The sequence below is a fragment of the Streptomyces sp. NPDC001530 genome (assembly GCF_042894545.1).
GTDB lineage: Bacteria > Actinomycetota > Actinomycetes > Streptomycetales > Streptomycetaceae > Streptomyces.
This window is the reverse complement of the sequence record NZ_JBIAVS010000008.1, coordinates 57256-114576: the sequence shown is the minus strand read 5'-3', so window position 1 is coordinate 114576 and position 57321 is coordinate 57256. Positions and strand designations below refer to the sequence as shown.

The 57321-nt window shown below is 71.1% G+C and carries 47 protein-coding genes, 5 pseudogenes and 2 riboswitches (2 of these 54 cut by a window edge); of the genes and pseudogenes, 26 read left to right on the top strand and 26 right to left on the bottom strand.

The annotated features are described in order from the left end of the window. From ACFY0T_RS17800 to ACFY0T_RS17780, 5 genes and pseudogenes are all read left to right on the top strand, one after another. Positions 1–75, top strand: the end of a protein-coding gene (locus ACFY0T_RS17800; protein WP_388870783.1) for an MFS transporter. 1278 nt of this gene lie to the left of the window's left edge; 75 of the gene's 1353 nt are visible here — the last part of the coding sequence; the start codon falls outside the window, past its left edge; the stop codon is at positions 73–75. A 1335-nt stretch (positions 76–1410) separates the two neighbouring features. Then, on the top strand, positions 1411–3777 hold the full coding sequence (locus ACFY0T_RS17795; protein ID WP_388870780.1) for a hypothetical protein: 2367 nt from the start codon (positions 1411–1413) through the stop codon (positions 3775–3777). Positions 3778–3869: 92 nt separating this feature from the next. Continuing rightward, a complete protein-coding gene (locus tag ACFY0T_RS17790) occupies positions 3870–4616 on the top strand; it encodes a hypothetical protein (protein ID WP_388870777.1) in 747 nt (248 codons plus the stop codon). A 415-nt stretch (positions 4617–5031) separates the two neighbouring features. Then, positions 5032–5694 (top strand): class I SAM-dependent methyltransferase, encoded by a 663-nt coding sequence (locus ACFY0T_RS17785; RefSeq protein ID WP_388870774.1) that lies wholly within the window; start codon positions 5032–5034, stop codon positions 5692–5694. 598 nt (positions 5695–6292) lie between these two features. Further along, a pseudogene (locus ACFY0T_RS17780) lies at positions 6293–6445 on the top strand (MFS transporter); the annotation flags it as partial. Positions 6446–6465: 20 nt separating this feature from the next. Here the strand turns inward: ACFY0T_RS17780 and ACFY0T_RS17775 are convergent. Next, positions 6466–6906 (bottom strand): PPOX class F420-dependent oxidoreductase, encoded by a 441-nt coding sequence (locus ACFY0T_RS17775; protein ID WP_388870772.1) that lies wholly within the window; start codon positions 6904–6906, stop codon positions 6466–6468. A gap of 98 nt (positions 6907–7004) precedes the next feature. Between ACFY0T_RS17775 and ACFY0T_RS17770 the strand changes: the two genes are divergently transcribed. The 3 genes from ACFY0T_RS17770 to ACFY0T_RS17760 all read left to right on the top strand — a co-directional run bounded on the left by ACFY0T_RS17770 (position 7005) and on the right by ACFY0T_RS17760 (position 10290). After that, positions 7005–7583: a TetR/AcrR family transcriptional regulator gene (locus tag ACFY0T_RS17770; protein WP_388870769.1), complete on the top strand. Its 579-nt coding sequence runs from the start codon at positions 7005–7007 to the stop codon at positions 7581–7583. Next, positions 7580–8980 (top strand): MFS transporter, encoded by a 1401-nt coding sequence (locus ACFY0T_RS17765; protein ID WP_388870766.1) that lies wholly within the window; start codon positions 7580–7582, stop codon positions 8978–8980. The genes ACFY0T_RS17770 and ACFY0T_RS17765 overlap by 4 nt, the downstream gene beginning before the upstream one ends. Positions 8981–9063: 83 nt before the next feature. Beyond that, complete coding sequence (locus ACFY0T_RS17760) at positions 9064–10290, top strand: serine hydrolase domain-containing protein (protein ID WP_388870763.1); 1227 nt, start codon at positions 9064–9066, stop codon at positions 10288–10290. 27 nt (positions 10291–10317) lie between these two features. On the opposite strand, the gene ACFY0T_RS17755 is transcribed toward ACFY0T_RS17760, so the two are convergent. From ACFY0T_RS17755 to ACFY0T_RS17745, 3 genes and pseudogenes are all read right to left on the bottom strand, one after another. Beyond that, positions 10318–11547 carry an MFS transporter gene (locus ACFY0T_RS17755; protein ID WP_388870760.1) on the bottom strand — a complete coding sequence of 410 codons (1230 nt, stop codon included), beginning with the start codon at positions 11545–11547 and terminating at the stop codon, positions 10318–10320. Between the two features lie 95 nt (positions 11548–11642). After that, positions 11643–11765: pseudogene (locus ACFY0T_RS17750) on the bottom strand (sarcosine oxidase subunit beta); the annotation flags it as partial. A gap of 48 nt (positions 11766–11813) precedes the next feature. Further along, positions 11814–12818 (bottom strand): ornithine cyclodeaminase family protein, encoded by a 1005-nt coding sequence (locus ACFY0T_RS17745; protein WP_388870757.1) that lies wholly within the window; start codon positions 12816–12818, stop codon positions 11814–11816. Positions 12819–12912: 94 nt separating this feature from the next. Here ACFY0T_RS17745 and ACFY0T_RS17740 point away from each other — a divergent pair, with 94 nt between their 5' ends. Then, positions 12913–14271, top strand: a complete 1359-nt coding sequence (locus ACFY0T_RS17740; protein ID WP_388870755.1) for a hypothetical protein — start codon at positions 12913–12915, stop codon at positions 14269–14271. Positions 14272–14312: 41 nt separating this feature from the next. Here ACFY0T_RS17740 and ACFY0T_RS17735 read toward each other — a convergent pair whose 3' ends face one another. Beyond that, positions 14313–15350, bottom strand: a complete 1038-nt coding sequence (locus ACFY0T_RS17735; protein ID WP_388870751.1) for a CBS domain-containing protein — start codon at positions 15348–15350, stop codon at positions 14313–14315. Positions 15351–15459: 109 nt separating this feature from the next. Between ACFY0T_RS17735 and ACFY0T_RS17730 the strand changes: the two genes are divergently transcribed. The 6 genes from ACFY0T_RS17730 to ACFY0T_RS17705 all read left to right on the top strand — a co-directional run bounded on the left by ACFY0T_RS17730 (position 15460) and on the right by ACFY0T_RS17705 (position 25123). After that, positions 15460–15858, top strand: coding sequence for a hypothetical protein (locus ACFY0T_RS17730; RefSeq protein WP_388870748.1), 399 nt, complete (start codon positions 15460–15462; stop codon positions 15856–15858). Beyond that, the gene (locus tag ACFY0T_RS17725) at positions 15855–16235 is read left to right on the top strand and encodes a hypothetical protein (protein ID WP_388870745.1); all 381 of its coding nucleotides are present in this window, start codon (positions 15855–15857) and stop codon (positions 16233–16235) included. The genes ACFY0T_RS17730 and ACFY0T_RS17725 overlap by 4 nt, the downstream gene beginning before the upstream one ends. A 695-nt stretch (positions 16236–16930) precedes the next feature. Continuing rightward, positions 16931–18487: a TIGR02677 family protein gene (locus tag ACFY0T_RS17720; protein ID WP_388870743.1), complete on the top strand. Its 1557-nt coding sequence runs from the start codon at positions 16931–16933 to the stop codon at positions 18485–18487. Next, on the top strand, positions 18484–19740 hold the full coding sequence (locus tag ACFY0T_RS17715) for a TIGR02678 family protein (protein ID WP_388870740.1): 1257 nt from the start codon (positions 18484–18486) through the stop codon (positions 19738–19740). The genes ACFY0T_RS17720 and ACFY0T_RS17715 overlap by 4 nt, the downstream gene beginning before the upstream one ends. Next, complete coding sequence (locus tag ACFY0T_RS17710) at positions 19737–23864, top strand: TIGR02680 family protein (protein ID WP_388870738.1); 4128 nt, start codon at positions 19737–19739, stop codon at positions 23862–23864. Before ACFY0T_RS17715 ends, ACFY0T_RS17710 begins: the two co-directional genes overlap by 4 nt. Continuing rightward, positions 23855–25123 (top strand): TIGR02679 family protein, encoded by a 1269-nt coding sequence (locus ACFY0T_RS17705; RefSeq protein ID WP_388870735.1) that lies wholly within the window; start codon positions 23855–23857, stop codon positions 25121–25123. The genes ACFY0T_RS17710 and ACFY0T_RS17705 overlap by 10 nt, the downstream gene beginning before the upstream one ends. Before the next feature lie 22 nt (positions 25124–25145). Here ACFY0T_RS17705 and ribA read toward each other — a convergent pair whose 3' ends face one another. Continuing rightward, positions 25146–25811 (bottom strand): GTP cyclohydrolase II, encoded by a 666-nt coding sequence (ribA, locus tag ACFY0T_RS17700; protein ID WP_388870732.1) that lies wholly within the window; start codon positions 25809–25811, stop codon positions 25146–25148. A gap of 38 nt (positions 25812–25849) precedes the next feature. Between ribA and ACFY0T_RS17695 the strand changes: the two genes are divergently transcribed. After that, the gene (locus tag ACFY0T_RS17695) at positions 25850–26656 is read left to right on the top strand and encodes a creatininase family protein (RefSeq protein WP_388870730.1); all 807 of its coding nucleotides are present in this window, start codon (positions 25850–25852) and stop codon (positions 26654–26656) included. A 167-nt stretch (positions 26657–26823) separates the two neighbouring features. Here ACFY0T_RS17695 and ACFY0T_RS17690 read toward each other — a convergent pair. From ACFY0T_RS17690 to ACFY0T_RS17670, 5 genes and pseudogenes are all read right to left on the bottom strand, one after another. After that, positions 26824–27759: pseudogene (locus ACFY0T_RS17690) on the bottom strand (lysylphosphatidylglycerol synthase transmembrane domain-containing protein); the annotation flags it as partial. Positions 27760–28160: 401 nt separating this feature from the next. Continuing rightward, the gene (locus ACFY0T_RS17685; protein WP_388871524.1) at positions 28161–29183 is read right to left on the bottom strand and encodes a class I SAM-dependent methyltransferase; all 1023 of its coding nucleotides are present in this window, start codon (positions 29181–29183) and stop codon (positions 28161–28163) included. Then, positions 29111–30397, bottom strand: a complete 1287-nt coding sequence (locus ACFY0T_RS17680) for a glycosyltransferase family 4 protein (protein ID WP_388870727.1) — start codon at positions 30395–30397, stop codon at positions 29111–29113. Before ACFY0T_RS17680 ends, ACFY0T_RS17685 begins: the two co-directional genes overlap by 73 nt. After that, entirely contained in the window at positions 30394–30792 is a 399-nt protein-coding gene (locus tag ACFY0T_RS17675; protein WP_388870725.1) for a 6-pyruvoyl tetrahydropterin synthase family protein, read from the bottom strand. Before ACFY0T_RS17675 ends, ACFY0T_RS17680 begins: the two co-directional genes overlap by 4 nt. Positions 30793–30929: 137 nt before the next feature. After that, a complete protein-coding gene (locus tag ACFY0T_RS17670) occupies positions 30930–31910 on the bottom strand; it encodes a zinc-binding alcohol dehydrogenase (protein ID WP_388870722.1) in 981 nt (326 codons plus the stop codon). Positions 31911–32016: 106 nt separating this feature from the next. Between ACFY0T_RS17670 and ACFY0T_RS17665 the strand changes: the two genes are divergently transcribed. Then, on the top strand, positions 32017–32823 hold the full coding sequence (locus ACFY0T_RS17665) for a CDP-alcohol phosphatidyltransferase family protein (RefSeq protein ID WP_388870719.1): 807 nt from the start codon (positions 32017–32019) through the stop codon (positions 32821–32823). A gap of 31 nt (positions 32824–32854) precedes the next feature. Here ACFY0T_RS17665 and ACFY0T_RS17660 read toward each other — a convergent pair. The 8 genes and pseudogenes from ACFY0T_RS17660 to ACFY0T_RS17625 all read right to left on the bottom strand — a co-directional run. Then, positions 32855–33079: pseudogene (locus ACFY0T_RS17660) on the bottom strand (hypothetical protein); the annotation flags it as partial. A gap of 33 nt (positions 33080–33112) precedes the next feature. After that, on the bottom strand, positions 33113–34489 hold the full coding sequence (locus ACFY0T_RS17655; protein WP_388870716.1) for an NtaA/DmoA family FMN-dependent monooxygenase: 1377 nt from the start codon (positions 34487–34489) through the stop codon (positions 33113–33115). 20 nt (positions 34490–34509) lie between these two features. Then, positions 34510–35709, bottom strand: a complete 1200-nt coding sequence (locus ACFY0T_RS17650) for an LLM class flavin-dependent oxidoreductase (protein WP_388871521.1) — start codon at positions 35707–35709, stop codon at positions 34510–34512. Between the two features lie 139 nt (positions 35710–35848). After that, the gene (locus ACFY0T_RS17645) at positions 35849–36034 is read right to left on the bottom strand and encodes a putative leader peptide (protein WP_388870714.1); all 186 of its coding nucleotides are present in this window, start codon (positions 36032–36034) and stop codon (positions 35849–35851) included. A gap of 10 nt (positions 36035–36044) precedes the next feature. Then, positions 36045–36785, bottom strand: a complete 741-nt coding sequence (locus tag ACFY0T_RS17640) for a GNAT family N-acetyltransferase (protein ID WP_388870711.1) — start codon at positions 36783–36785, stop codon at positions 36045–36047. 99 nt (positions 36786–36884) lie between these two features. Continuing rightward, positions 36885–37904, bottom strand: a complete 1020-nt coding sequence (locus tag ACFY0T_RS17635) for an ABC transporter substrate-binding protein (RefSeq protein ID WP_388870708.1) — start codon at positions 37902–37904, stop codon at positions 36885–36887. Positions 37905–37985: 81 nt separating this feature from the next. After that, positions 37986–38774, bottom strand: coding sequence for an amino acid ABC transporter ATP-binding protein (locus ACFY0T_RS17630; protein ID WP_388870705.1), 789 nt, complete (start codon positions 38772–38774; stop codon positions 37986–37988). Next, on the bottom strand, positions 38771–39751 hold the full coding sequence (locus ACFY0T_RS17625) for an amino acid ABC transporter permease (protein ID WP_388870702.1): 981 nt from the start codon (positions 39749–39751) through the stop codon (positions 38771–38773). The genes ACFY0T_RS17630 and ACFY0T_RS17625 overlap by 4 nt, the downstream gene beginning before the upstream one ends. Positions 39752–40080: 329 nt before the next feature. Further along, positions 40081–40190: riboswitch (SAM riboswitch) on the bottom strand. 128 nt (positions 40191–40318) lie between these two features. Beyond that, positions 40319–40466: riboswitch (SAM riboswitch) on the top strand. Between the two features lie 370 nt (positions 40467–40836). Between ACFY0T_RS17625 and ACFY0T_RS17620 the strand changes: the two genes are divergently transcribed. Both ACFY0T_RS17620 and ACFY0T_RS17615 read left to right on the top strand, forming a co-directional pair. Then, positions 40837–41547, top strand: a complete 711-nt coding sequence (locus ACFY0T_RS17620) for a cell envelope biogenesis protein OmpA (protein WP_388870699.1) — start codon at positions 40837–40839, stop codon at positions 41545–41547. A gap of 112 nt (positions 41548–41659) precedes the next feature. Then, positions 41660–42538 (top strand): DNA-3-methyladenine glycosylase family protein, encoded by an 879-nt coding sequence (locus ACFY0T_RS17615; protein ID WP_388870696.1) that lies wholly within the window; start codon positions 41660–41662, stop codon positions 42536–42538. A gap of 27 nt (positions 42539–42565) precedes the next feature. On the opposite strand, the gene ACFY0T_RS17610 is transcribed toward ACFY0T_RS17615, so the two are convergent. Next, positions 42566–43513, bottom strand: a complete 948-nt coding sequence (locus tag ACFY0T_RS17610; RefSeq protein WP_388870693.1) for an NADP-dependent oxidoreductase — start codon at positions 43511–43513, stop codon at positions 42566–42568. 510 nt (positions 43514–44023) lie between these two features. On the opposite strand from ACFY0T_RS17610, the gene ACFY0T_RS17605 reads away from it, so the two are divergent. Genes ACFY0T_RS17605 through ACFY0T_RS17595 form a run of 3 tightly spaced genes read left to right on the top strand, consistent with a single transcriptional unit; the run spans position 44024 to position 46559 of the window. Further along, entirely contained in the window at positions 44024–45184 is a 1161-nt protein-coding gene (locus ACFY0T_RS17605) for an ABC transporter ATP-binding protein (RefSeq protein ID WP_388870690.1), read from the top strand. Next, a complete protein-coding gene (locus ACFY0T_RS17600) occupies positions 45181–45888 on the top strand; it encodes an ABC transporter permease (protein WP_388870687.1) in 708 nt (235 codons plus the stop codon). Before ACFY0T_RS17605 ends, ACFY0T_RS17600 begins: the two co-directional genes overlap by 4 nt. After that, on the top strand, positions 45885–46559 hold the full coding sequence (locus ACFY0T_RS17595) for an ABC transporter permease (RefSeq protein ID WP_388870685.1): 675 nt from the start codon (positions 45885–45887) through the stop codon (positions 46557–46559). The genes ACFY0T_RS17600 and ACFY0T_RS17595 overlap by 4 nt, the downstream gene beginning before the upstream one ends. Positions 46560–46601: 42 nt before the next feature. Here the strand turns inward: ACFY0T_RS17595 and ACFY0T_RS17590 are convergent. The 4 genes and pseudogenes from ACFY0T_RS17590 to ACFY0T_RS17575 all read right to left on the bottom strand — a co-directional run bounded on the left by ACFY0T_RS17590 (position 46602) and on the right by ACFY0T_RS17575 (position 50843). After that, a pseudogene (locus ACFY0T_RS17590) lies at positions 46602–47212 on the bottom strand (ATP/GTP-binding protein). Next, positions 47163–47594: a DUF742 domain-containing protein gene (locus tag ACFY0T_RS17585; RefSeq protein WP_388871518.1), complete on the bottom strand. Its 432-nt coding sequence runs from the start codon at positions 47592–47594 to the stop codon at positions 47163–47165. The pseudogene ACFY0T_RS17590 and the gene ACFY0T_RS17585 overlap by 50 nt, the downstream one beginning before the upstream one ends. 58 nt (positions 47595–47652) lie before the next feature. Continuing rightward, on the bottom strand, positions 47653–48126 hold the full coding sequence (locus ACFY0T_RS17580) for a roadblock/LC7 domain-containing protein (protein WP_388871515.1): 474 nt from the start codon (positions 48124–48126) through the stop codon (positions 47653–47655). 2 nt (positions 48127–48128) lie between these two features. Further along, a complete protein-coding gene (locus ACFY0T_RS17575) occupies positions 48129–50843 on the bottom strand; it encodes an ATP-binding protein (RefSeq protein ID WP_388870683.1) in 2715 nt (904 codons plus the stop codon). Positions 50844–51216: 373 nt separating this feature from the next. On the opposite strand from ACFY0T_RS17575, the gene ACFY0T_RS17570 reads away from it, so the two are divergent. After that, the gene (locus ACFY0T_RS17570; RefSeq protein WP_388870680.1) at positions 51217–52176 is read left to right on the top strand and encodes a glycine betaine ABC transporter substrate-binding protein; all 960 of its coding nucleotides are present in this window, start codon (positions 51217–51219) and stop codon (positions 52174–52176) included. Positions 52177–52311: 135 nt separating this feature from the next. Continuing rightward, on the top strand, positions 52312–54183 hold the full coding sequence (locus ACFY0T_RS17565) for an aromatic amino acid lyase (RefSeq protein WP_388870677.1): 1872 nt from the start codon (positions 52312–52314) through the stop codon (positions 54181–54183). Here the strand turns inward: ACFY0T_RS17565 and ACFY0T_RS17560 are convergent. Next, entirely contained in the window at positions 54167–55612 is a 1446-nt protein-coding gene (locus tag ACFY0T_RS17560; RefSeq protein WP_388870674.1) for an MFS transporter, read from the bottom strand. The genes ACFY0T_RS17565 and ACFY0T_RS17560 overlap by 17 nt on opposite strands. A 390-nt stretch (positions 55613–56002) precedes the next feature. Between ACFY0T_RS17560 and ACFY0T_RS17555 the strand changes: the two genes are divergently transcribed. Together ACFY0T_RS17555 and ACFY0T_RS17550 are read left to right on the top strand one after the other, a co-directional pair. After that, positions 56003–56581 carry a TetR/AcrR family transcriptional regulator gene (locus ACFY0T_RS17555; RefSeq protein ID WP_388870671.1) on the top strand — a complete coding sequence of 193 codons (579 nt, stop codon included), beginning with the start codon at positions 56003–56005 and terminating at the stop codon, positions 56579–56581. Between the two features lie 89 nt (positions 56582–56670). After that, positions 56671–57111 (top strand): PAS domain S-box protein, encoded by a 441-nt coding sequence (locus ACFY0T_RS17550; protein ID WP_388870669.1) that lies wholly within the window; start codon positions 56671–56673, stop codon positions 57109–57111. Positions 57112–57159: 48 nt separating this feature from the next. Here ACFY0T_RS17550 and ACFY0T_RS17545 read toward each other — a convergent pair whose 3' ends face one another. Further along, a protein-coding gene (locus ACFY0T_RS17545; RefSeq protein WP_388870666.1) for a hypothetical protein crosses the window boundary here: on the bottom strand, positions 57160–57321 show its 3' portion. The gene runs 135 nt beyond the window's last position; 162 of the gene's 297 nt are visible here — the last part of the coding sequence; the start codon falls outside the window, past its right edge — the gene reads right to left on this strand; the stop codon is at positions 57160–57162.

The window sequence follows — 57321 nt, the reverse complement described above, 5'->3', positions numbered from 1 at the left end:
CACAAGGTGCCGACGGAGCAGCTCGGTGAGCGGGCACCGCGGGGGGCGGCACAGCCGGAGACGGTGACGGCCTGATCCCGCTCTGCCGAGTCCCCGGACGCCGCAAGGGCTCCGGGGACTCGGGCATGGCCCGGACACCAGCAGCTCCGTCAGTCCCGGGCCACCCGCTCCAGCGAGAAGGCCTCCCGCGCCTGGCTGCGAGCCCAGCTCCCCCGCTGACTGCCAGCCCCGGTCCCAGAACCGCGATCGCCTCCGGGCTCTCGTGGATCCACCGGCGGTCATAGATCTCGTCCGCACCCGGCCACGGCAGCAGCGCCGGTACGGCCCCGGACGCCATCCAGGGCTTGTTCCGCATTCCGACGGCCCGAAGCCGGTGATCGCCGGGGCACCGGCCATCCGTCCTGCGTCTTGGGCCCAGGACTCACCTCCAGCCCTCACGCCCCGTTGACAGATGATGTTTTGAGCAAGAGCATCGGCCAGAGCAAGCAGCAAGGTAAAACGCTGCTGCACGGCAAGCCCATGGTTCTCCCGCTTCTTTCAGAAGGACATGAGTGGTGCGCGGCGCGCCGGCACTCCCCCGGAGAGCCGCTCCGCGCACACCGGCCGGGTTCAGGGGCGGCCGGTGTGCGCGGAGCGCTCGTTGACTATCGTTGCCCGATCACATGAGTGGGACCCGGCCGTGAGCTGGGCCGCCGGCACACGATGGGTCTACCGGTCGCCGGTATATACACCCGCAGCGTGACGGGGCCTGCCACGCAGGTCAGTGCGCGTAGGCGCTCACGCCTCTTTCCCACGGCAGGACGGGAGCTTACGTCTCCGCCGGCATTCCGGAACCCGGCCAGCAGTTGGCCCGTCTGGCACACAGGCGCAATACCTTGTGCGCAGGGGTTCTCGGGGGGAAGGTCTGTGACCATGCAGTTCCCGCGCAGAAGCCTCGTGGCCTCCGATTCCGAGTCTTGATCCTCCGATACAGCTGGGTCAACCTGCTCGAGGGGCCCGCCGTTCAGTCCGCTGATCGCATCGTGCAGGGCAGCGTCCTCCCGACAAGTCCAGACCCGCCCGCCCACGAGCACGCTCTCCGCCTTGCCCATGGTTCCGCGGCAGTCGCCGTGGCCGTCCAGCCGTGCGTCGAACGTGGTCTGGGTCCCATTGGGTGCGCGGAGTTCACCGACCATCCGGAACGACTTTGCGTCGTGCATCTGTTGCAGGACGTTCCGCATTGCCTTGGCATCGTCGTCTCGTCTTCCGCGTTGCAAAGTTCGGCGGTCCACCCCCAGGCAGGATTGTCATGCACCCGCCCGGAATAGGCCATTCCTCGAAGGGCCGGTTCACCTGTGCGACAGCGCGCGGCCAGTGCGCCACCATCGAGTCCGAGTTGCTCAATGAGCTCAGTCTTACAGGGGAGGGAAAGTGCGTTCAGCGTTACGCACGGTCCTGCTGGTGACCGCCTTGGCCGCCGCGGGACTGTCCCAGACGGGAACGGCGATGGCACAGCCATCGGCCGCCGGGAGACTCAGCAAGTGCGCGACCGGGGACGACCGCGGCGTCCGCTGCGTGGACGTCTCCGCGAAACTCGACCGGAGCCCGGCCGCAGGGGAGCGGGCGAACCTGTCGGTGAGAATCAGATCGCTCGTCGACATACCGAACGCACGGGTCGAGATCGATCTGCCCGCGGCCCTCAAGTGGACGTCGGCGCCCGAAGGTTACGACGTGGCGCGGCACGCCTCCGCCCTGCCCGACACCCAGGGAGCCGTCAGCCGCGCCGAACGCGTCACCGCGTTGACCGCGGGCCGCACCACGAAGATCGGCGGAGCCGTCGAGGCCGTCGGGACCGGAGACCTCACCATCCGGGTCCGGGTGCTGCCGCCCGCCGGATACGGCCTCGGAGTCGAGGAACCTGTTCTCGCCACAGTCGGCACCGACGCGGCCTCCTCGCGGCTCGGTCTGAAGGGCGGGCCGTCGGCCCATCACGGCTCGGTGGCGGTCAAGAGCGGCACGAAGGCCACACCGCTCACCGAACTGCCCGCCCCCGACCTCGGCACGGAGGGCCTGGCGAAGCCGCACACCGACGACGCGACGGCGAGCGCCGACGGCACCGTGACGGCGGCCGCGATCAGCTGTGTGAAGGGCTCGTACTTCTACAACGACGCCGCCGGGGTGCGGCATCCGTCGGTCAACCTCCAGGTCCAGGTGTGGGACGAGGACCCGGCCAACAGCGATGACCTGCTCGCCGTCGGCCTCACCGACGGCAGTGGCGCCTACCACGTCTGCTTCGACAACAGCACCGACGCCCGCGGTGGCCAGGACGTCTACCTCAACTTCGTTGCCCAGAACGGCCAGTGGGGCGTCGAGTGGGACGACGACCCCTGGACGTTCGACACGGACCAGCACGACAACGTGGGCGACGGCACCACCACCGACTTCGGTGCCCTGCAGCCCGCGGACCCGCGGCTGCACGGCTCGCTGCGCGCGTACGACGACGCCAACACGGGCGCCGCGTTCACGCCGGGCGACTGCTGGGACCGCCTCGACCACGACTGCCGCCGCATCGACATGAACTGGGACCCCGACGAGAACCCGGGCACCTTCTACCGCCCCGGTGAGAACGAGGTCTACCTGACGGCGCAGGACGCCGACGACCGCAATGTCGTGGTGCACGAGCTCGGGCACGCCGTGATGGACGACGTGTACGAGGACAACACCTTCGACACCGGGTCCGGCTGCGCCAACCACCAGATCCATGTCGCCGTGACCGCCGGGTGCGCCTGGTCGGAGGGGTTCGGCGACTGGTTCGGCGTGGCCGCGTTCGGCGACCCGGTCTACCGGGACACCGTCGACCAGAACCAGGAGCTCAACCTCGACACGGCGACCTGGGGTTCGACGCGTGGCGACTCTGGTGCCGCCTGGCAGAACGGCGATCAGGTCGAGGGACGTGTCGCGGGCGCGCTGTGGGACCTCATCGACACGGCCGACGAGCAGCCCTGGGACCTCTACGGCGACGGTCTCGACGCGGCGTGGAACACCTTCCTGAACCACCGCTCGACGTCGTTCGCCGAGTACTGGGCCGCGCGGGGCCAGGACGGACGCAACGTCGGCGCGGCGGCGCTCGGCAGCCTCTACCAGAACACGATCGACTACGGCTTCCGCGATCCGCTCGCCGACCACCAGTCGCTCCTGCGGCCGACGCCCGTGGTGGACCACAACTACCGCTTCGACACCACCAAGGTCTTCTGGTCGGTCGTCGCGCTGAGGCCGCCGTCGAGCACCGTCGACTACGACCTGCGGCTCTTTGACGACTCGGGCCTCGGCTCGCTGCTGAACAGCAGCGTCCTCGGCCCGGGTGTCACGGACTTCGTCGCCGTCAACTCCAACCGGCGTGCCGTGGGCGACTACTACCCGCAGGTGCACGCCTTGACCGGAACCGGTGACTACCGCGTCGAGGCCGACGAGACCGAGGGCATCTTCGCGGGCACGCCCACCATCACGATGGGCGCGAACCGGCTCGCCGCGGTGTGGGACATCTGCCTGAGCGCGGGCGAGCGGGCGACGTACACCGTGACACCGTCCGATTCCGGCCAGGACGCCGAACTGTTCGTGCTCAGCGCGGACTCGGGCGGCTCGGACAACGTCCTCTCCCGCTCCGGCGCGGTGGCGAGCAGCGACGGGCACGGCGCGGGCGACCCCGAGTCGGTCACCGTCGACCTGCCCGAGGGCTGCCACGGCCTGGTCGTGGTCAACAAGGCCGGCAGCGGCACCTACACGGTCGCCAAGTCCTGAACCGGACCCCGGCCGGGCCTTCGCGTCGCGCGGGCGCTCGGCCGGGAACCCCCTGAAGGAACCGTCGTATGGCAGGAGCACGTCGAAGCGGCATGCGACCTTTCCGCACACCGTGGGCGCTCGCCGCCGCGCTGCTGTTGACCGCCTGTGGTGTCGCCGACCAGCCCGCCGCTCCCCGTCCGCCATCAGGCGCCGGCCGGCTGGTGCTCGGCCTGCGTGAGATCCCGGGCAAGCCCTCCGTGTCCATCGGCTCCGCCCTGCCCCGGGTGTCCCTGTACGGCGACCGCCGGCTGATCATGGCGGACGGCCGCAGCGGAGCCCTCCAGCTCGCGACGGTCCACCCGCTCACCTCCGGTCGCTTCAAGAAGGTGTACGAGGACGCGTACGCGGCCCGGCGTGCCGCGTCCCGGAATTCGGCGCCCCCGGACGCGGTGGACGCCGGCACGCTCGTGCTGCGGCTGGGCACGGAGCACGGGCTCGACAGGGTGCAGACCCCGGCGCGGTCCAAGGGCCCTCTCACCGCGCTCGACGAGAGTCTCGTACCGTCGAACTGGCCTGCGAGCGCGTTCAGTTCGGCCCCGACGCCGTACGTCCCGGCCCGTATCGCGGTGATCGCCTCCGGCACCGAACCGGGCACCGCCGCCGACCGTCCCTGGCCGCTCGCGCCGCTGGAGGGCCCCTGCACGGTGCTCGACGGTGCCCTGCGCCTGCGCGCGGAGGCGCTCGCCCGGGGCGCCACCACCGAAACCCGGTGGAGCAGCAGGGGCCGCGTGGTCCGCCTCACCTTCCGGCCGCTGCTGCCGGACGAAACAGACTGCGGGGCCATAAACCGGCTGTGAGAACAGGTTTCCTGCCCGCGTCAGCACCGTCGACTTCATTTTCGCGGTGAATCGCGACGACATGATGCGACCACTTGACTCGCAGCACCCACAGTCAAGCTGCCCGCCACCACGGATCAGACGGCTCCGGCTCGGGGTCCGATTGGGAGCGGCTTGATCCGCGCTCGGTGCGGGATCATGCACGCCACGCTACCGGCCACGTACGACATCCGGCCCCGGCATCGGACAAGCCGGCCCAGGCCGCGGGTGCCAAACCACCGCGCTGCCAAGGCGGTTGACGGTCAGGGCAGAGGGGATGCTCGCCAAGCTCCTGTCGTACGCGCTGCCTGCAGACGCGATAGCCCGGGCGAACAGGCGGGAGGGAAGATCGTGATTCTCTCGGCTCGTCTCAGCGCCAGGAACTACTGTCGCGAGCATGGTCGAACACGATGCTCTCAGCGCCACCCGCGAGGCCTACGACGCTGCTGCCCCCACCTATGCGCAGCTGTTCCGCGACACGCTGCGTGACAGTCCCCTGGACCGTGCGATCCTGGGTGCCTTCGCCGAGGTCGTACGTGCGAGTGGGGACGGTCAGGTCGCGGACCTGGGGTGTGGGCCTGGCCATATCACCGCTTATCTGGACGAGCTGGGGCTGAGGGCGTTTGGTGTTGATGCCTCTCCTGCGATGATCAAGTTGGCTCGACAGGCCTATCCGGGCCTGCGGTTCGACGTGGGCTCGATGGCCGCGTTGAACATCACTGACGGCGTGCTGGGCGGCGTACTCTCACGTTGGTCCATCATCCACACTCCGCCGCAGGAACTCCCCGTCATCCTGGCGGAGTTCCATCGTGTGCTGGCACCTGGCGGCCACCTTCTGGTCGGCTTTTCGGCAAGCGATGATCCGTCTCACCCGACGCAGGTTTTCGATCACACAGTCGCGCCGGCCTATCTGTGGTCGCCTGATCACCTCGCCGCGATGCTGCGCAAGTCCGGGTTGGCCGAGGTAGCCCGGATGGTTCGCGAGCCCCAGCCCACCGACCGACGGCAGTTCCAGGAGATTCAACTGCTCGCGCGCAAAGCCTATACAGAGGCCACCTGACCGAACACATGACCGCATCCAACCTGCGCGGGCATCAAGCTGGGCGAGCTTCTCCTCTGCTCCGGCGAGGCTGACCTGGAGTCCCTCGACCTCGCCGAGCCAGCCTTCCCGCTCGGCCTCGGCGATGCGGGCGATGAGGTTGTCGCGGATCTCCTCCAATCGGGTCCTCTGGGCCGGATCCGGTCGCAGGAGGGAGCATCGGACACAAGCGTGCTCATGGATGCAAGGTGATCCGAATGCGCGTGCGCAGGTGCCGACGGAAACCTTCCGCTTCTCGAAGTGCCCGAGGAACTGGTCCCACTCCTCAGCTGTAGGTATCCGGTATTCCTCTGCAGGTCGCAGGGCACGGCGGCGTGCAATGAAGGCTCGGTGGGCCTCGATCGCGTCGTGTGGATAGACGGAGTTGTAGCCCATCGTGGTGTTGATGCCCTTGTGGCCGCAGATGATCTGGGCGATGTGCGGCGGCATGCCGTCCGTGACGAAGATCCGGCGGAAGTCGTGGGGCTGGAGGCGCGGGGGTTCGCCGTTCTCGTCGATCATGCCGATGGCGCCAGGGCCTCGTTGAGGGCCTTGCGGATGTTGGCCGGCCATACGCGGCATGCGAATCGCGACGACGACTCAACAAGCCCTTTGGCACAGCCGAGTTGACGGCCGCGAGCTCCCCCTCGGGGCGCTCCTCGCCCTGGCCACCGCCGTGTTCATCACCCGCCTGACGGAGACGCTGCCTGCGGGGGCGTTGCCCGCCGTGACGGTGTTGGCCGCGGCAGCGGCTCAGCGTCCGCGAGGGATGCCGTACACCCGGTCCACGTGGAGCCGCAGCACCAGACGGTGGTCGCGGACCATGGCGGCGCGATAGTCGTCCCAGTCGGGGTGCTCGCCCAGGGCGTCCCGGTAGAGCCGGACGAGTTCCCCGACGGTCTCGTCGTCCGGGTCCTCGGCGACGGGCGTCAGCTCGGCCGTGCCCTCGGCGACCGTGTATGCCCAGCGGTCCTCGCTGGTCACGTGGTACGAGGCCCGTGGGTCCCGGCGCAGATTGCGGGTCTTGGCGCGGTCGTCGGTGAGCGAGACCCGGATGATCCGCTCGTCGGGGTCGTAGGTGTGCATGACGTTCGACAGCTGGGGCCGGCCGTCCTTCTTGAGGGTGACGAGCACCCCGCCCTTGTACTCGGAGAGCAGCTTGAGCAGTGCGTCCTGCGTCGCGTCCTGAGTCATGTATTCACCAACCTCCGTGCGGGGATCTCCATTCCCGCCTCCAGCCCTCCTCCATTCACGAGTAGACACTGTCTACACAGGGCTGGTAGACAGTGTCTATGAGCGAATCCGAGATGGGACTGCGCGACCGGCTGGTCGAGGTGGGTGTCGACCTGGTGACCAAGGAGGGCGCGCAGGTCCTGACCCTGCGGGAGATCGCCCGGCGCGCCGGCGTCTCCCACGGGGCCCCGCGCCGCTACTTCCCCACGCACCTGGAACTGCTGTCGGCCATCGCGCGCCGGGGCTTCGCCGACCTGGGCGCCCGGGCCGCGACGGCGATCGGTGACGGCAAGGCAAGCCCTCGCGACCAGCTCATGACGCTGGGGAGGGTCTACCTGGACTTCGCGCTCACCCAGCGCGGAATGTACGAGCTGATGTTCCGTCATGACCTGCTGGAAAGCGGTCAATTGGGGCTACGGCAGACCAGTCTGCCGCTGTTCGGCGTGCTGGTGGACCTGGTCGGCCGGGCGCGCCCCGACGCCGACGCCCCGGTCGTCGCGGGCGCCCTGTGGGCGAACCTGCACGGGATCGCCCAGCTGTGGGGATGGGGCAGCCTCCAACTCGCCACGGGCGCCGAAGACTTCGTACCCCTGCTGCATGCCGCGCTGGACGCGCATCTCGGGCCGGAGGAGCGGTGACCTCACCCACCTCGCCGGTCCACCGCCGGATCACCCTCGCGTGCAGCGTCATCGGTGCCGTGATCGTGGCCTTGGACGGAACCGTGCTCACCGTCGCCCAGCCCACGCTGCAGCACGATCTGCGTGCCTCGTTCGCGCAGGTTCAGTGGACCAGCACCGGCTATCTCATCGCGGTGGCGAGCCTGTTGGTGTTCGCGGGTCGCCTCGGGGACCGGTACGGCCACCAACAACTCTTCGCCGCGGGGATCCTGGGCTTCGGCGCCACGTCCGCGGGGATCGGTCTGGTGCCCGGCATCGGCTGGGTGATCGGGCTGCGGATCGCGCAGGGCGTCTTCGGCGCGCTGCTGCAACCGGCCACGCTCGGGATGCTGCGCGCTGCCTACCCTCCCGACCGGCTGGGGATGCCCATCGCGCTGCGGACGAGCGCCATCGGCCTCGCGGCCTCCGCCGGTCCGCTGGTCGGCGGGGCGCTGGTCACCCAGCTGGGATGGCGGGCCGTCTTCTTCCTCAATGTGGTGCCCGCGCTCGTGATGGGCGTGCTGGCCCTCGCCGTCCGTGGACCGGGCCGGCGCGGGATCCCGGCCGGCGGACTCGACGTGCCCGGCGCCTGTCTGCTCGCGGTGGTCCTGGCCGGTCTGGTGCAGACGCTGGTCGCGATACCGGAGGCGGGCTGGACGGCGGCGACCGCGCTCGGGCTGGTCGTCGTCGCGGCCGCGGGAGCCGCCTTCGTAGGCCATGAGCGCCGGACCGCGAACCCGCTGGTCCCGTCCGCTGTCCTCGGCTCGGCGACCATCGGTGCGGCCCTCGGCATCCTGGTCGCCGCGTCGGCGTCGATGCTCGGCGCGCTGTTCGTCGGCAGTTATTTCCTCCAGGAGACCCTGGGCCTGGACCCGCTGCAGACCAGCCTGCGGGCACTGCCCGGCGCCGTGATGATGGTGCTCGGCGCTCCCGTCGCCGCCGTACTCCTGCGCAGGTTCGGCGCACGCCGCACGACCCTGGCCGGGACGGGCGTCCTCACGCTGGGTGTCCTGCTGTTGTCCCGGCTCGACAAGGCGTCGACGGCCGTGCCGATCGGCACCGGCTTCCTGCTGCTGGGCGCCGGTTTCGCAACGGTGATGGTCACCGCGACGGCGGTCGTCGTACGGCACGCCTCGGCGGAGTCGGCCGGCGTGGCGGGCGGGCTTCAGCAGACGGCGATGAATGTCGGGCCCACGCTGGGGGTCGCGGCGGCGGCCACGCTGATGACGCTCACGACGGGTGTCGCGATGGGTCCGCCGCTGACCGCGCTCGCGGCGGTGTCGGCGACCGGTGTGCTGCTCGCCCTGAGGCTGCCGGGCCGCGCGGGAGTCGTGACCTCCGACGCGGGTCCCCCGCCCAGCCGCGCGCGGGCGTCGTGACCGCCGACCCGAGTCCCGAGGGGGACGCTTCGCCCGTCCGTACGAGACCATGAGGGAGAAGAGCCGCAGCCCAAAGGAGAGTCATGGGACACCTGCGACAGGAGGTCGAGCCGCGCGAGGCCGGCCTCGATCCGAAGGCGCTGGCCCGCCTTGACCAGCACTTCGCCCACCTGGTCGACGACGGCCGACTGCCCGGCTACCTCGTGGCCCTGTCCCGGCACGGCCACGTCGCGCACCTCACCACGTACGGATGTCGCAACCGCGAGGCGCAACTCCCGGTGGAGACCGACACCTTGTGGCGGATCTACTCCATGACCAAGCCGGTCACCTCGGTCGCCGCGCTGATGCTCCTCGAAGAGGGGCACGTCCAACTCGACACCCCCGTGGCCGACTTTCTCCCCGCCTTCGCCGACCCGCAGGTCTACGTCAGCGGGTCCGGCGCCGACACGAAGACCCGCCCGGCCCGACAACCCATCCTGCTCCGCCATCTGTTGACCCACACCGCGGGCCTGACCTTCGGCTTCTACTACGCCCACCCCGTCGACGCGCTCTACCGGGACGCCGGTCTGGAGTCGTCGGTGCCGCCGGGCGCGAACCTGGCCGAGACCTGCGACGTGTACGCCTCTCTGCCGCTCCAGTTCGAGCCGGGTACCCAGTGGAACTACTCGGTCGCCACCAATGTCCTCGGCCGTGTCATCGAGGTGATCTCCGGCCAGGACCTCGACGCCTTCCTCGGCGAGCGGGTCTTCGGCCCGCTCGGGATGGCGGACGCCGGGTTCTGCGTCACGGACGAGCAGGCCGGCCGGCTCGCCGAGCTGTACGGGGAGGACGACAAGGGCGGGATCACCCCGATCGCCGGGCTCCCGCTGCACGGCCGCCCCCGCTTCCTGTCGGGCAGCGGCGGCATGGTGGCCACCGCCCACGACTACCACCGCTTCATGGAAATGCTCCGCCGCCGCGGCGAACTCGACGGAACCCGCCTCCTGGCCCCCGAGACCGTCGACATGATGGCCTCCAACCACCTCCCCGGCAACGCCGACCGGCGCACCTTCGGCAGCCCCGTCCACCAGGAAGCCGGCAACGCGGGCCTCGGCTTCGGCCTCGGCGTCTCCGTCGTGCTGGACCCGGACCTCACCCGATCCCCGTCCACCGAGGGCGCGTTCGGCTGGAGCGGAGTGGCCAGTACGACGTTCTGGGTCGACCCGCGCCACGACCTGACCGTGCAGTTCTTCACCCAGGTCCGCCCGACGACGACCAACGCGATCTTCCCCGAGCTCAAGCGGCTCGTGCACGAGGCGGTGCTCGTCTGACCTCCCCCGCGGCGGCGAAGGCCAACGTCACTGCCCTGGAGCCCTGTTGACACGGTAGACGTCCCGTACGCACAGGTTGAACACCGTGGCGGCCACGATGACGCCCGCGCACACCAACAGCACCCTCTGGTCGGACCAGGCGCGCGAGGCGAGGGCGGTGACGAGGTAGCCAAGGGGTATCGCGAGACGCTCCCCGACATCGTTGAACGAGCTCACGCGACCCAACTCGGCCTGGGGAACGTGCAGTTGGAGCGCCGTGGTCCAGGCGACGATCGCGACATCCAGGCCCACACCGGCGAGCAGGGCGGCACCCAACACCCAGGGCAGCGGCAGGCCGAGCCCCATCACGGTCAGGGGCAGGAAGAGCAGGGAGGCGGTGCTCACGGCGACGGCCAGCAGGTGGTACGGCTTCCACCACAGGCACACCAGCGCCCCCGCCAGCAGGCCGAGCGCGAACGCCCCCTGCACCAGACCCCAGGAACTCGCCCCCGCGTAGAGGTCCGCGGCCAGGACCGGCCCCAGCATCTGGAAGCCGGCCAGCCATGCGGCGACCACGACCATCCCGGCTACCGTGTACGTCCACAGCCAGGTGCGGGAGCGGAATCCGGCCCAGCCCGCCCGCAGATCGCTCACGGCACTGCTCGCGGTGACGGGGGCGTCCAGCCGCAGCCCGTGCAGCAACAGCGCCGCGGCCAGGAACGTGAGCCCGTCCCAGGCCAGCGCCCACCCCGGTCCGACAAGCGCGACGACCACCCCGCCCACGACGGGGCCGAGTACCCGCACGGCGTTGCTCGGCAGCCTGACCAGGGCGTTGGCCTGCTGCAGATGCTCCGCCGACACCAGCTGGGCCACCACGCCCTGTCCGGCGGGTACGGTGAAGGCCACCGCGACTCCCAGCACGAAGCCGCACGCGGCGATCGAGGCCGTCGAGGCCCGGCCGGTCAGCATGATGACCGCCAGCGCCCCCTGCGCGGCCGCCGCCAGCAGATTGCCCTGCAGCAGGATCCGGCTGCGTGACATGCGGTCCGCGAGCACACCGCCCACGAGGACGAAGACGACCGTCGGAATGGTGTTCGTCGCCAGGACCAGGCCGAGCGATCCGGCCCCGCCGCCCTCCCCGATCACCGCGTACGCCAGCGCGAGCGGCGCCATCGCCGATCCCGTCGCCGAGATCAGATTGGCCAGCACGAACCGCCTGAAGGCCGCGCTGCGCAGCGGTGCCGGACGGGTCGTCGGCACCTGCGCCGCGGTCTTCATGCTTCTCCCCCGCCGAACGAAGCCCCGGCCGCCCGATCCCGCCGGACGGACTCCCGACCACCCGATCCCGCCGAGCGGTCACAAGTACCGCGCGATCATACGAGGTTGATCTCCGGGCGCAGTGAGTTCGCGCCAAAGCCGTCGGCGCTCAGGGGGCCGTTGTCGACGAAGGGTGGGCGGCCCAGGTACAGGTCGCGGACGACGGGCCAGGTGGTAGGCGATGCTCGTGCTCATCACGCCGCCGACGACGACCCGCGCGGTCCTGTTCATCGGCGCGCCCGACGCGCGCGGGCCGCGTCGATCACGGCCCAGGCCGCGGCGGCGTCCTGGATGCCGAGCCCGACGCTGTTGTAGAAGACGATGTCGTCGCGGCGCATGCGAGCCGGCTGCCGGCCCGTGAGCACGCCGCCGAGCGGGATCAGGTCCGCCCGGGCGAGCCGCCCCTCCCGCAGCGCGTCGACCACCGGTCCGGCGTGCTCCGCCGCGGTCTGCGGATCGTCGACGACCACTGCGGCGGCCCGCCGTAGGACCTCCGCGTCGACCTCACTGCGCGTCGGCTCGAAGGACCCGACGCTCACGACCGTGCAGCCGGGCGCCAGCCACTCGCCCCGCACGACGGGCGTGGCGCTGAGGGTGCAGGCCGCGACCATCGGCAGCCCGGCTACCGCTTCCTCGGGCGTGTCGACGGCCTTGACGGCGACGCCGAGTTCGGCGGCGAGGCGCTGCGCGGCGTGCGCCCGTCGCCCCGGGTTCGGGCTCCACATCCGTACGGACCGCAGCTCCCGCACCCGGGCAACGGCCCGCGCGTGGGCGAGGGCCTGGGTGCCGGAGCCGAGGAGGCCGAGTTCCGCGCTGTCGGCGGTGGCCAGCGCGTCGAAGGCGACGGCGCTCGCCGCGGCCGTACGCAGGGTTGTCACCGCGGTGCCGTCCATGACGGCGACGAGCTGCCCGGTGACGGGGTCCAGCGCGTTGATCACCGCGTGAATGGTGGGCAGCCCGGCCGCCGCGTTGCCTGGGTTGACGCTGCCGACCTTGGTGACCGCCCCGGTGTCCGCGGACAGCCGCGCCACATAGGCGAAGACAACACTGTCGTCGAAACGGCTGGGGTGCATGATCTTGCCGGGGAGCTCCCCGGTGCCGTCGCCGAGCGCGGTGAAGGCCGCGCGCTGCGAGGCGATCGCCGCGTCGGTGTCCAGCAGCTCCACGACCTGCTCACGCGAGAGAAACAGCGGGCCGGCGGTGTCTTCGGCGATTGGGTCGTCTTGTCTCATTCCTCAGTGATAACCGTCTGACGCCGATCCGCAAAAGATCGCCTGCTTCGTGAGCCACGCGTCACTGTCAGTGGCCACCCGTAGCGTATGCGTCATGAACGGAAACGACGACAACGCCCAACGGCAGGGCCCTGAGGGGAGCGCCGTGCCTCGCGCGGAGCGCTGGGGCCGGGAGCAGACGCGTGCCGCACTCGGGCTCGCAGTGTGGGAGATCGAGCTGGCCGTCGGTGCCGGCCTCCTCACCCGTGGACGGGACCGGCGCTTCGATCCCGGCGAAGTCCAGGCGCTGCTCGACGACATCACCGCATTCAGGTCTCGGCTGGCGGCCGAGCACCGGCTGAACGCCACCGAGGCGGCTGACCGTCTAGCGATCTCCAGACAGCGCTTCGCCCGCGTCGTCGAGCAGACCGGACTCGTACCGATCGCCCAGGAGGAGGTGCGCAAGTACGGCCGGATCCTCACGGTGCGGACCTACCGCGCGGCGGACATCGACGCACTGGCCCCGTACGCGGTCGCCGACCGCGTCCTGCGTGAGGCCGCCACCACGGTCGGACGCTCCACCGCCGCGCAGAAGGCTGCGCGCACTCGCGCCCTCAACAAGGCACGTGCCGCAGGCGCCCGCACCGAACTCGAAGCCGCGCGTCCGGCCGCGCAGGCGTCGCCCGCATGCATCCTTCGATACGCTGGCGGACTGTCCCTCGGACGACCCGACGCACCCGGGTTCCTCCGCCGGTTCGAGGACGACGACACTGTGCGCGCGCTCGCCGGGCTGACCGACGACTGCCGCCTGACCGAGGACGAGCGCGACGAGCTCATCTCTTCTGTCCGAGAGCGGGCCGCGCTGGCGTACGAGGCCATGGCTGGGCCCGATGAGATCCGTTCGCTTCTGGGCGTGGAACCGGACGCGCTGATCGGACGGACGGAAATGGTCGGTCTGTTCGCCGTGCGCCAGGATCTTGCCGACCTGGCTTCCGCACCCCCGCAGTGGCTCCTGGTCGAACGGGCAGCAGTGGCAGCGGCGGACGCCGAGGCAGCCGCCCGCCGTGCGCGGCTCGCCGAGGAGCGAAAGGTCCTGGAATCGGCCGAACGGGCCGCGCGTATCACGGACGAGACGGTAGCCGAGCTCTTCGGCCTGCCTGTCGACGTCGTCTCGGCACTGCGCCCGCGCGGGCGGCGCGAGGGCCGCTGGCATCCCCAGTACGTCGCCGAATTACAGGCCAAGCCTCCTGTCTGGCTGAACAGTGAGGCCGCGGCGCGGCAGGAAGCAGCCCGGCGGCAGGAGCGCAGGGCGCACGCGCGGAGGAGCCGTACGACGCGGCGTGAGGCATGGCGGAGGACCTGGGCCGAAGCCATGGGCGTCCCGATCGACCAGGTACCGCTTCAGTGCGGTCGCCCGACACCCAAGGCCGTGCGCGCAGCCCGGACCAACCCTCCGCGCTGGGCCCTCCCTTGACCACACTGCGGAGACAGCGAGCACAGCTCACCCCCGCCCAGTCAGGTCCCCGGGTCCAGGGAACGCAGCAGATCGAGGAGCCCCTGCGCAGGGCCCAGCTGGTCGTCCGTGACGGGATCCGGGCTGAAGTGCATCAGGTCGTTCCGGAAGTTGCGGCACTGTTCGAGGGCGGCGAGGAAGTGCTCCTGGTCGATGCCCCGCCCCAGGGCGTCCCAATTCTCGGGGACCTTGAGCAGATGCCCGTACGCCCCGAAGCTCATGTTGGCGGCGGAGTGGACGCGGGAGGCCTGTCTCGGCGGGACCGCCGCGCGCATGCGGTCGAGCGGGATGCAGCGATCGACCACCCGCCGCAGCCGCTGCTCGATCTCCTCCACCAGGATGAAGGGGCGTACGCGCGTACCGAACTGGGCGGTGAGATCCGCGCCGGTGATCAGTCCGCACACTTTGTGCTCGTGGTCGCGTACGAGGACGTAGCCGGACTGTTGGATGGTCCCGAGCCAGTCGAGCAGGTCGTCCGACCGGTCCGCCTCCCGTGCCCTGACTGTGGCGGCTTCGAGACCGGCCGCGGGGTCCGCCATGCGGGCGCGCCCGATGGACTCCCAGCTCACGACGCCACGCAACCGCCCGTCCGCGTCGAGCACCGGGAGCTGGCTGTAGCCACGCAGCACCATGAGCGTCATAGCCGTCTTGACGCTGTCGCCGACGCGTACGCACTCCGGCATGCGGTTCACCGAGTCGAGGTTGCTCACCCGGTAGGCGACGGTCTGCGCCGCGGGGTCCTCGACGAGTTGACTCGCCGCCTGTGCCGCCGACTGCACCGCAGCCGACTGGCTGCTGGCGCCCGAGAGCCGCGTCACCGCGCTCGTCCGCGCCTCGTCCGGCTCGGCACCGCCCGCTAGGACGGCGATCTGGCTGTTGATGCTGCCTTCGGTGAAGGGCGGAACGGTGACCAGGCCACGAGCATCCAGGTCGTTCCTGATCTCTTCCACAGCCGCGGGGTACCGGCGCTGGACGCCCCAGATGGCAAGGAAGTCCCGGATGGAGAGGGTCAGGGGCTCGCCGGCGCCGCGTCGGCGCACCTCCTAGTACAGCCGCCGCCGAGCGCGGCCAGCGGATCACCGTAACCAGGAACGGGTCGCCGGTCGCCATACTGTCGCCGGTGACGGACGACACCGTCCCGCCCACCCGATGAACTCCATGGGCGAGGACGAGGAGACACCCGTGATCCACAGCGGCTCCGCCGTCGACTGGTCGGCCGGACGCGAAACCCGCCTGGACGGGTACGTACCCGTACCCGTATCCTGGCGGGGCCCGATCAAGGAGGCCGCCATGTCCGACGCCAACGTCCGTATCCCCACCGAAGCCCGCGACAGGCTCGCCCGGATAGCTTCCTCCGAAGGCATGTCACTAAGGGGCTATCTGTCACATCTCGCCGAGACGCTGCTCACCCCCGAGGAGCGCGCGGAGCGGGCCGAGCAAGCCCGCGCCGCCCTGCGGGAGTGGAACGGTTACGACCCGAGCGTAAGCGAACAGGCGGCTCTCGACGCCGAGTTGGACCGGCGGCTGAGCGAGGCGGGAGCCAGGTGACCGAGCCCCTGCACATCGTCCTGGACGACACGGCGATGGTCGCGGCCGGAAAAGGCAACGTGCTCGCCTCCCGGCTGATCCATCGCGCGCATGCCGAGGCGGGCTGGTTCCTGTACGCCCCGGCCTGCGCCCTGGTCGCGGCGGACCGCATGCGGCCCGGCACGGCGGAACATCTCGCCGCGCTCCCCGGTGTCACCGTGCTCGACCTGGACCTGCCCGCCGCGCTCGCCGTGGCCCGCGAAACCTCGTGGGCCCCCGCCCACACGCGATACGCCGCCGAGCCCACGGCGGAACGACCGAACGGCGCGGTGGTCGCCACTACCGCCCCCGAAACCTGGAAGGGACAGCCCGTACGGATCATCGACCTCAGCCCCTGATCCCCAACGCCTGATCCCAGCGAACCCGGCGGCACTGTCAGACCTCCCCCGTAGAGTTGAACGTGATCGATTCCGATCGCCCCGGCCCGTGTTCGGGCGGTCGGGGCAGTCGGAATACATGCCGGAACACGGGAGACGGGGGTCTGGACGCGTCATGAGACCCACGCTCGCCGCGCAGACGCTGTGCGACACCACGGTCGAGTGTTTGACGGCGACGTTTGCGCTGGCCGAGCCCGACACTCAGGACGCCCTGGAGGACTTCCTCACCGACCCGGCCGACGGGCTCTTCCGCGGCCCGTATCTGCGGATCCGGCGGCCCTTTGCGCAACCTCAGCCGCCGAATCGCCCTGGACATCAGCGAGCACACCCGCCGGGTGCGCAGACCATGGGCCGAGGTCGTGGAAGAGGCCACGGACGCTCTCGTCGGGCTCCACCCGGATCAGTACGCATTCATCCGTGAACGGCCCGTGCCCGTCCTGGGCACCGCGGACGGGGCAGGGTTGCATGGCTCGTCCCAAGCCCGGGCCGATCTCAAGCGGGAGGTCTTCGCCGAGATGGCTCGCGGCGGCAATTTCGCGCAGCCGCGAAGCATTTGTGCTGCCGATTCCTGCGGCGGCAGTCGGCACATGGCCCCGGCATGCGGTTTCGGGCATACGGGTGAGAATCAGCGGTCGTCCGGGCAAGAATGGCCATCGATGACCTCCGCCTCGCCCGCCGACCGACTCCCGACCGGCTACACCCCGTTCACTCACCTGACCACGCCCGACTCCGCCTTGTACCGCCGGCTGATGGGAGTGTTCCTGGCCGCGAAGGAGCGGTTCGTGGTGCATCTGCGGCCCGAGGACGTACAGGCCGCACTTCCGGCGAGCGGACGGTCCATGGATCTCGACGCCGTCACCGGCAAGCTCGACTCGCTGGTCAAGTGGGGCAATCTCCGGGCCGATCCGGACACGGCGCGCGTCACCGCGGTCGAGGACTTCTACCGGAAGCGGTTCATCTACCAGCTCACCCAGGCCGGTGAGGCCGCCGAGGGGGCCCTGCTCTCGTATGACGAGGCGCTCGGTCGGCGGGGCGCGCTCCAGGCCGTCGCGCTGCACGACATCGTCACACAGTTGCGGGTGTTGCTCGTGCTGAGTGGCGACGAGGCACCGGATCCGGCGAAGGCTCATCTGACGCTCTCCACCCTCACCAGCCGCTTCACCGCCCTCGCGGACAACGCGCGAGCTTTCATGGGGTCTCTGCAGCGCACCATCGACCTTCACGGCGTCGACGTCGAGGTGTTCCTGGCGTACAAGGACCGGCTCATCCAGTATCTGGAGCGGTTCATCCAGGATCTGATCACCCTCGGCGGACGGATCGCCCAGTTGATCCTGGGACTGGAGGAGGGCGTCGGACCGTTGTTGCGTCTGGCGGCCGCCCGCGAGGCCGCCGACGCAGCGCCGGACGAGGCCGAGCGGGCCGAGGCGGAGGCATACGAGCGGTGGACGTCGCGCTGGTCGGGGCTCGCGGCCTGGTTCGTCTCCGCCGAAGGGCGCGAGTCACAGGCGAGGCTGCTGCGCGGGCGGGCACTGGGCGCGATCCCGCAACTCCTCGCCGTCGTACGGGCACTCAACGAGCGACGCTCCGGCCGCTCCGACCGCTCGGCCGACTTCCGCACGCTCGCCCGCTGGTTCGCCGAGGCCCCTGACGACGAGGCACGGCACCGGCTGTGGCGCACCGCCTTCGGTCTCTACCCGTCCCGCCATCTCACCGTCGACACGGACACGCTCACCGAACGCGCCGCGCGGCCGATCGCGGCGAGCACTCCATGGGCAGCGGCCGAACCTCTGCGCATCAGCCCCCAGTTGCGGCGTACCGGCAGCTATGAGCGGCGGGGCAGGACGCGCCGCGTCGAGGACCGGTCCGCAGGGCGTCGGCAGCTCGCCGAGTACGCGGCCAAGCAGAGCGCGGAGATCGCGGCGGCCCGCGCCCGGCTCGCCACCGGTGGGGAGGTGCGCCTCTGCGAACTCGGTGAACTCGACCCGCTGGCCTTCGGGTTGTTCCTTCAGCTGCTCGGCGACGCCCTGGCCACCTGGCGTCCCGGGCTTCGGCACACAGTCGCCACCAGCAACGACGGCACGATGGAGATCCGGCTCACCGCCCTTCCGGGGTCGGACGTCGCCGAGATCCGCACACCGGGCGGCGTCTTCCGTGGGCCCGACCACGCCGTGGAGATCATCGATCTGACACAGGACGCCGGAGGGCTCCTATGAACGCGGTGAGCCCCTTGGCGGAGGTTCTGGAGGGACAGCACGCCGCCGAAGTACGCCGGGCCGCGCGAGCCCTGCTCAGCGAGCCTCTGCTGTTCGCGCGAGGCCCGCACGCGGACGCCTTCCGGCTGGTGCGGCGGCATGCCGCGGAACTGCGCGAGTGGTTCGACCGCAATACGGGCTGGCCGCTCCAGGTCGACGCGGGGGCCGCCCGGCTGCGCAAGATGCCCGGTACGTCCATGGATGCCACGCACCCGGCCCGAGAGGCCACCCGGGGCGCGGCACCGTTCACCCGGCGCCGGTACGTCCTGCTCTGCCTGGCTCTGGCCGCTCTGGAGCGCGGCGAGGCACAGATCGCTCTGGGGCGGCTCGCCGAGCAGGTGGTCCTGGACGCCGCCGATCCCCAGCTCATGGAGGCGGGGGTCGAGTTCGCCCTGGAGCGGCGTGAGGAGCGCCTGGATCTCGCCGCGGTGGTCCGGCTGCTGCTGCGTCTCGGAGTGCTGCGCCGGGTCGCGGGCGACGAGGACGCCTATGTCAGCGGGACCGGTGACGTGCTGTACGACGTGGAGCGCCGGGTGCTGGCCGGGCTGCTCGCCACGCGCCGCGGTCCCTCTCTGGTGCAGGCGGCGGACTTCGAGGGCCGGCTCGCCGAGCTGGCCGCCGAGACCTCCCTGGAGAGCGACGAACTGCGGTTCCGGGCGATCCGCCACAGGCTCACCCGACGCCTGCTCGACGACCCCGTTCTCTACTACGACGAGCTGTCCGACGAGGAACTGGCCTATCTGACCCGGCAGCGCGCCTTCATCCTGGCCCGGATCACCGAACTCACGGGCTTGGTCGCCGAGGTGCGCGCCGAGGGCATCGCGCTGGTCGATCCGCACGACGAGCTCACCGACGTACGCATGCCGGAGCAGGGCACGCACGGGCACATCACGCTCCTGCTCGCCGAGCATCTGGCAGCCGCAACCGGTCCGGTCACCGTCGGCGAGCTTCAGCGAAGGGTGCGTGAACTCGCCGCACTGCACGGGGGGTTCTGGTCGAAAACGGCCACGGAACCCGGCGCCGAGGTGGAGCTCGTCGAACTCGCGGTGGCGAAGCTCGCTGCCCTCGGCCTGGTCACGCGGGCGACGGAGGGCGTCCGCGCGCGACCGGCTCTTGCCCGGTACGCGGTGGGCGACATCGTCGTACGCGAAGCAGCCGTACGCGGCGCAGCAACCACCGGCATCCCCAACATGCGAAAGGCGAAGACCTCGTGACCGCCCTCCCTGTCCCCGCGCGCACCCGCTGGCAACCCCTGCGTATCGGCCTCGTCGACCTCTTCTACTACGACGCGGAGGAGTTCTGGTTCCGCGACGGGCGACTGCTGCTGCGCGGCAACAACGGCACCGGCAAGTCGAAGGTCCTCGCCCTCACCCTGCCCTTCCTCCTGGACGGCGACCTGGCCGCCCGCCGGGTGGAGCCGGACGGGGACCCGCACAAGCGGATGGAGTGGAATCTGCTGCTCGGCGGTGAGCATCCGCACTCGGAGCGGCTCGGATACACCTGGATCGAGTTCGGCAGGCTCGACGAGACGACCGGGCAGGCTCATTTCCGTACGCTCGCCTGCGGTCTGAAGGCGGTGGCGGGACGTGGGATCGCACGGCACTGGTTCGTCGTGACCGACCAGCGCGTCGGTCCGGAGCTGAACCTCCTCGACGCGACCGGGACCGCCCTGTCCCGGGACCGGCTGGCGGAGGCGGTCGCCGGGCGCGGGATGGTGTACGACCAGGCCAGGGCATACCGCAGAGCGGTCGACGAGGCGCTGTTCGGGCTGGGCGAGCAGCGGTACGCGGCACTGGTGGACCTGCTCGTCCAGCTCCGCCAGCCCCAGCTGTCGAAGCGGCCGAACGAGGCGGCCCTGTCCAAGGCCCTGACGGAGGCGCTGCCGCCGATGGACCAGGCGGTGCTCGCGGATGTCGCGGAGGCGTTCCGCTCCCTGGACGAGGAGAAGGAGGAACTGCGGGCGGCCGGCGAGGCCGAGCGGGCCGCTTCCGCCTTCCTGGACCACTACCGGCGCTACGCGCGCATCGCGTCCCGCCGCCGGGCCCGGTTGCCGCGCACCGAGCACGCTCGCTACGAACACCACCAGCGGGACCTGGCCGCCGCGCAGGCCGAACGGGAGAGCGCCGAGCTGGAGCGGGACGAAGCCGCCCGGCGTATCGCGGAGCTCGAGCAGACCGGGGCACGGCTGACCGCCGAGGACGCTGCGCTGCGCGCGGGCCCCGAGATGCGCAGCGCGCGCGAGCTGGAGCAGGCTGCGCAGGACGCGACCCGTACCCGGGAGGACCTCACCCGCGCCGAGGCGGACCGGGAGCAGGCGGCACAGGCGCACACGAGGACGCTCGGCCGCCTGGGTACTGCCGAGAACCGTTTGCGCGCCGCCGAGCAGTCGGTCGCCGACACCGTCGAACGCGCCACCGAGACGGCCCACGCCGCCCGTCTGGACGGTGACCTGCGCACGGAGGGCGCGCCGGAGGCGGAACTGCGCCGCGCCACCGAGGAGTCGGTGGCCCGCAGACGCCGTGCTCTCGACCTGGTGGAGGACCTCGCGGGGCGCGCGGAGCAGGCGGCAGCGGACCGGATCGCGGCCGCGCGCCGTCTGGACGAGGCCGAGGGAGAGGTCGGCCACGCCGAGGAAGTCCGGACCGAGGCGGAGCAGAAGGCGACGCAGGCAGGTTCTCGACTGCTGACGAGTGTCCGTGAACACCTCGGTCGCTGCGTGGAGTTGAGGCTCCCCGACCCGGTCGGCCTGCTCGACCGGCTCCAGGAGTGGGCGCCGCGGCTGTCCGGCCCCTATCCGGCGCGGGCCGAGGCCGCGGCGGCGCATCGCTCGCTGGCGACCGTCCTGGCCGACGAGGCGGCGGCCGTGACGCGACTGCGGGCGGACCTGGGCGCCCGGCGCGACCAGGCGCGGCACGACCTGACCGTGCTCGAGGCAGGCGGCCTGCGTGGCCCCGAAGCCCCGTACACGCGTACACCAGGTGTGCGGGACGAGATCCCCGGCTCTCCGCTGTGGCGGCTCGTCGACTTCCGGGAGGAGGTGTCGGCCACCGAACGGGCAGGTCTGGAGGCCGCGTTGGAGGCGTCCGGGCTGCTGGATGCCTGGGTGCTCCCGGACGGCGTCGCGCTCACCGCGGATGGCCACGATGTGCTCCTCTCCCCCGGCTCCGCCCCTACGGGTCCCTCACTAGCCCTCGCGTTGCGGCCCGCCGTGGATCACGGGGACGCCAAGGCCGCCGCGGTCGGTGAGTCGGCTGTCGGGCGGTTGCTTGCCGCGATCGGGTACGGTCCCGGCGAGGGTGAGGAGAACGCCGCCGGGACCTGGGCGGCGCCGGACGGCAGGTTCCGTATCGGCGCGCTCACCGGTAGTTGGTCGAAGCCCGCCGCCGAGTACGTCGGCGAAGGGGCTCGCGAGGAAGCACGCCGTGCGCGCATCGCTGCCCTGCGGAGCGAACTCGCCCTCCTGGAAAGTGACTTGGCAGCCTCAGTAACCCGTCTGGCCGACGTGAGCGCCCGCCGCGAACAGCTCGACGCCGAGCTGGCCGCCGTACCCGACGACGCCGAGCTGCGTCAGGCGCACGCGCTGGCCGCGGCGGCGCACGACACGGCTCGCCGGGCCCGCACCCGGCGCGACGAACGCGCCGGGGAACTGGCGAGCGCCACCGGCATCTTCGACACCGCGACCAACGAACTGACGGGTGCGGCAGCCGACTTGGGACTGCCGGCCGACCGCGCCGGACTCGCGGGCGTACGCAAGGCGCTGGTCGAGTACGCGCTGCTCCTCGCCGCCCTCTGGCCGGCGCTGCGGGAACGTACGGACGCGATGCGGGTCCTGGCCGACGAGCGGACGGAGACGGCGACGGCCGCGTCCCGGGTCGAGGAACTCGCCGTACGGGCCACCGATGCGGCCCGGGCCGCTGCCGCCGCCGACACCCGCCACACCACGCTGCGCTCCACGGTCGGCGCGGCCGTCGCCGAACTGGAGCGGCGGCTGGCCGAGACCTCGCAGGCCAGGCGGACCTGCGAGGAGAACACCAGGCGGACCCGCGGGGAACACACCGCTGCGGACCGGCGGGCAAGCCGTGCCGAGGGCCGGATCGAGCAGTTGGAGCAGGACGTGACGGACGCGGCGGCGGCTCGCACGGAAGCGATCGCCGCGCTGCGCCGGTTCGTGGCGACGGGACTGCTGGCCGTCGCGCTCCCCGAGGTGGCCGTACCGCCCTTGGACGGCGGCCCGTGGGCGGCGACACCGGCCATCGCGCTGGCTCGCACCGTCGAGGCCGAACTGTCGGGCACGGACGACTCGGACGGCACCTGGGAGCGGGTGCAGCACCAGTTGAGCGAGGAGTACAAGAAGCTCCAGGACGCGCTCTCACGGGGCGGCCACACCGCCTCGGCCCGGATGGTCGAGGACGGCATGGTCGTCGACATCGTCTACCAGGGAAGAGAGCGTGCCGTCCCCGAGCTGGCCGAGGCCCTGGCCGCCGAGGTCGGCGAACTGCAGCGGATCCTCTCCGCGCACGAGCGGGAGATCCTGGAGACTCATCTTTTGACGGAAGTGGCCGGTACGCTCCAGGAGTTGATCCAGGCGGCGGAACGTCAGGTGGCGGCAATGAACGCCGAACTCGACGAGCGCCCCACGTCCACCGGCATGAAGCTGCGGCTGCTGTGGCGGGCCTCCCGCAAGGCGCCCGCGGGACTGGCACAGGCGCGGAAGCACCTGCGCCAGTCGGCCGACGCCTGGTCGCCCGAGGAGCGAGCGGCGGTCGGGGAGTTCCTCCAGGCGCAGATCGCCCAGCAGCACACGGATGACAGTGCGGGCAGCTGGCTCGAGCATCTGACGGCGGCACTCGACTACCGCTCCTGGCACGAGTTCGGCATCGAGCGCCACCAACACGGCCAGTGGGTTCCGGCGACCGGCCCCGCATCCGGCGGTGAGCGCGTCCTCGCGGTGTCGGTGCCTCTCTTCGCGGCGGCGTCCTCGCACTACGCCACCGCGGCCAGCCCGTACGCGCCCCGTCTGGTGACCCTGGACGAGGCGTTCGCGGGTGTGGACGACGACTCACGGGCCAAGTGTCTGGGGCTGCTGCACGCCTTCGACCTGGACGTCGTCATGACGAGCGAGCGCGAGTGGGCGTGCTACCCGCAGGTGCCGGGCATCTCCATCGCCCAGCTGTCCCGGATCGACGAGGTGGCGGCGGTGCTGGTCACCCGCTGGGAGTGGGACGGTACGCATCGCTCCCGCGGCACGGAGCCGGAACGGGAACAGGCGGCGGCGCACACCGGACTAGCCGGTGCACGAGCGGAGACGGACACGGACCAGGAGCCTCTGTGGACCTGACTCCTGAGACGGATGCGGTGGCAGGTGCCGAGGCGCGCATCGATCTGCCCCGCCTGAGGCGGCTGCTCGGCGCTCGGGACACGGCCTGGCTCGTGGAACGTGTCCGCCGACGCCTCGAACGCGAGGAGCCGCTCACCACGACCGTCTCGTTGTCGGCGCCCACCGCCGCACAGCGGGCTGCCGCCGAGCGCCTGCTCGGCCGGGCTCCTGGCTCCGGCCGTTCACTGAGCCTGCGACTCGACGCGGTGGACGAGGTGCTGCGCCGCTCCGGCGTCAGCCCCGGCGGCCTCGCCGCCGCGGTCGAGGCGCTGACGGGACCGGTCACTCCGCTGCGCGAGCGGCGTGACGCACAGGCTCAGGCCTGGAGCGCTGCCCACGGGCCGCTGGCCGACATCACCCGTACCCACCCTCAACTCTCCTCCTGGGCCGGCCAATTGCGGTCAGAGGGTGTCGTACGACGCCTCGTCCACACCCCGGCTGCCACCCGAACCCTGCTCACCCGCGCGGCAGCCGTCCTGTGTGCGCTGCCCGTCGATCCCGCCACCTCGCTGCCCGCGTTCGCGGCGCGTACGGTCGGCGGCGCGCACGCGCTGGACGACGGCACACCGCTCGCCACCGTCGTGCTGTCCGGCATCCGCGCCCTGACCGGCATCCCGCACGGTACGGGGGCCCAGTGGCGCCGCGCCGCATGGGCGGCGGCGGGGCTACTGAGGGACGATCTGTCGTCCACTGTCCTCGTCTTGAACCTGCGCGGCACGCCGGCCCTGGACTGGCTCGCCGACACCGGCGAACCGGCCGTTCTCACGCTCCGCCAGGTCACCGTCCGCCCGCCGGACTCCACTGCGACCCCCGCCGTGGTCCGCGTCTGCGAGAACCCTGCGGTCATCGCCGCCGCGGCCGAGGCATACGGTCCCGGTTCTCCGCCTCTCCTGTGCCTCCAGGGCCAGCCGTCGGCGGCGGCCCTCACGCTCCTGAGCCATCTGCGCTCCCAGGGCGCCACCCTGCTCTACCACGGCGACTTCGACTGGGGCGGCCTGCGCATCGCGAACTCGTTGCTGCGTCACGCCCCTTGGCAGCCCTGGCGCTACACCGCGGCGGACTACCGCGCCGTCCCCCACGCGGCCGCGCCCGCGCTCACCGGAACGCCCACGGAGGCAGCCTGGGATCCGGATCTCTCCCAGGCGCTCCAGGAGCGAGGCGTGCGCATCGAGGAGGAGCTGGTCATCGACACGCTCCTTGGTGACCTCGGCGACGCCTGAGCGGTCCACAGGGAGGTCGAGCTCACGACAAGTGGGCCACCGCGTCCAGGTGCGGCAGATGGTGGTCGAGGCGCTCCCGCTTGGTCAGCAGATAGCTGAGGTTCTCCTCGCACGGCGGGATCAGCAGCGGCACCTGCTCGGCGACCTTGATGCCGTGGCGCAGCAGTGACTCCCGCTTGCGCGGGTTGTTCGAGAGCAGGCGTACGGACCGTATGCCGAGGTCGTGCAGGATCTCCGCCGCCACCCGGTAGGAGCGGGCGTCCACCGGAAGTCCTTGAGCGAGGTTCGCCTCGACGGTGTCCAGGCCCTCCGCCTGGAGCTTCATGGCGCGCAGCTTGGCGAGCAGGCCGATCCCCCGGCCCTCGTGGCCCCGCAGGTAGACCAGGACGCCGCGCCCCTCGGCCACGATGGCGCGCAGCGCGGCGGCGAGCTGGGGGCCGCACTCGCAGTGCGTGGATCCGAAGGCGTCGCCGGTCAGGCACTCCGAATGCAGCCGGGCGAGCACGTCTCCTTCCCCAATGGTGTCCAAGTCCCCGTACACCAGGGCCACTTGTTCCTCGCCCCGATCGTGGTCGAGGTAGCCGACCGCGTGGAAATCGCCGTACACGGTGGGCAAGGGGGCAATCACGACTCGTTCGACACCTGTGAGGTGGGCATTCCCGCCGAGTACGCCAACGTTATCTGTCATGATCTGGTTCCTAAGCAGAGTCGAAAGGCCGTGAAAACATGAGTAGTTCAGGAATGCGCTCGACGGTATCCGGTCTGTTGCCGTTGGACACCACGGAGGAGGTACGAGAGCGGGGGGCCGGTGTCGCCCGTCAGGTCGCCGTCCTTCCCGTCGGCAGCTTCGAACAGCACGGTCCGTTCCTTCCGCTCGCGACCGACACGCTCGTCGCGTGCGCCATCGCGCGGGAGGTCGCCGCCGCGTATCCGGTCCATCTGCTTCCTCCGGTGACGATCTCCTGCTCGCACGAGCACGCGGCCTGGCCCGGGACCGTCAGCATTTCCTCCGTCACGCTCCACGCGGTGGTCCGGGACATCGCCGACTCGCTGCGCCGGTCGGGCGTCGACACCCTGGTACTGGTCAACGGACACGGCGGAAATTACGTACTGGGCAATGTCGTTCAGGAATCCGCGGGGAGCGGTAACCGCATGGCACTTTTCCCGGCCATGGAGGACTGGGACGCGGCGCGGGAACGGGCCGGTGTCGAGACCTCGTTGCTCAGCGATATGCATGCGGGAGAAATCGAGGCCTCCATTCTTCTGCACGCCCATCCGGAATGTGTCAAAGCCGGTTACGAGACCTCCGATTTCCTCGCCGACGACCGGCGGCATCTCCTCACCCTCGGCATGTCGGCCTATACCGAGTCCGGTGTCATCGGCCGTCCGTCGAGGGCTTCCGCCGAGAAGGGGAAGGAACTGCTGGCCGCGCTCACCGATTCCTTCGGGGCGTATTTCTCCCTGGTGACGTCCAAGACGCTGCCTGTGGAAGCCGCGGGGGCCTCGGAGACCGCGGAGGCCTCGGAAGGGTGAACTACGTCGGTCGTTGAACGTCGGCATTGATCGTGCCCTCCTGCGCTCTCCTCGCGAGGGCGCCGGAGCGCCGCGCACCACCGGACGACCAGCACAGCGGCGCCGGGCAGGCTCGCCGCGAAGCTGAGCACTCCGTACACCACGGCGACGGTCAGACCCATGCTCGCGCCGAGCCCGGCGGCGCCGAACGCCCAGGCGGTGGCACCCTCCCGGGGGCCCCAGCCGCCGACGTTCAGCGGCAGCCCCATGGCGAGCAGGGCCAACAGCGCCAGCGGTATCAACCGGGCAGCGGACGCCGTCGATCCGGCGACCCGGGCGGCGAGCACGAACATGGCCAGGTGACCGGCCAGCACCACCACCGACGAGAGCAGCACACCGGGCCAGCTGCCCCGGGCCAGCAGCGCGCCCCGCGCCTCGGCGAGCGTGGCGTGGACGGCTCCGTACCGCTGGGACCGGCCGGGCGTCCGGCCACGGCGCGCGGCGCCCACCGTCACCACTCCGCAGACCGAGACGATCGCCAGGGCGACCGCGAACTGCCGGGTCTCCGCGAGCACCGGCGACGGCTGCGTGAGCAGTACCGCCGCGCCAACGGCCACCAACACCGCCTGCCCCGCGGTCCGTTCGAGCACCACCGCCCGCACTCCGCGGCCCATGTCCCCAGCGCTCTGGCCGTGGCGTACGGCTCGGTGCACATCACCGAGGACCCCGCCGGGCAGCGCCGCGTTCAGAAACAGCGCCCGGTAGTAGTCCGCGACGGCCGGCCCCAACGGCAGCCGGATCCGCAGCCCGCGGGCCACCAGACACCACCGCCACGCGCTGAACACCGTGGTGAGCAGCCCGACGCCGAGCGCCGCCAGCAGCGTCGCACCGTCGATCCGCCGCAGGCCGTCCAGAAAGACACCGGTACCGAGCCGCCAGAGCAGCACACCGAGAATGACGACACCGGCGACGGTCCCGAGGTGGGTGCGGATCCGGCGGGAGCTGAGGCGAGTGCGCAGGCCTGCCGTGGTTCGGGGGCGAATCGGGGCCGCATCGCTGTCGACGGATGCCGGGCCCGCCGTGCTCCGGGGGCGGGTCGAAACAGACTCACCGTCGACGGACATCGGAGCCGCCGTGCTCCGGGGGCGGGCCGGGGCAGCCACACCATCGACGGACGTCGGACCCGCCGTGTTCCGGGGACGAACCAGGACCACATCACTCGCCTCAGTACGGACGGCAGCCGAGCCCGCGGCGTGGTCGGCGGGAGCCGGGCCTGCCTGACGGCCGACGGGGGTCGGCCTCGTCGCGCTGTCGGTCCGGGCCGGCTCCGCCACGCTCTCCGTGCGGAGCACGCCTGCCGGGATCAGGTCCGCATCGCCGCGGATCCGGAGGGCGGCCGCGTTGCCGAGGGTACGCACCGAGCCCGCGCCCCTTCTACGCCTGCGGACCGCGCCCGCACCCTTCGTCCGCGTGCGGACCGCGCCCGCGTCCACCGCCGCTACCCCCGCTGTCTCCACTCCGGCGCTCACACCGCACCGCCCGTCTGCCGGGGCAGCGCCAGCACATCGCTGTGGTGGACGACCGCCCGCAACTCGCCCGCGGCGCACGCCGCGAGGCGGGAGTGCAGATACGGTTCCGCGTGCGCCGCGAGGTCGGGCCGCTGCTCGCAGGCCGCGCCGACCCAGCCGCGCAGCCATTCCTCGGTGAGCGCCGCGTCGTCGGGACCGAGCCGCCAGGGGCTCGGATGCACGCGTACCGTCGCGCCGTGCCGGTCGAAGGCCTCGCAGGCCGTCGTGACGGCGTCGGGGCCGAGCAGTTCGCCGCGCCGCTGGTGGGCGTTGAACGCCTCGGCGAACTCGGCGTCGAGCGGGTCGCCCGGCGCGAGTTCGATCCGCCCCACGACGGACAACGTCAGCAGGGCCGGGACGCCGGCGCCCACGCAGGCCGCCGCCAGCCGGTCGATCTCTTCGCCGGTGAGCACGTCGAGCAGCGCGGAGGCCGTCACCAGGGAGGCCCCGGCGAGGGCGTCGGTGGTCAGCCGGCCGATGTCACCGCGCTGCGTGGTGACGGTGACCCGGCTGCCGTCGGCGGCCGCGCGGGGCGCCCCCACGGTCGCGAAGTGCAGCAGATACGGGTCCCGGTCGTGCAGGATCCAGTGCTGGGCGCCGTCGAGGCGGGGTGCGAGCCAGCGGCCCATGGAGCCGGTGCCGCAGCCGAGATCGTGAATCACCTGGTCGCCGCCCCGCCCCGGCCGATTCGCCAGCCGAACGCGCAAGGGGTCGAGCAGTTCGGGCGCCCGCGCGGCGGCGTCCGCGCCTTCGCGCAACTGGAGCCACTGGGGGGCGTATCGAGGCACGTCGTCGGCTTCGGCCGCATCGACCCGCTGACCAGGCACACCAGTCCTCGCAATCTTCCCGGAACCGCCGGGCACCGCCGCGCCGCACCCCGGCACCCCCGCGGGAGTCGTCGCCGTACTCACGCCGCCCTCCGGGGTTCCCGGGGAAGCCGGCCGAGCACACCGGCCAGGCTGCGGGCCGTGGTGGCCCAGCCGTCCAGCGCGGCGCGACGGCCCCGCGCGGCCGCCTTCAGACGGCGTCGTACGTCGGCCTCGCCGAACCAGCCGCGCAGTTCCGCGGCGAGGGCCGCAGGATCCTCCGGTGGTACGAGGATGCCGGGCACCCCGCCGTCGGGTGCGCGCCCGACCGCCTCGGGAAGGCCGCCGACGTCCGTCGCCAGCACCGGGATGCCGCGCGCGAGCGCCTCGGTGACGGCCATGCCGTACGTCTCGGCGTAGGACGTGAGGACCATGAGATCGGCGGCGGCGTAGCTCGCGTCGAGTTCGGCGCCGGCCTGCGGTCCGGCGAGGTGCAGCCGGTCGCCGAGGCCGTACTTCTCGATCAGGGCGCGCAGCTCGGCGACGTACGCCGGATCCTGGCCGAGTCCGCCGACGCAGACGCAGCTCCAGGGGAGGTCGGTGACGGTGGCGAGAGCCTCGACCAGTCGGTGCTGTCCCTTGCGCGGGGTGACCGCGGCGACGCACAGCAGCCGCGAGACGCCGTCGGTGCCGGAGGCGAGCGGCGCGATGTCGGCGCCCGGCGCGGCGACATGGACCCGGTCGGGAGCGAGCCCGTGGTGGGCGACGAGCCGGCGGACCGCCCAGTCGCTGGTGGCCACGACGGCCGACACGGCCCGTAGCGTCGTCCGTTCCCGGGCGTCCAGGTCGGCGGCCACGGCGGGCGCGAGACCCGTCTCGTCGCCGAGCGGCAGATGCACCAGCACGACGAGGCAGAGCCGTTCGGCCTCGGGGACGATGATCTCGGGGACGCCACAGGCGACGAGCCCGTCGAGCAGGACGACGGTGCTGTCCGGCAATTCACGGAGCGTACGGGCCAGTTCCGTACGGGCGGCGGATCCGGGGCGGGGCCAGCTGCCCGCGACGGCGTGCCGGTGGACCTGCCAGCCGAAGCCGGGCAGGTCCAGGCAGAGCCGCCGGTCGTAGGCGTTGCCGCCGCTCGGCGCGGACAGGTCGTCGACGCCGCCCGGCATCACGAAGTGCACGGTGCGCAGGGACATGGGGATGATCTCGGCGTTCTTGAGAGCCGCGTTCTGCACGGGCACGTAATTCAGGGCAGTGGGGCCGCCGTTCAGGGAAGCCTTGCCGCCGTTCAGGGCGGGCTGGCCGCCGTTCAGCGATGCCTTGTCACCGCTTCGGACCGCCTGGTCAGTGTTCCGGGACGCCCGGTCCATCGTCGTGTCGGTCACAGCGCACGCTCGTAACTCGCCCAGGCGATGTGCGACTCGTGCAGCGTCACCGTGATGCCCGCAAGGCCGTGGGCGCCCTCGCCGAGCGCTCCGGCGTGCACGCGGTCGGCGAGGCGGTCGGCGATGACCTTGGCCAGGAACTCCGTCGAGGTGTTGGTGTTCTTGAAGTCCGGCTCGTTGTCGAGATTGCGGTAGTTCAACTCGCTCACGACGGCGCCGAGTTCCTGTGTGGCCAGTCCGATGTCGACGACGATGTTGTCGTCGTCCAGCTCGGCGCGCCGAAAGGTGGCGTCCACCAGGAACGTCGCCCCGTGCAGGCGCTGCGCGGGGCCGAAGACCTCGCCACGGAAGCTGTGGGCGATCATCAGGTGATCGCGGACGGTGATGCTGAACAACGGACGACCCTCCAGGTGCGGTGCGTCTGATCCCCTGCCGGGGGCACGCCGTGTAGTACGGCTGCCCCGTTCTCCTTGTTCAGCTGCCTGTTCCCCTTTCTTTGCCGTCTTCAGAGGTCAGGCAGCCTGTTCCGGGCTCAAACGTCGTCGTAGACGACGCGATGGCACAAGCCGGGTATCGATCCGGAGGCGAGCTTCGCCATCACGTCCGGCAGTTCCTCGAAGCCGCACTCGCCGGTGATCAGCGCGTCGAAGGCGGGTTCGGTGAGCAGTTCGAGGGCGAGCGCGAGGCGGTCGGCGTACGTCCGGCCGGCCCGGCTCGCCGGGGAAACGGAACCCACCTGGCTGCTGCGCACGACCAGCCGCCGCGAGTGGAAGGCCTCCCCGAGCGGCAGGCTGACGCGCCGGTCGCCGTACCAGCTCATTTCGAGCACGGTGCCTTCCCGGGCGAGGAGTTCCAGCGACCGGGTGAGCCCCGCCTCGGTGGCGCTGGCGTGCACGACGAGGTCGCACTCGCCCGTGGCGTCCTCGGGGAGCGCGAAGTCGACGCCGAGGGCGCGGGCGATATCGCCGCGCGCCGCATCCGCGTCGACGAGCTGGACGCGGACGCCGGGGAAGCGGGCGAGCAGCGCGGCGACGGAGCAGCCGACCATACCGCCGCCCACCACAGCGATCCGGTCGCCGATCAGCGGCGCGGCGTCCCAGAGGGCGTTCACCGCGGTCTCGACGGTCCCGGCGAGCACGGCGCGCGCGGCGGGGACCGAGTCCGGTACGACCGTGACGGCGCTCGCCGGAACGACGTACCGCGTCTGATGCGGATACAGGCAGAAGACGGTCCGCCCGCGCAGCGACACGGGTCCTTCCTCCACTCGGCCGACACTCAGATAGCCGTATTTGACCGGTGCGGGGAAGTCTCCGTCCTGGAACGGTGCACGCATCGAAGCATGCTGACTTTCCGGAACACCCCCGCGGAAGACGAGGGTCTCGGTGCCCCGGCTGACCCCGGAGAAGAGCGTGCGCACCAGCACCTCCCCCTCCGCGGGCGCGGGCACGGCGACGTCCCGGATCTCGCCATGGCCGGGAGAACCGAGCCAGAAGGCGCGAGCTGTGAGTTCCATGAGCGTCCCCCTGAACGATTCAGCAGATCTTCACGTACGGAGCAGTGACAAGCCGCGCACTGTACGCGGCGTTGATCGACTCTGTCATACGGCCGGAGGATGTGCGGTGGCCCTGAACAACACATACGACGCGAGGCTCCCCCAGCAGGAGACCATCGTGGGAGCCGGTGTGCAGCTCCTGCTGCTGGCCCTGCTGGGCACGGCGATCGGGATGGGGCCCGCGGGCTGGCTGACCGGCCTGGCCTTCGCGATCGCCACCTGGGCGGTACTCACCCGCGCCCTGCGCCGCTCGCAGCCCCGCTCCTTCGGCCCCGCCAACCGCGTCACCCTCGGCCGCGCGATCCTCGTCGGCGGCGTCACCGCCCTCGTCGCGGACTCGTTCCAGAGCTCGCCCCCGGTCAGCCTGTTGGTCGGACTGACGGCGGTCGCCCTGATCCTGGACGGCGTCGACGGCAAGGTCGCCCGCCGCACCGGAACGTCCTCCGCCCTGGGCGCCCGCTTCGACATGGAGGTCGACGCGTTCCTGATCCTGGTGCTGAGCGTGTACGTCGCGATGTCGCTCGGCCCGTGGGTGCTGCTGATCGGCACGATGCGGTACGCGTTCGTGGCCGCCGCGCGGGTGCTGCCGTGGCTGAACGCCGCGCTGCCGCCGAGCATGGCGCGCAAGACGGTGGCGGCCCTGCAGGGCATCGTGCTGCTCGTCGCGGGCGCCGGGATCCTGCCGCGCGAGGCGACCGTCGGGGCCGTGCTCCTGGCGCTCGCGTCGCTCGTCTGGTCCTTCGGCCGCGACATCACGTGGCTGTGGCGTCAGGGCGGCCGCAAGGATGTGGAGGAGGTTCGGCAGGCCGTCGCGGGCCGGCCGGAGCCCGTCCGGCGGCCCGCGGCGGCGGTCGCGGCGCGTTCTGAGGGTTGATCACGGACCAGTGCGGATCGGCACTGCTGGTGCCGGCGGGCTGGACATCGCCGATGTATGTGTACAGCGGGGAGCCGTCGTACGTGACCTGGCCGCCGGCGCCGTCCGGCCGTGAGACCGTGCCAAGCTTTCCGACGATGCCCGGTGGCAGCCGGAGTTCGGCGCCGGGCGGGTTGAGGAGCGGCTGCCGCCCTCGGCGCCGTACGCGGCCGGGTGACCCCAGACGCCTTCGTACGAGCCGAAGGTGCCCGACCACCGCTTGCGGCCGCCGCCCGTCAGAACCGCGCCTTCATGACGCGGCCCGCTCGCCCCGGGTGTCCACGTCGGGGTGGGTCAGGCCGAGGTGGTCGCGCAGGGTGCTGCCCTGGTACTCCGTACGGAAGACCCCGCGTTCCTGGAGCAGCGGGACCACGGTGTCGGCGAAGACGTCGAGGCCTCCCGGGGTGAGGTGCGGGACGAGGATGAACCCGTCGGCGGCGTCGGCCTGGACGAAGGAGTTGATGGTCTCGGCGACGGTGGCCGGGGAGCCGACGAAGGACTGACGGTTCCCGGTCTCGATGACCAGGTCGCGGATCGACCAGTTGTTGGCCGCCGCCCGCTCCCGCCACTCGCGGGCGGTGGCCAGCGGGTCGCGGTACATGCGCACCTGGGCGCGGCCGCGCGCGATGGTGTGCTCGCCGAGGTCGGGATCGATGTCGGGGAGCGGACCGTCCGGGTCGTACGCGGACAGGTCGCGGTTCCAGACGAACTCCAGGTGCTTGATGGCGGTGGCGCCGCTGACCTGTTGGCGGCGGACCTCGCGGGCGCTCTCCTCCGCCTCGGCGTCGGTGTCCCCGAGGACGAAGGTCGCGGCGGGCAGGATCAGCAGCTCGTCGCGGGCGCGGCCGTGGCGGGCCAGGCGGCCCTTGACGTCCGTGTAGAACGCCTGCCCTTCCTCGAGGGTGCTGTACCGGCTGAAGATGGCGTCCGCGTCGGCGGCCGCGAACTCGCGTCCCTCGTCGGAGTCGCCCGCCTGGAAGACGACCGGCCGGCCTTGCGGGCTGCGCGGGACGTTGAACTGCCCCTCGATGTCGAAGTGCTGCCCCTGGTGCACGAAGGCTCCGGCCTTCGCGTCGCGCAGGAACGTGCCGGTCTCCTGGTCGGCCACGATCTCGTCCCCGTGCCAGGAGTCGAACAATTCGCCGGCGGTGCTCAGGAACTCCTTGGCTCTGGAGTACCGCTCCTCCTGCGGGAGGAAGCCGCCGCGGCGGAAGTTCTCCCCGGTGAAGGCGTCCCAGGAGGTGACCACGTTCCACGCGGCGCGCCCGCCGGAGAGGTGGTCGAGGCTGGCGAACTGGCGGGCCACCTCGTACGGCTCGTTGAAGGTGGAGTTGATGGTGCCGGTGAGCCCCAGGTGTTCGGTGACGGCGGCGAGCGCGGTGAGGATCGTGAAGGTGTCGGGCCGTCCCACGACGTCCAAGTCGTAGATCTTGCCGCCCTGTTCACGCAGCCGCAGTCCCTCGGCGAGGAAGAGGAAGTCGAACTTGGCGCGTTCGGCGGTTCGCGCGAAGTGCGCGAACGAGCTGAACTCGATATGGCTGCCGGCGTCCGGGTCGCTCCATACGGTGGTGTTGTTGACGCCGGGGAAATGGGCGGCCAGATGGATCTGCTTCAGCGGCTTGCTCATGGTCGTACGGTCCCTCCGGCTCAGGCGGTGGCAGCGGCGTAGCGGTTGGCGGGGCGAGCAAGTCCCAGCAGCCCGCGCAGGGTGTCGGCCTCGTACGACGTCCGGAAGGCGCCGCGGCGCTGGAGTTCCGGAACCAGACCCCGGGTGATCGCGGGGAGGTCGTGGCCGACGACGGCGGGGCGCAGCCGGAAGCCGGACAGCCCTGCCTGCGCCAACTCCTGGAGCAGATCGGCAAATTGGACGGGAGTTCCGGTGAAGATCCGCGCGTCGCTGGTGTACGGGTGGCCCGCGAGGGAGTCGAGACGCTCGCGGCGCGCCGCCGCGGCGGCGGGGTCGTCGTCCAGGAACACCACCAGGTCGCCGAAGAGGTGCAGCGGCTCGGCGGCGCGCCCGGCCGCATCCTGTTCGGCACGGACCGCGGCGACGACGGCGCGTGTCTGCTCGGCGTCGTGCGGAGTGACGTATCCGAGATCGGTGGAACGCCCCAGCAGGCGGAACGGCGCACCCGTCCCGGTCTCGTGGGCCAGTGCCGTGACCAGGGGCTGGCCCTGCGGTGGACGGGGCGTGATCGAGGGGCCCTTGACGCTGAAGTGCGGGCCCTCGAAGTCGATGTAGTGCAGCTTGTCGCGGTCGACGAAGCGGCCGGTGGCGACGTCCCGGATCTCCGCGTCGTCCTCCCAGCTGTCCCACAGCCGGCGGACCACTTCGACGTAGTCTGCGGCCTCGTCGAAGAGCTCGACGCTCAACTCCCTTATGGCCGGGCTCTCCAGGTCCTCGAAACGGAACGGGGGGAAGGTACGGCGGCCGAAATGCGCGGCCTCGTTCGCGCGGGCCGACACCTGCACCCGTACGCCCGCGCGGCCGGTGCTCACATAGTCGAGGGTGGCGATCGCCTTGGATATATGGAACGGCTCCGTGTGGGTGGCCACCACCGTCGGCACCAGTCCTACGTGGCTGGTCAGCGGTGCGACCCGGGCCGCGATGAGGACGGCGTCGAGGCGTCCGCGTACCTGGTCCGTCCGCCCGTCGGGTTCGGTGAGGTGCGAGGACTGGAGTCCGAGCGCGTCCTCGATCGTCACGAAGTCGAGCAGCCCGCGCTCGGCCTCGGTGACCAGGTCGGTCCAGTAGGCGGCGGTGAGCAGCTCCCGGGGGCGGGCCACCGGCTCGCGCCACGCGGCCGGATGCCAGCCGGCGCCGTCGAGTGCGACGGCGAGGTGCAGCGCCGCAGAGGACGAAGGGGAGGAAGCAGGGGAGGAAGAGGGCAGCGAAGATGACGAGGACACGTGAGGGTGCCTTCCTGTTCGACCGTACGAGAGCACCGGACCCTCTTCTTGGCGGGTCCGGCGGCGGGGTGACAGGTCAGGGACGACAGAGCGCGCCGGCCACGCGCTGCAGGTCGATGTGCGGCCGGGAGTACAGATGCACGCGGCGGCGCGGGGCAAGGACCTTGGCGCGGAGGCGGGACACACCCGGCACCTCGGTCACCTCCGCCCATCCGGCTCGGCGGGCCCGGGGGCGCACCGGCATCATGTCGTCTTCCACCACAACAGCCCGGCTACGCCGTCTGTTCCGGCGCCGCGCCCGGAGTGCGGACCTGGAGGAAGTTCCTGCGTCGGCGCGGGGTGAAGCCGATCGACTCGTAGAGCCGGATCGCTGCGATGTTGCTCGCGGAGGCGTGCAGGAAGGGGGTGTCTCCGCGTTCCCTGATGCCCGCCGCGATCGCGCGCAGCAGCCGGGTGGCCAGGCCCCGGCCGCGGTGGTCCGGGTGAGTGCAGACGGCGCTGATCTCCGTCCAGCCCGGTGGGCGCAGCCGTTCGCCGGCCATGGCGATCAGCCGTCCGCGGTGCCGGATGCCGAGGTAGGTGCCGAGTTCTACCGTGCGGGCCAGGAAGGGGCCGGGCTCGGTCAGGGCGATGAGGTCCAGGATCTCGGGCACGTCGTCGGGCCCGAGCCGCACCGCGTCGGGGGCGGGCTCGGCGCGCAGTGCGGTGCCGACGAGTTGGACGCCCTCGCCGCGCCGTACGGTCTCCCAGCCTTCGGGAGTGTCCTTGACCCCCGACACCGCTGCGACGGTTCCGGGGCCGACGAGTTCGGCGAGGTCGTGCCAGGCGCGGGGATCGTCGGGGTCGGCCAGGGCGGTGAACGGGGAGAGGTCCGTGCGGTAGCGGGCGGCGCGTCCGACGCGCTCGGCGAACACCGAGTGTGGACCGGTCAGCGCGGCCCAGGCCGCGTTGTCCAGGATGTGGAGTGGCGCCGCCGGGCTCTGCGGCTGCGGCGGAGGGGCGATGGTGGACATGGGTGTCGGATCTCCGTGGCGGTAACGGGGCGACTTCGGCGGGCTCAGGGCCGCCGGCCCCCACAGCGGGCCGGCGATCCGTCATGAAGGTGCGGGTGCTCAGGAGTTGTCGAGTGGCAGCCCGGGCGGGTTGACCTGGGAAGTGCTGACGGCCTCGTTGGAGAGGTTCCAGGCGGACAGCCACTTGGCGTACTGGCCGCTCTTGATCAGGTGGTTGATCGCGTCGGCGATCGGCTTGGCCAGCCCGCTGTCCTTCTTCGTGGTCGCCGCGATCAGGCCCTGCAGCGACGCGCCGGCACCGGAGAACGTGCCCGCGCTGCGCGTCGGGTTGGGCGACTTGGCGGTCTGTGTGACGTGGTAGGCGACACCGGGATTGGCGGCGAAGTACGCGTCGATCTTCCCGCCGGTCAGCGCCAGGTAGGTGCTGTTCTTGCTCGCGAAGTGCTTGACGGTGAGCTGCTTGCCCTCCTTCTCGAGCTTGGTCTGCCACTCGAGAAGGATCTTCTCCTGGTTGGTGCCGTTGTCGACGGCCACGGTCTTGCCGGCGAGGTTCTCGTAGTCGCCGTCGAAGTTCCACGTGCTCTTCTTGAGCACCTCGAAGCCGACGTTGTCCTTCCGGTAGGAGGCGAAGTCGTACTTCTTCTTGCGCTCCTCGGTGTCGGTGATGTTGGCGAAGGCGACGTCGACCTTGCCGCTGTCGATGCCGACGAACATGTTCTCCCAGGTGGAGTTCCTCAGCTCCGGCTTCAGGCCGAGGACCGCGGCGACCAGACGACCGAAGTCGGGTTCCGCTCCGGTGAGGGTCTTCTGGTCCGAGCCGACGTACGCGAGGGGCGGGAAGCCGTCGGGCAGGGCGCCGACGCCGATCTCCAGCTTGCCGCTCTTGCGGACCGACGCGGGCAGCTCGGCGCTGATCGACTTCACCTCGGAGACCTTCAACTTGGTCTGCTCGGCGGCCCCGTTGGACAGCTGTCCCACGGTCACCGTGCCCGCGGCGTCGGTCGTGGTGGCGGCGTCGCTGTCGCCCCCGCAGGCGGCGAGCCCGGCGGCCAGTGAGGCAACGGCGGTCGCCGCGGTGATACCGCGTATCAGGCTGCGTCGAGAGAAGTGCGTAGGCATGGCTGTCCTTGTCGCTGGAGGAGGGCGTGACTGCGGTGAAGAGGTTGTGACTGCGGTGAAGTGGCAGAAGGGAGGCGCCGGTCAGAGCACCTTGCTGAGGAAGTCCCGGGTCCGCTCGTGCTGCGGGTGGTCCAACACCTGTGCGGGCGAGCCCTGTTCGACGATGCGACCGCCGTCGATGAAAACGATCCGGTCGGCGACCTCGCGGGCGAAGCCGATCTCGTGCGTGACGATGACGAGGGTGGTGCCGCTGGTCGCCAGGTCCTTGATGACGGCCAGGACCTCGCCGACCAGTTCGGGGTCGAGTGCCGAGGTGGGCTCGTCGAACAGGATGATCCCTGGGCGCAGCGCGAGGGCGCGGGCGATGGCCACGCGCTGCTGCTGGCCGCCGGACAGCTGGCGCGGGTAGGCGCCGGTCTTCTCGACCAGGCCCACGCGGCTGAGCAGTTCGCGTGCCAGCTCCTGGGCCTCGGGCTTGGTCAGCTTGCCGGTGGCCACGGGCGCGGCGGCCACGTTGTCGAGGACGGTCAGGTGCGGGAAGAGGTTGAAGTTCTGGAAGACGAAGCCGATCCGGCCGCGCTGGGTCAGGATGGCTCGCTCGCTGAGTTCCTTGAGACGCTCACCGTGCCGTCGTACGCCGATCAACTCGCCGTTGACGCTGACGTATCCGACCTCGGGTTTCTCCAGGTGGTTGATCACCCGCAACAGCGTCGACTTGCCGGAGCCGGACGGGCCGAGGATGACGGTGACCTCGCCGGGCCGCACCGTCAGGTCGACGCCGTCGAGCACCCGGTGGGCGCCGTACCACTTGTGCACGTCGTGGACCTCAAGGGCGGCGGGACGCGCGTCGAGGGTCTGGGCGGTGGTCATACGGCGGCCTCCTTGCGCAGCCGGGCCCGCAGATCACCGAGGCCGGTCCGCACCTTCTGCAGTGGCGTCGGCGGCAGGGTGCGCGTCGCGCCCCGGGCGAAGTACCGCTCGACGTAGAACTGGACGACGGACACGGCACTCGTGAGGATCAGGTACCAGACGGTGGCGACCAGCAGCAGCGGCACGATGTCGCCGGGATAGGTGCTGCCCATCGTCTGCACCGAGCCGAACAGATCGAGCAGCGACACGTAGAACACCAGGGATGTGCCCTTGATCAGGCCGATCAGCTGGTTGACGTAGTTCGGGGTGATGGACCTGAGGGCCTGCGGGAAGACGATCCGGGTGAACTGGTACGTCTTCGGCAGGCCGAGCGCGGCGGCCGCCTCGTGCTGGCCCTGGTCGACGGAGAGGATTCCCCCGCGGACGACCTCGGCCGCGTACGCCGCCTCGTTGAGGCTGAGGCCGATGACGGCGACCGTCATGTCGGTGGCGAGCCGTGACTCGTCGAAGGTGACGAAGGCCGGCCCGAACGGCACACCGAGGCTCAACGTCTTGTACAGGGCGCTGAAGTTGTAGAGGAAGATCAGGACGACGATCAGCGGTACGGAGCGGAACAGCCACGTGTACACCCAGCTCGCCGCACGCAGCACCGGACTCCCGGAGAGCCTCGCGAGGGCGAGCAGCACCCCGCCGAGCAGTCCCAACACCGCGCTGAGCGCGGCCACTTCGAGGGTGATGACGAGGCCGTCGAGGATGGTGGGGCGCAGGAACCAGTAGCGGAAGCGGTCCCACTGGTAGAAGGGGTTCGTGGCCAGGCCGTGGATGATCTGGGCGACCAGGACCAGCACGACAGCCGTGGTGATCCAGCGGCCCGGCCTGCGCAGCGGCAGCACGCGTTGGGCGGTGAGCGGCTTCGCCGGGGAGTCGGCGGGCGGTGCCTCGGCAAGGGACACGGCGGCGCCAGGGGGTTCACTCATGAGGGCTCCAGCGGAGTCGGACACCCCGGTGCGGCGTACGCGACGGCACCGCAGCACAACGAGGAAGGCCGCGGATGACGAAGAACGGGAAGACGCCGGTACCGGGGGCTGGGCGGGCAGAGGGCACACCGCGGCGGCGGTGCGCGTCAGGGATTCAGAACGCCGTCAGCCTTGACAGCGGGCACAGCCCGAAGCGGTACACAGGGCACTGTTGACGCGGAGCAGATCGACACAGCGGTTCGCGCACAGCAGGACGCAGCCGCGGGGCCGCCGTGCGGCCTTCCAAGCTGCGTCCATCGCCGTCTCCGTCACTGTTGCCGCCCGTGGGCGGCTCGCGCTTACCGAAAGTCTTCCGGTCCGGTCGTCACCTGGGGCACCCCACCGCGTCGCGAGGGTTGCCGGCCAGCGAGCCAGGGCTTTTTCGCTGACACTCATGACCGATCTGCGGCGTAAGTTAGGCACGCGCGGAAACCAATGTCAACGTGTTCCGGCCCGGATGACCACCTGGTGAGACCGCGTACAGGCGTCCTTGACGCCTTCGGGGAGCGCGCCGACACTGGCGGGGACGGTCACGATTGTCAGCGCCTCGTCCCCGCGGATTCTCCCGCGCGACGCGGTCATCGGCCCCGGCCCGCTGACAGGCAACCCTTCCACCGCGACGGGGTGCCCCGGGTGACGACCGGGTCCCGCCGGTGCGGCGGGGCAAGCGCGGTCTCGCAACTCGCGGGCCCTGGAGGCGGACCGGTGGGAATGCCCAGGAACTACCTGACGAGACGTCTGCACATCGACTTGTTGCGGGTCTCCAGCGCGTACTAGTCCGGCCGCTTCGTGCCGGTACGCAAGCGCAGTCACTCCGTTCCGCCGCTGCCGCCCACGAGGCGGCCGGGGCTTCGTCGTTCCCATGGAGAGTCATGCCCAAGACAGTTTCGCGCGCCTCGAACACAGGCACCGCAGGCACGTGCGCCACCAGCGCCGCCACCACCAGCTCGCACGCGCCAAGTGCAGGCACCTGCTCCTCAACCTCTCCCGCCCCGAGCCCAGTTGATTCTCCGTCAAGCGCTCGCCCCTGGGGCGCCGGACCGTCCGTGTCCACTCGCCCGCACGCCATCCGCAGCCGTATCGGCGTCGGCGCCGCCGGTGGTTTCTACCCGGCCCCGCACCGCTATCAGCTGTATCTCTCCGAAGGCTGTCCGCGCTCGCTGCGCCTGGCCATCACCCTCGACCTGCTCGGCCTCAAGGACTCGGTCACCACCACGACCCTGGCGCTCCCCGCCGAAACACCTGACGCGTTCGCCTCGCTGCGCCGCGCCTACGAGGCCACCTGGCACCACTACGAGGGCCCGCTGACCGCGCCCGCGCTGTGCGACCGCTGGAGCGGACGCATCGTCAGCAATCACACCCCCGACATCCTTCGTGACCTCGCGGACCTACCGAGGGGCCACGACGGAACCTGCGCCCCCGCGCTGCACCCGCCGGCCCTCGCCGCGGACATCGACGCCCTGCGCGAACTCCTCGACCGGGACGTGACATCGACCGCACGGCCGGAGGCCCGATCGGCGACGCTGGATGTACTGGACTGTCAACTCGCCACTTGTACCTACGTCTTGAGCGAGGAGCTGACAGCGGCGGACGTGGACCTCTGGGTGGCACTCACCCACCTCGACACAACCGACCCCCTCTCCCGGCACAGCCGCCTCCGCGACTACGTGCGCCGCCTCGGCGAGCATCCTGCCTTCCAGGGCGCCGGGTGCGTACGTCCTGACGGTCACCGCGGCGGCGCTCGCGGAAATACTTGACGGAGGTTGTCAGGTATTCAGCCCAAGGTGGGGTGCACAGAAGACAGTGAACCGGCGCCGGAGGCCTCTCCGTCCGTCCGCGCGTGCCGGTGTCCTGAGCAGGAGGTTGGGCATGGCGCAGCACGCGGTCGCATTCGAGGTGGTCGGTCCCTGGTCACTGGACGCGAGCCGGGAGTTCTGGGAGGAGTTCGCTCCGCTGGGGCCGGCCGCGGCGGCGGGTGCCGACGGGGCGCTGCGCACGGTCTTCCACGCCGACGCCGACTGGCGCCGTGTCGCCGCGGAGGTCACCCAGTACGGCACCACGGCGCACGTCGTGGTGACCGGCGACGGCGACCTGGACGCCGCCGCCGAGCAGGTGCGCCGCTTCCTGTCCCTGGACATCGACGCCCGCGGCTGGCCCGCGGTCGCCGAGCGCGACCCCGTGATCGCAAAGGTCCAGGCCCGCTGGCCCGGCCTGCGCCCGTGCGGCTTCCACTCGCCGTACGAGGCCGCTGCCTGGGCGGTGTTGACCCAGCGCACGGGGATGACCTCGGCCAGGCGTATGCGCGCCGAACTCGTCGCCCGCTACGGCACCGGCGGCGCGTTCCCCTCCCCCGAGGCCCTGCTCGGCCTGGACGTCGAACTGCCCTGGCGCAAGACCGAGTACCTGCACTCCGTGGCGTACGCCGCGCTCGACGGGCTCCTCGACGGGGCCTGGCTGCGCACCCTGAACCCCCAGGAGGCGGTGCGCCAGGTCCAGCAGGTCAAGGGGCTGGGCGTTTTCTCCGCCGAGCTCGTCGTCATACGCGGCGCGGGCCACCCGGACACCCTGCCGAGCCAGGAACGCCGGCTGGAGGCGGAGATCACCGAGCAGTACGGCCCCGGCCACCACCTCACCGAGGTCTCCGAGAACTGGCGGCCCTACCGCGCATGGGCCGCGCTGCACCTCCGCGTCCTGCGCGCCGAGCGCATGGGCCCGGCCGACGTCCGCCCCGCTCACACCCCCGCGTAAGGCGGCGGAAAACGTCGCGCCCGTCGGTCAGTCGGCGACGGTGATGACGATCTTGCCGCGGGCGGTACGGGAGGCCAGTGTGGCCAGGCCTTCGGCCGAACGCTCCAGCGGCAGGACGGTGTTGACATCGGCCTTGAGCGTGCCGGCGGCCAGCTGCTCGGCGAGCGGGGCGATGACCTGGCGCACCGGGCCTCCGTTGACGTTGGCGCCGGTGAGGCCCGCGGCGGCGAGCACCCGCTCGTCCGCGGCACCGAGGGTGGAGGAGACCTTGCCGCCCTTGCGGACCACGTCCAGCGGCAGGCCGTCCGCGCTGTGCGAGACGAGGTCGATGAGGGCGTCGACGCCCTCGGGGTACGCGACGCGCACCTGGTCGGCGACATCGCCGGTGGTGTAGTCGACGACCGTGGTGGCCCCCAGGCCGATGAGCCGGTCGGTGTCGCTGGGCCGGGCGGTGGCGACGACGGTGACGCCGCGCGCGGCGAGCAGCTGGACCGCGTACGTGCCGACCCCTCCCCCGGCGCCGACGACCAGCACGCTCTGGCCGGACTCGGCGGCCACAGCATCGACCGCGGCAAGCGCGGTCGCACCGGCCAGCGGCAGGGCCGCGGCGGTGGTGAAGTCGATCCCGGCGGGCTTGAGGGCGACGGCGGCCGCGGGCAGGACCGCGTACTCGGCGACCGTCCCGGCCTGGATCGGCGGGGCCAGCAGGATGTGCCCGAAGACCTCGTCGCCGGGCTTCACATGGTCGACGCCGGCGCCGACCGACTCCACCACACCGGCCGCGTCCCGGCCGACGACCAGTGGGTACTCGTGCGGCATCATCTCCGCCATCATCCCGGCGGCCAGCACGTTGTCGATGGCGTTGAGCGAGGCGGCCTTCACCTTGATCAGGACGGTGCCCTCGCCGGGCACCGGCACGGGCAGGTCGGACACCTCGGGCTGCTGCCCGGCGGCGGGAACGTTCAGTGCGCGCATGATGTGCCTCCAGAGATGAGGGGAGAAATAGGAAGAAGAGTACGAAAAGAAGGGGGTGGGTGGCGGGTACCGCGCCGCCCGCGTATGGGATGGCGTACGAGCCTCTCAAGACGTACGAGCCGAGGCGGCCCCAGCCCGCCAGGACGGACGCGATGTCCGGCGCAGCTGGGAGGATCAGGCCGAGCGCCCCCAGGACCTCGGCCGCCCCGATCCCCGTACGCCTGCTCGCCCAGGCCGGAGTGGCCCAGCGGCCGAGTACCCATAGTGCGAGGTTCGGCCACGGCAGGCCGAAGAAGAGCTCGTCGCCTCGTCGGACTCCACGAGCCGTTCGAGGCTCGCGCTGATCCGCGCAGCCACTCTGTCCGCCACCTGCGCATCACGACACCGGACCACGCTCGCAATCCGTAACCTGCGGCGACCGCGAACGAACATCAACTGGCTAGACTACGCACCCTCGTACACGCGATCCCGCCACGTACGAGCAAAGCCGTTCCCGAAGGGTTTCGACGCTTGATAGCCATCGAAGATGTCAGCAAGCGATACGCCGACGGCACGGTGGCCGTCGATCGCCTGTCCCTCCAGATACCGAACCACTCCATCACCGTTCTCGTCGGACCCTCGGGCTGCGGCAAGACCACCACGCTGCGCATGATCAACCGCATGGTCGAGCCGAGCAGCGGCACGATCCGGGTCAACGGCGAGGACATCCTGCGCCAGCCGGTCAACGCCCTGCGCCGTTCCATGGGTTACGTCATCCAGAACGCGGGTCTCTTCCAGCACCGCACGGTCCTCGACAACATCGCCACGGTGCCGCGGCTGCTCGGCTGGTCCAAGCAGCGGGCCCGCGCCCGTGCCGCCGAGCTCATGGAGCGGGTCGGTCTCGACCCGGGCATGGCCCGCCGCTATCCGTACCAACTGTCCGGCGGCCAGCAGCAGCGTGTCGGCGTCGCCCGCGCGCTGGCGTCGGACCCGCCGATCCTGCTCATGGACGAGCCGTTCTCCGCGGTCGACCCGGTCGTCCGCCGGGGCCTCCAGGAGGAGTTGCTCCGCATCCAGGGCGAACTCGGCAAGGCGATCGTGTTCGTCACCCATGACATGGACGAGGCCATCACGATCGGCGACCGCATCGCCGTGATGCGCACCGGCGGCCACCTGGCCCAATTCGCCGCCCCCGACGAGTTGTTGTCGTCGCCCGCCGACTCGTTCGTGGAGGAGTTCCTGGGCGCCGACCGGGGTATCCGCGGTCTGTCGTTCCTGTCCACCCGCGAGCTCGCACTCGACCGCTCCCGGGTCTTCCCGGTCGGCTCCGACTGGCAGGAGATCGCCGGTCGGGGCGGAGAGCGGTCGTCGGTGCTGGTGACCGACGCCGGCGGCAAGCCGCTGGGCTGGGCGGACCTCAGCGTGTGGGGCGGTGACGTTCAGGCTCTGGAGCCGTACGGGCAGAGCTTCGAGGTGGGCCGGGACTCGCTGCGGGTCGCGCTGGACCGGGCGGTGCTGTCGCCCACCGGCCAGGCGGTCGCCGTGGACGGGGCGGGGCAGGTGCTGGGCGTCGCCGACCAGGAGACGATCGCGGCGGCGATCCGCGTGGCCCGGCAGCGACGGGCCGCGGACTCCCCACAGGGCCCGTCGGACTCCCCGCAGGGCCCGTCCCACCTGAAGGCCGCGCGATGAACGGCTTCTTCGACATTCCGAGCGACCTCCAGAACAGCTATCTCGGTCTGATCTCCTGGCACATGCAGGAGGCCCTGATCCCGGTGCTGGTCGGTCTGCTGCTGGCGCTGCCCATCGGCCTGCTGTGCGTCCGGTTCAACTGGCTCTACCCGCCGGTCCTTTGGGTCACCACGGTGCTGTACGCGATCCCGTCGCTCGCCTTCTTCGTGGTGCTCATCGACTACACGGGGCTGAGCCGGCTCACCGTGATGATCCCGCTGTGCCTGTACAGCCTGGTGATCCTCGTCCCCGCGGTCGTCGACGGCATCCGCTCGGTCCCCGAGGAGACGAACGCCGCCGCTGCGGCGATGGGCATCGGTCCCGGCCGCCGCTACCTCCAGGTCCAACTCCCCATCGCCGTACCGGCGATCATGGCCGGACTGCGGGTGGCGACCGCCTCCAGCATCAGCCTGGTCAGCGTCGGCGCGCTGATCGGCAACCAGGGGGCGCTCGGCAATCTGCTGACCACCGCGATGCTGTACCACCGGCCGGTCCTCGCGGTGAACTCGGTGGTGACCACCGCCGTCCTCGCGGTGCTGGTCGACGCCCTGCTGGTGCTGCTGCGCCGGGTGCTCACCCCCTGGCAGCCGCCGTCCAGCCGCAGGACCAAGGGCCGTACGGCCACGATCGCGGCCACCGCCCGCACCCCGGAGAGCGTGTCGTGAACGTACTCAATTTCATCCAGTCGTTCTTCAGCGACGGCTCCCACTGGCACGGCTACGACGGCATCCCGCAGCGCGTCTGGGAGCACCTCCAGTACTCCACCGGGGCCCTCGCGATCGCCGCGGCCATCGGTCTGCCCATCGGCCTGGTCACCGGACACACCGGCCGCGGCGGCAACGCGCTGGCCTTCGTGTCGGCGGGGGCCCGGGCCCTGCCGACCTTCGGGCTGCTGGTGCTGATGTTCGTCTGGCTCGGGCTCGGCATCCTGCCTGTGATGATCCCGCTCGTGGTACTGGCGGTCCCCCCAGTGCTCATCACCACCTACGAGGCGATCCGCACCGTGGACCCCTCCCCCGTGGACGCCGCCCGCGGCATGGGCATGTCGGAGGGGAAGATCCTGTTCCAGGTCGAGGTCCCGGCGGCGTTGCCACTGATCCTCAGCGGACTGCGCTCGGCGGCGATCCAGATCGTGTCGACGGCGACGATCGCGGCCTATGTGAGCCTCGGCGGGGTCGGCCGCTACATCGTGGACGGCCTCTACCAGCGCAACTACGAGAAGGTGGTGGGCGGGGCCACCCTCACCGCCGTGCTCGCCCTGCTCGTCCTGGTGCTCTTCTGGGCCGTGGCCCGGCTGGCGGTGTCCCCGGGAGTGCGCAGGCGCCGGGCGGCCTGACGGCCGTATCGAAGGGGGACGGGTCCTGGGCCCGTCCCCGCTTCACCGCTCGGCTGTGGCCAGCGCGTGCTCGAGGACGACGAGGAGCGCGTCCCGTACGGAGCCGCGTTCGCGCGCGTCGAACACGGTGAGGGGCACGTGGTCGGCGACGTCGAGGGCCCACCGTACGTCGTCCAGATCGTGTTCGACCTTGCCGTCGAAGGCATTGACGGCCACCGCGAAGGGGATCTCGCGGTGCTCGAAGTAGTCGACGGCCGTGTAGCAGTCGTCGAGCCGACGGGTGTCGACGATGACGAGTCCGCCGAGCGCGCCCTCGACGAGGTCGTCCCACATGAACCCGAAGCGCTCCTGGCCGGGGTCCCGAACAGATAGAGCTTCAGGGTCGGGTCGAGGGTGACGCAGCCGAAGTCCATGGCGACGGTGGTCGTCATCTTCTCCGGGGTGTGCGTGAGGTCGTCGACGCCTGCGGCGACCGAGGTGATGGACGCCTCGGTGGTCAGCGGCTCTATCTCGGAAATGGCGCCCACCGTGGTGGTCTTGCCCACGCCGAAGCCGCCCGCGATCACCATCTTCACCGGCAGCGGCGGCCGGGGCCCCTCGGTGTCAGCCCTCACGGATCGCGCCCCGGGAGTCGGGGATAGCTCGGAGACCATCGATAACCCTTCGCAATACGGTGACATCGCGGTTTGAGTGGGCCTGCGGTGCGTACAGGGCCAGTTGACCGTCGGCGCGCAGATCGTCGGCGAGCACCCGGATCACATTCAAGTGCATCCGCAGTTTCGCCGCGATCTCCGCCAGCGACTGCGGCTGGCGGCAGACCGTGATGATGTCACGGTGCTGTTCGAAGACGAAGGCGTCCAGTGCTGCCAGCCCCAGTTCGGTCGCGACCACCTGCGTCTCGATCGGGATCGGCGGTACGAGACTGTCGCCGCCGGCGATCCGCCCCGCGGTCAGCAGGAAGGGCCGGACGACCGACGCGGGGGGTTCCACTTCCCACCCGGCGTCGTCGGTGGCTGCTGGCTCGCCGGCCGTCATCACGTCCTCCCCCTTCGCTTCGCGGGCCGTCACCGGTCATATGACGCCCCGTCGGACGTCAACCGGTCGGGGCGATGCCCACGGTGTTCTTCAGCTCCATGACCAGCTGCGGGCTGAGGACCGCACCGGCCCGGTTGGCGAACAGGGTCATCTCGTACGCGATGTTGCCGAGCTTCGCCTCCTTGGAGGCGACCACGCCGAGCACCGCGCCGGCGCCGAGCGCCGACACCAGGACGTGCCCTTCCTCCAGGTCGATGATGACCTTGTTCAGACCGCCGAGGCCGTAGTTGCCGGACGCGCCCATGGCCAGGCTGGTGATGCCGGAGACGATCGCCGCGAGCCTCTCCGAGTCCGCCTGTCCGCGCAGTTGGGACACCGCGATGAGCAGTCCGTCGGAGGAGACGCCGATCACGTCGACGACCCCGGCCGTCTCGGTGGCGAATCGATTGAGCAGCCAATTGAAGTCGGCAGCGGCGGCCTTCACGTCCGTCACCGGTTCCGCCGCTCGGGACTCCGGCTCGCCTGTCCACATGGTCACGTGCTCATGCCTTCCGGGGATGAGGGTCTGCTGTTCTCTGTGCTGGAATCGGCCGGGGCGCCGGACCGGCCCCCCGGTCCCGGTCGGGTCGCCCCGGTGGTCCGGCTCTCGGCCGCGCTCTCGCGCTCGGCCCGCAGGACGGCGGCCTCGAACTCGTCGATCTCGGAGCGTGCCGCCTCCGCGTCCGTGGGCTGCCAGGCGGGCGGCCGCGGCGGGCTCGTGACGGTCCGCTCGGGCTGACGGCTGGAGGCGGTGGTGGCCGACAGGGTCGCACCCCGCACCCGGCGCCGCAGCGGACCGGTCTGGCCGGGCCTCGACGGAGCTGCCGTACCGGAGCCGCCGTCGGTGGCGTTGCCGGGCCGCGGGCCGACGCCGCCGGCCGCACCCGTGGGCGTACCGCGGCCTGTTGTCTCACGTGCCTCGGCGCCCGTGCGCCACGGTGCCTCCGATGACGTACCAGCTATCGGTGCCCCGGGGCCGTTCGGCCTGGACGGGAGTGTGTCGTGGCCGTTCGGGGTGTGACCCCTGACGTCCTCGCCGCGCGTGGCCACCACGCGTTCGTTCTCGCGCGCGTGGCCGGGCGACTCCCCGCCCCGGGAGCGCGCGGGAATCCTGCGCGGCAGGCCCGAGGGCCCGGGCGGCGACTCGACCCGCGCGGGGCGCGGCTCGCGGGTGCCGGCATGGCGGGCGGGCGGCAGGATGTGCGGGGCCCGCGCCGCGGCCTGGGCCGGGTCGGTGAGCAGGAGGTGGGACGCGGGGACCGCGACGGTGGCCGTGACGCCCCCGCCCGGGGTGCGGGACAGAACGACTTCGATGCCCCAGCGCCGGGACAGTCCGCCGACCACGAACAGGCCGAGGACCTCCGTCGGCGCCAGGTCGAGCCGTTCACGGCGGATGAGGCGGGCGTTCTCCTGCTCCAGCCGCTCGGGGCTCATCCCGAGCCCGTGGTCGATGATCTCGACGAGGGCGCCGCCGACCCCGTGCCGGGGGCGCAGGACCACTTCGACGCCGCTGGTCGCCGGGGAGAACATCACCGCGTTCTCCAGCAGTTCCGCGAGCATCAGCGTCAGATCACCGACGATGTCGGGGGCGACGGTGACATCGCCCTCGGCGTGCGGAGTGACGCGCTGGTAGCCCTCGATCTGCCCGAGCGCGGCGCGGACGATGTTGCTGAGCCGCATGGGTTCGGTGTTGAGTCCCGTCTCGCTGATCCCGGCGAGCAGCATCAGGCTGTCGGCGTTGCGCTGGAGACGTACGGCGATGTGGTCGATGCGGTAGAGCCGGTCCAGTACCTCGGGATCGGTCTCGCCGCGCTCCACCGAGTCGATCAGCGCGAGTTGACGGGCCGTCAGGTTACTGACGCGGCGACCGACGTTGCCGAACATCTCGGCGATGTTGCGACGGCTGATGACCTGGCGCTCCAGCAGGGCGGTCGCGGTGACCTGAACCTGGTTGAAGGCCTCAGCGAGTTCACCGATCTCGTCGCGCACCGGCACGGGTACGGCTTCGAGGCGCGGCGGGCTCGCGTCGTCGGCGTCGTCGTCCGCGACCCGGGCCAGTTCCGTCTCGGCCGCGGTGGCCACGTGCTGGGCCGCCTCGGTGAGGGTCCGCACGGTCCGCACCACGGAGCGGCGCATCAGCACGGAGAACAGGATCCAGGCACCGAAGGCGAACAGGTTGACGGCGATCAGCCAAGCCACCTCCCACCAGACGCTGTTGGAGGCGTCCTGAGTGTCGGCGGCGATCTCACCGATGAGCGTCTGGGTGATCTTCAGCCGATTCTGGGCCTGGCGCTCGTAGGTGGGATCGGCGCGCAGCGCGTCGTCGAGGGCGACGCGCTGCTGCGCCGCGTTCTCGGCCACCAGACCGCTGGGGTCGACCTGGAGCGCGGCCCAGTGCTGGCCGATGACGCTCTGGTAGGGGCTGTGTTCGATCCCGGCGAGGTCGGCGCCCTGTTCCTGGCTGGCGAACCGGGTGAACCGCTCGGCCTGGTAGGTGTACTGCTCGTAGTCGCCGACAGCGCCGGTGAACTCGATGAGCGCGTTGGGGTCCCGGGTGCGCGCGGCGAAGACGCTGGTCTCGAAGGAGGCGTGCGCGGTGTCGGCCCGCAGCAGCGCGTCGAGCAGATTGCCCGCGGACGACGACGACTCACTCCCTGACTGGCCGAGCCCGAGGCCGTTGATGAGGCCCTCGATCACCGATCCGTACGCGGGGTCGATGTTGTCGGCGGGGATGGGGCCCTGTTCCACGGTTTTGCGGAGGCTGTCCAGGCCCTCCAGCTCCTTGAGCGCCTGGGCCTCGGCGTCGGGCAGCCGGTCGCCGTAGGTCGACCGGACGGCCTCGATCTGGGTGCTGACCTTCTGCTGCGCCTGAAGGTAGGCGGAGGTATCAGGCGGGCTGTCGCCGGAGCGGGCGGCCTCGTGGTGCAGGGAGACGAGGAGTGCCTGCCGGTGCTCGGTCTGCACACCGTCGATGAGCTTGGTCACCTGGGCGCTGTCCCGCACGAGTTGGGCGGTGTCGGCGGCGGTGCGGGCCCGGTCGATCTCGGAGTAGACGATGTAGGAGACCATCGCCGAGACGATCGCGAGCGGGACGATCACCAGCACGTTGAGTTTGCGGCGGAAAGGCCAACGGTCCAGGAGAGAGGGCTTCCGGACGGTTCGGGGAGCCGTGGACGGCTGCTCCGGGGCGGCTTTTCTGTGCGCGGGCACCCAACCTCCTTGACTTCGTTCCCCGTTGGAAGCCCGCTGACCGGGCTGAGTGGATCGGATCGCACGGTCGCGACGGCGCGCCCAGGCCGACAAGTGGAACAGGTCCCTCGACGCGGCCAACATTAGCGGCTGTCGCATGAGTACGGCCATGATCAACCAAAAAGTGACATGCGGATACGCCGGGTTCGCTCTCATATTGATCATGTTGCGTGCACGGGGCGAAGCCGCACGGTCCCCATCAGTGATCTATTCGTGTCTTGACGGTCCGTGAGAGGCCTAGATTGGATCGTCTGAAGACCGTCACCACCCGCGCCTTCCGGCCACCACGGTCGGCGGGCAGGACGCTCGCCGCCCCACCCAATGCCAAGTCTGGATGACCAACGTGACCATCACCAGAAGCACCAGAACGTCCGCAACGTACGCTGTTTCCCTGCTGGTTGTGGCCGCGGCCGCACTGACGGGCTGCGGTTCCTCCGACGACTCCGGCAAGAGCGACCCGCTGAAGGGGGGCGCCGCCAAGGGCGGCACGGTCGTTGTCGGTTCCAACAACTTCCCCGAGAGCATCCTGCTCGCCGACATCTACGGTGAGGCCCTCAAGTCCAAGGGCGTCAAGGTCAGTTACAAGCTGAACATCGGCAGCCGCGAGACGACTTACGGTCTGATCAAGAACGGCACGATCACGGTCCTGCCCGAGTACAACGGGGCCCTGCTCGCCTACCTCGACGCCAAGGCGACGCCCAAGACGGTCGAGGAGACCAGCACGGCCATCACGGCCAAACTCGATGCGAAACTGACCCTGTTGGAGCCCTCCAAGGCCGAGGACAAGGACGCGGTCGCCGTCAACGAGGCCACGGCCAAGAAGTACAACCTGACGGACAAGTCGACCATCGCCGACCTCTCCGACGCCGCGAAGGACCTGGTCATCGGCGGTTCGCCCGAGTTCCAGACCCGGCAGCAGGGGCTCAAGGGCCTCAAGTCCGTATACGGTCTCGACTTCAAATCCTTCAAGGCGCTGGACGCGGGCGGTCCGCTGACCGTGGCGGCCCTCAAGGGCAACAACATCCAGGCCGCGGATATTTTCACGACCGACCCCGGAATCACGAAGAACAAGTTCGTGGTCCTGCAGGACCCGAAGAATCTCTTCGGCTTCGAGAACGTGACGCCGCTGGCGTTCAAGAAGGATCTCCCGGCGGCGGGAGTTTCCGTACTCAACGACGTCTCGGCGAAACTCGACACCGAAACCCTGGTCAAGCTCAACAGCCAGGTGCAGGACGGCAACAAGGACCCGCTCGACGTGGCGAAGGAGTGGCTGTCGTCCGCCGGACTGAAGTGACGGGTGCTTGAGGGGTGCCTGAGGGGTGCCTGACGGTCGGTGCGGGCGCCCGCACCGGCCGTGGGGCCCTGGCCCTGGCGACGTACGGCTGCCGTCAGGCGCTGGCGACGTACGGCTGAGGAGAGAGCGTCCGTCATGCTCAAGCGCACCGCCGATGTGACCTCCGGCGGCACGGCCACCGAGGCGACCCTCGACGGTCGGGGCCTCGATGCCGGCGCGGTCGCCCGGATCGCCGACGGCGCGCTGCCTCACACCGTGCATCCGGCGGCGCTGGAGGCGATGGAGCGCACCCACTGGGCTGCGCGCAGGCTGGCCGCGGAGGGCACGCAGGTGTACGGGCGCAGCACCGGTGTCGGGGCGCACCGGGGCGTCGCCGTCGAGGAACGCGACAGCGCGGGCCATGACCTGCGGCTGCTGCTCAGCCATGCGGGCGGCGTGGGCGATCCCCTGCCCGCGCGCCAGGTCCGCGCGATGATGGTCGTGCGGCTCAACCAACTGCTCGCCGGGGGCTCCGGTTTACGCCCCGAGATCGCCGTGGCCCTGTCGGAGGCATTACGGGCACGGGTGCATCCTCTGGTCAACGAGTACGGGTCGGTCGGCACCGGCGACCTGACGGCACTGGCTCAGTTGGGGCTGGCGCTCTTCGGGCATGGCTTGTGGCAACGGGTCGGTGCGGGTGGAGTGGACGGCGCGGCCGGAGTGGACGGCGCGGGCAGCGGTGAGCCGTTTCCTGCGCGGCCGGAGATCCAACCCGGCGACGCGCTGGCCCTGTTGAGCAGCAACGCCCTCACCCTCGGCCAGTCCGCGCTCGCCTGTCACGACCTCGGCGGGCTCCTCCGCGCCGCCCACGTGGTGGCAGCGCTGTCGCTGCACGCGATAGGCGGCAACCTGGAGCCCTACGCACCCGAGGTCCACCGGGCCCACCCGCATCCGGCGATCGGACGGGCGGCGGCTTGTGTACGGTGGGTGCTCGGGGTACCCGATCGGCGTTTGTCCGGCGAACGGGAGTGGCTGGAGCCCGGCGTCCCGGGGCGGCGCGAGCCTGGTGAGCCGGGGTGGCGGGAGTCCGGCCTGCCGGGGCAACGGTCGTCTGCTGCGCCGGGGCGGCAGAAGCCGGGAACGCCGGACCGGCTGGAGCCCGGCGTGCCGGACCGGCTGGAGCCCTGGCGGCCGGTGCCGCGCGAACCCGGTGCGCCGGAGCCACGAGAACCCGGAGTGTCAGGGCCGCAAGAGCCCGGCGTACAGCGGTTGTCCGGTGCGCCGGGGCAGTCGGCGTCGCCGTCCGCACGCGTACAAGATCCCTTCGGTTTCCGCTGTTTCCCCCAGGCCCACGGCCCCGCGACCGAGGCCTGGGCAAGCCTGGACCGCGTACTGTCGATCGACCTCAACTCCGCCACCGAGAACCCGCTCATCGGATGGGACGAGCCCACGGGCGCCCCGGTCGCCCTGGTCGCCCCGGTCGCCCACCATCACGGCGGTTTCTTCGCCGCCCCGCTCACCTTGGCGCTCGACCAGCTGTGCCTCGCCGTTCTCGGCACGGCCCGGCTCTCCGCGGCCCGGCTGTCCGGCCTCGGCCGCCCCGAACTGACCGGTCTGCGCTCCTACTTGGCCGACGAAGCCTCGGCGGGGTCGGGAATGATGATCCTCGAGTACAGCGCGGCGGCGGCGCTCGCCGAGATCCAGGCGGGTGCCACCCCCGCCGCCCTCGGCCACGTGGTGCTGTCGCAAGGGTTGGAGGAGGTGGCGAGCTTCGCCACCCAGGCGGCCCGCAAGTCGCTACGGATGGCCCACGCGTACCGGCTGGTCCTGGGCTGCGAACTGGTCGCCGCGGTACGGGCCCTGCGCCAGCGCGGCGCCGCACCCGCTCCGGGAACCCCGGCGGGCCACGCGTACGCCCGCGCGGCGGCGGTTTTGAACCCGGCCATGGAGGACCGCCCGCTCACGGATGACGTGGCCGCCGCCGCGGCGCTGTTGGACGAGTTCGCGGAACTCACCGCGAAGTGCTGACGGCCTCCGGTTCCGTACGGGACGCCTCGCCGGAGGCGCGGGGCGTGCCGGAGACTCGGCCCGCACGCTGGACAGGGACGAGGAGCGCGGCCAGCGCGGCGGCCAGGCAGAGCAGGGCGAGCAGGCTGAAGCCGTGGGTGTACCCGGAGGCGTACGGCAGGCCCGAGGGCTGGAGCCGACCGGTCACCAGAACGCTGGTCACCGCGGCGCCGATCGACCCGCCGATCGTGCGGATGTTGGCGTTCATGCCGGTCGCGGCACCGGTCTGTGCGGCCGGGACGCTGCCGACGATCAGGTTGGCCATCGAGGCGAAGGCCAGTCCGATACCGAGGCCGAACACGCCCGCCGCGAAGGCCACTTGCCACTGCTGGTCGTGCCAGAGGGCGAGGAACCCGCAGGCGACCGCACCGAGCGCGGACCCGGCGATGAGCAGCTTCTTGGCACCGAGCACGGGCTCCAGACGGCCGCTGAGCACACCCGAGCAGAACATCGCGATCAGCATCGGCAGCATGAGTAGTCCGGCCGCCGTGACGCTCGCGCCGAAGCCGTAACCGGCCGAGCGGGGCGTCTGCACGAAGCCCGGCAGGAAGGACCAAATCGAGTACATGCCCGCGCCGAACAGCAGCGCGGCCGCGTTCGTGGTCCACACGGCGGGCAGCCGCATGATGCGCAGGTCGATCAGCGGGCTGTGCGAGCGCGCCTCGGCGAACAGCCACAGCGCGAAGAGCAGCACGGCGGCGGCGAACAGACCGATCACCCGGCCCGATCCCCAGCCCCAGTGGCTCGCCTGGCTGAGCGGCAGCAGCAGGGCCACGAGCCAGCCCGACAGCAGGACGGCGCCGAACCAGTTCACGCGGCCCTCGGCCCGACTGGGCGACTCGGGGACGTAGCGGAGGGCGATCAGCGTGGTGAGCGCGACGATGCCGACGGGAAGCCAGAACAGCCAGCGGTAGTCGAGCGCGGTCACGATGGGACCGGCCGCCACAATGCCGACTCCGCCTCCGGCGGCGATCACGGCGGACAGGTTGCTGATGCTGCCGCTCACCTCGCCGGGGGCGAACTCGTCCCGGATGATGCCGAAGGACAGCGGGAACAGCGCACCGCCGATGCCCTGGACGACCCGGGCGACGATCAGCACGCCGATGGTCGGCGCGAGCGCGGCGACCAGACAGCCGGCCAGCACGGCCAGGAGCACGGCGACGAGGGTGCGTTTCTTGCCGATGAGGTCACCGACCCGGCCGAGGATCGGAGTGAAGACCGAGGCGGACAGCAGATACGCCGTCATCACCCAGGTCGCGGTGGACTGCGAGGTGTGCAGCGCGTGCTGAACGGTCGGCAGGGCCGGTGCGATCAGCGACTGCAGCATGGCGAACACGCCGGCACCGGTCGCGAGGACCGCGAAGGTGAGGCGGGTGGACTTGCGGGGCATGAAAAGCCTCTCCGAACAAGCGAAACGGGGTGCGGCCGAGCTCATCTCCGCCGCGGTCGTACGGGCCGGGGACGCCGCGGGGCAGCGCCGAGCACGCCGACGGCCGCGGGGGCGGTCGCGGAGGGGTGGAGCGTGGGTGACGGGCGGTGCGCTCGGCGCAGGGCCCGCGATGAGGTCGATCCGTCGATACAGGGATGTCGTACGTCGGTATGGGGGCGCCGTACGTCCGTACGGGGTGCCGTCCATCGTTAGGGGTGCTGTCGCGTCGGTGATGCGTGCGGCCGCACGCATCCGCGGCGAACGCACCCCGCACTGGTAAAGTGGAGGTACCCCTCCACTGTAGCGGAGGCGCACCTCCGCTTCAACCTCGTTCCCCACCGGGAGGCCCCAGTGACGGCCCAGCCGTTCCCCGTCAGCGAGATCGTCGCGTCCCAGCGGCCGCACCGAAAGGACGCCGCGCGCAACTACGACGCGCTGCTGGCGGCCGCGCGCGAGGCGTTCACGGAGAACGGCGCGGAGGCGTCCCTGGAGGACATCGCCCGCCGCGCGGGCGTCGGCATCGGCACGCTCTACCGGAACTTCCCGACCCGCCGCCACCTGTTCGAGAGCGTGTACGCGGACGAGGTGAACGCCCTCTGCCGGGTGGCCCACGAGGTCGCCGACCTGGAGCCGTGGGAGGCGCTGACGTCGTGGCTGCGGCGGTTCGCGGGGTACATGGTGACCAAGCGGGCCGTCCGCGACGCCCTCAACAACGAGTCGGAGATCTTCCTGGCCTGCCGGGAGTCGATGTACGGGGCGGGAGGCCCGCTCTTCGCCCGCGCCCAGCAGGCCGGCGAGGCGCGCGAGGACATGGACTTCGACGACCTGCTCCGCATGGTCGCGGGCATCACCGCGACGAACTTCCTCGACGACGCCCAGCGCGACCGCGTGCTGACGGTCGCCCTGGACGGGGTCCGCGCTGCCCGCTGAAGCGCCCGCATCTCCCGCGCCTCACAAGGGTTCACCCAGCACTGCATTCTGTATACTGTCGCCACCAATGGCCCCGGCTCGGAGGCGACATGGAAGATCTGGATCCCGAGGTGGTGCTGGGGATGGCTGCCCAGGCACCCGACGGCATAGTGATCATCGACAGTGAAGGCCTGATCCGCTATTGGAACCGGGGTGCCGAGCGCATCTTCGGGTTCTCGGCGGCCGACGTGGCCGGTCGCAGTCTGGACGTCATCATCCCCGAGAAGCACCGGCAACGTCATTGGGACGGCTTTCGGACGGCCATGGACCGAGGGGCCACGAAGTACGGGGAAGCGGACCTCCTGACGGTTCCCGCCGTGGCGGCGGACGGCGGCACCCTGTCCATCGAGTTCAGCGTGGTACTGCTGACCGGTCCCGACGGCGACGCGCACGTCGGGGCGGTCATCCGCGACGTCACCGCGCGACGGGCACGGGAGCGGGAGATGATGCGGCGACGCGCCGAAGCCGCCGCGGACCGTACAGCGGTCTGAGACGCGCTGAGCAGGGAAGCGGTCGCGGCCTCCGGAGCCGTGAGCCAATCACGGCAAGCCAACGGCAGCTTCCCTCGCTCGAGAGCTCGTCAGTAGCAGTCCAATGACCAAGAGCAGGTCCGTCCCGATGGCGTTGAACTCCCCGTCCAGCGTGCGCTCAAAGAAGAGGGCCGACAGCGGGCCGGCCGTTTGAGCTTCGAGGGCTGGGCG

Coding starts and splice junctions, on each gene's coding strand:
- ACFY0T_RS17615 (WP_388870696.1), top strand. CDS start 41,660: ATGGCGCAGCACGCGGTCGCATTCGAGGTGGTCGGTCCCTGGTCACTG.
- ACFY0T_RS17790 (WP_388870777.1), top strand. CDS start 3,870: ATGCGACCTTTCCGCACACCGTGGGCGCTCGCCGCCGCGCTGCTGTTG.
- ACFY0T_RS17785 (WP_388870774.1), top strand. CDS start 5,032: ATGGTCGAACACGATGCTCTCAGCGCCACCCGCGAGGCCTACGACGCT.
- ACFY0T_RS17580 (WP_388871515.1), bottom strand. CDS start 48,126: ATGTGGACAGGCGAGCCGGAGTCCCGAGCGGCGGAACCGGTGACGGAC.
- ACFY0T_RS17755 (WP_388870760.1), bottom strand. CDS start 11,547: ATGAAGACCGCGGCGCAGGTGCCGACGACCCGTCCGGCACCGCTGCGC.
- ACFY0T_RS17770 (WP_388870769.1), top strand. CDS start 7,005: ATGAGCGAATCCGAGATGGGACTGCGCGACCGGCTGGTCGAGGTGGGT.
- ACFY0T_RS17585 (WP_388871518.1), bottom strand. CDS start 47,594: ATGACGGCCGGCGAGCCAGCAGCCACCGACGACGCCGGGTGGGAAGTG.
- ACFY0T_RS17610 (WP_388870693.1), bottom strand. CDS start 43,513: ATGCGCGCACTGAACGTTCCCGCCGCCGGGCAGCAGCCCGAGGTGTCC.
- ACFY0T_RS17720 (WP_388870743.1), top strand. CDS start 16,931: ATGACCTCCGCCTCGCCCGCCGACCGACTCCCGACCGGCTACACCCCG.
- ACFY0T_RS17630 (WP_388870705.1), bottom strand. CDS start 38,774: ATGACCACCGCCCAGACCCTCGACGCGCGTCCCGCCGCCCTTGAGGTC.
- ACFY0T_RS17740 (WP_388870755.1), top strand. CDS start 12,913: ATGAACGGAAACGACGACAACGCCCAACGGCAGGGCCCTGAGGGGAGC.
- ACFY0T_RS17745 (WP_388870757.1), bottom strand. CDS start 12,818: ATGAGACAAGACGACCCAATCGCCGAAGACACCGCCGGCCCGCTGTTT.
- ribA (WP_388870732.1), bottom strand. CDS start 25,811: ATGACAGATAACGTTGGCGTACTCGGCGGGAATGCCCACCTCACAGGT.
- ACFY0T_RS17600 (WP_388870687.1), top strand. CDS start 45,181: ATGAACGGCTTCTTCGACATTCCGAGCGACCTCCAGAACAGCTATCTC.
- ACFY0T_RS17550 (WP_388870669.1), top strand. CDS start 56,671: ATGGAAGATCTGGATCCCGAGGTGGTGCTGGGGATGGCTGCCCAGGCA.
- ACFY0T_RS17760 (WP_388870763.1), top strand. CDS start 9,064: ATGGGACACCTGCGACAGGAGGTCGAGCCGCGCGAGGCCGGCCTCGAT.
- ACFY0T_RS17560 (WP_388870674.1), bottom strand. CDS start 55,612: ATGCCCCGCAAGTCCACCCGCCTCACCTTCGCGGTCCTCGCGACCGGT.
- ACFY0T_RS17570 (WP_388870680.1), top strand. CDS start 51,217: ATGACCAACGTGACCATCACCAGAAGCACCAGAACGTCCGCAACGTAC.
- ACFY0T_RS17565 (WP_388870677.1), top strand. CDS start 52,312: ATGCTCAAGCGCACCGCCGATGTGACCTCCGGCGGCACGGCCACCGAG.
- ACFY0T_RS17775 (WP_388870772.1), bottom strand. CDS start 6,906: ATGACTCAGGACGCGACGCAGGACGCACTGCTCAAGCTGCTCTCCGAG.
- ACFY0T_RS17695 (WP_388870730.1), top strand. CDS start 25,850: ATGAGTAGTTCAGGAATGCGCTCGACGGTATCCGGTCTGTTGCCGTTG.
- ACFY0T_RS17670 (WP_388870722.1), bottom strand. CDS start 31,910: ATGGAACTCACAGCTCGCGCCTTCTGGCTCGGTTCTCCCGGCCATGGC.
- ACFY0T_RS17655 (WP_388870716.1), bottom strand. CDS start 34,489: ATGAGCAAGCCGCTGAAGCAGATCCATCTGGCCGCCCATTTCCCCGGC.
- ACFY0T_RS17730 (WP_388870748.1), top strand. CDS start 15,460: ATGAACTCCATGGGCGAGGACGAGGAGACACCCGTGATCCACAGCGGC.
- ACFY0T_RS17635 (WP_388870708.1), bottom strand. CDS start 37,904: ATGCCTACGCACTTCTCTCGACGCAGCCTGATACGCGGTATCACCGCG.
- ACFY0T_RS17715 (WP_388870740.1), top strand. CDS start 18,484: ATGAACGCGGTGAGCCCCTTGGCGGAGGTTCTGGAGGGACAGCACGCC.
- ACFY0T_RS17640 (WP_388870711.1), bottom strand. CDS start 36,785: ATGTCCACCATCGCCCCTCCGCCGCAGCCGCAGAGCCCGGCGGCGCCA.
- ACFY0T_RS17625 (WP_388870702.1), bottom strand. CDS start 39,751: ATGAGTGAACCCCCTGGCGCCGCCGTGTCCCTTGCCGAGGCACCGCCC.